Consider the following 47,649-nt stretch of genomic DNA (forward strand, 5'->3'; position numbering starts at 1 on the left):
CGGCGAGATGAAGCACGGGCCGATCGCGCTGATCGACGACAAGGTGCCGGTGATCGTGCTGGCGCCGCGCGACGCGGTGTTCGACAAGACCGTGTCGAACGTCCAGGAGGTCATGGCCCGCGGCGGCAAGGTGATCTTCTTCTCCGACSSSGAGGGGATCGAGCGGCTGGGCCCGGGCCCGGCGGCGGCGATCGACCTGCCGGCGGCCGMCCCCTTCGTGGCGCCGATCCTCTACGCCGTGCCGGTGCAACTGCTGGCCTATCACACCGCCGTGGCCAAGGGCACCGAYGTCGACCAGCCCCGCAACCTGGCCAAGAGCGTGACGGTCGAATAGCGCTCCTTTACGGGTGACGCGCCGGCGGCGATCAGTTTGAGGGTCAATTGAGCGTCAGTTGCGGACCGCGCAGCTCGATCTTCTGGGTGGCCCGCAGGATGTCCCCCGGCCTGATCTCCGTCCTCTCATCGGCGGTGATCTCCTGGTACTGGCCATCCACCAGACGGGTGATGGCATAGGTCGTCGTCAAGGTGGCGACGGATTCGGAGGCGACCGTCGCCTGTCTCTTCATCTCCGCCAGCGTGGTGAGGAGGGAGGCCATCCTCTGGTCGCTGCGAGCGATCTCGAGATCCGCCTCGCGGATGCCGGTGGCGTCCTCATCGCTCTGCTTGCTCCGCAGCTCGACACGGCGCTGCTCGATGTCCAGCAGGTTCTGATGCGCCCGCGCGAGATAGGATTGCTGCTCCAGCATGTCGCGCTGGGCCACCGAATAGCTGCGCTGGGTCTCGCGCAGCCGCGTCAGCTGGGTGAGCTTCTGGTCGGCCAGGGTCTGCATCGCCTTCACGTCCTCGGCCAGCAGGGCGAGCTCGTCACCGTGCAGCTTGATGGCCTGTTCCAGCGTCGTGATCTCCTGCTCGTAGCTGGCACGCTGGGCCAGCATCGCTCGGTCCTGGCTCTCCATGGATTGCTTGCGGACGGTGAACAGATTCCGTTCGCTCTCCACGATCCGGTTCAGCGCGTCGACATCCTGAACATTGTCATGCGCCGGCAGGGCGAAGGAGAAATCCTCGGCCCCGTCCATCTCGGCCTTGAGCCGGGCGCGACGCACCTGGAGGGAGAAGCGCTGAAGCTGAGCGTCGGTATAGTCCTGCGCCGTCGAGATGAGCTGGAGCCGGCTGTTGTCCGTGGTCAGGGTCGGCTGCTTCAGCCCGCCTCCGACCGCGAGGAGCTCCAGCGCGATCATGCCTGGCCGATAGGGGTAGGGGCCCGGCTTCTCGATCTCTCCCAGGACGAACACCGGCGCGTACTCCTGGATCGACACGCTGACGGCCTTGCCCTCGGGGACGTGCTCCCCCAGCTCGGCCCCGATCCGCTTGGCGATCTCGCTGGTGCTGAGCCCGCCGACATCGACCTCGCCGAGAAGCGGATAGCCGATCATCCCGTCGGGGCCGACGCGGAACTGCCCCGTCAAGGTCGCCTGCCCGAAGACCGTGATCATCAGGGTGTCGCCAGGGCCGATGTGGTAGGCCCCGTCGCCCGCCATGGCCGGGGGGGCGCTCGCCATCCACAACAGCCCCGCGACCAGGGCGGGAAGAATGCGGCGCGTCCTGAGCGGGCCCGCGGCCTGCCGGGACCATGCCGGCATCAGCGTCTGGATTTTGATGGTCATGCTCCGTCCCCTCTAAGCTTCCTTCACGAGACCAATGCTCTTGCCGCGCAGGTCCGGCGGAGGCGGTTGATCGATCTCCGACGGCCACGCCGCGATGGGAAGGGAGCTGGCTTCGTAGCGTGTCTGCTGACCCGCCGGGACGTCGTTGAGGATCACGCCGGATACTGTGACCCCCCGGAAGGCGAGTTGCCGGACTGAGGTCGCGACATCGGCCCGGTTCGTCCGGCCCCAGCGCACGACCAGGATGGTGGCGTCGGCCAAGGCCCCCATCTGCGCCGCGTCGGCGGATGTCGAGGCCGGGGCAGTATCAAGAATGATGAAATCGTACCGCTTCCTCAGCTTCGACAGCGCTTCCCGCAAGCTGCCGCCGGCAAGGATGCAATCGAGGGATTCTCCGGACGGTGCCGGGGCGATGAAGTGGGCCTGTGACCGCGGGTCGATCTGGATTGCTTCGTCCAACGCCTCCATGCCGCCGACGGCCTCGGGCTCCCGCCGGGTCGTGGGGGATCCGAACTGGGCGGCGATCGCGGGCTTGCGCAAATCGGCGTCGACGACGAGAGTCCTGAGGCCTGCCCGGGCTGCCGAGCGCGCGAGCGAGACCGCCAGGCTGGTCTTGCCCTCGCCAGCATGCACCGAGGTGAACATGAGGACCTGAGCGCGCCGGGTCGCCGGCGCCAGCTGGAGGGTCGATCGGAGCGTCCGGATAGCCTCGCTGAAGGCGGATCGCGGCTGGTCCAGCACGAAGGCGGACACCGGCGTCGGTCGCCTCCCCTTCTGGATCCGGGGAACGAGATCGATCACGGGAACGCCGACCGCCTTTTCCAGATCCTCCGGCGACCGGACCCGGTCGTCGAGGTTCTCGCGCAGCAGCGCGAGGCCCAAACCGAAGCCGAGGCCGGCCAGCAGACCCAGCCCGGCATAGGGAATCACCTTCGGGCTCGCCGGCACGGATGGCGGCTCGGCCTCGGAGACCATGCGGGCCTCCCGGACGGCGTAGCCCTCCTGCTCGATCGTCTGCTTGTAGCGGTTGAGGTAGGTCTCGTAGATCGTGCGGTCGGCAGTCGCCTCGCGCTCGAGCTGGTTCAGCTGCACCCGGGCGTCGCTGGTGTTGGTCAGGTCGGCCTCGGCCTCCTGAAACGCGGCCTGCAACGCGCTTTCCTTGCGCCGGGCGACATCGAGCTCGTTGTCGAGGCTCTTGAGCACGCGCTGCACCTCGGTCGCGATCTGCTGCTTGAGCGACGTCAGCTGCGATTCGAGGGACGGCAGCTGGCTGCTCTTCACCGTGCCCGTGTCCTGCAGCTCGGACAGGCTGCGCTCGAGCTTCGCCTGTTCGGCCCGAAGCGCCTGGATCGTCGCCGACCCCAGGACCTGGGCAAAATTGTCCAGACCGCCCTCGCTTTGCGAGAGCGCCCTCGCGGTGTCGAGGCGGGCCTCGGCATCGGCGCGGCTGGAGCGGGCCTGGACGAGCTCGATGTTGAGCGCGTTGATCCGCTGCGTCTCGAGCGTCGTGCCGTCGGACTCGATGAGCCCGGCGTCGCGCCGGAAGCGCTCGGCCGCGGCCTCGGAGACCTCGAGCCGTTGCCGCAGGTCGTCGAGCTTCGCCCCGAGCCACTCGCTCGCCTGTCGCGTGGCCTCGGACTGGACCGAGGCCTGGTAGGACAGGTAGGCCTCGCCGAACGCGTTGGCGGCGACAGCGGCGAACTCCGGATCCTCGGCCGTGTAGGAGATGAAGATCGTGTAGGAACGACCGTCGTTGCTGACCTGGAGATTGTCGAGCAGGCGATCGATCACATCACGCTTCGGCGGCCCGTTCCCCGCATCGGATGGCGCCGCGGGCGGCTCCGGCGAGGCCGAGCCGGCGATCGCATCCCAGCCGTCGCCGATCCACCGCTCGATCCTCTGCCGGAAGGTTTCGGCCAGAGGCGGCGCGATGTCTGCGGGCGCGTATCCCTTGTGCTCGAGAATGCCGGCCACGCGCTCGGCCATCGTGCGGGATGCGATGACGTCGAGCTCGGTCCGCAGAACCGGACTGTCCTGAGGCAAGGGAGAGACCACCGCATCGGCCGGCAGGATCTGGACCCGACGGACATCGAGCGCGATGACGACCTCTGCGACATAGCGGGGCTTCGCCTGCAGGTAGAGAAAGCCCGCGATGGCCAGGGCGGCGGCCACCGGGATCCAGACCGCTCGCTTCCGTCTGCGCAGGATGCGCAGATAGTCCTGCAGGCTCCGCATATGATGCCCAGAGCCATTCATGATCTCAATCACGAGGTCACCATTCCGAATGACAAAATTAAAAGACCATTCATCAGGAAATGGATCGATCCGATCCTGTCCCCCTTGGCATCATATCGTTGATCTTATAGGCAACCTCGGTTCTGTTCTTGGCCTTGAGCTTCTTCATGATATTGCGGATATGAACCTTCACCGTGCTTTCGCAAAGATTGAGTTCATAGGCGATGATCTTGTTCGCCTTGCCTCGGCGCAGCGCGTCGGCCACTGCCGCCTGACGCGCCGTGAACAGGCCGTTCATCGCATTGCTCTGATGCGGCTTTTCTCCGGACAGATGCTGCTGGAAGGAGGCAAGGCTGCTTGCCGGAACGAATATTCCGCCCGCCCGTGCCAGGCGGACCGCCTCGATGGCGACGTCTAGCCCCACGCTGGTTGGAATGTAGCCGCGAGCCCCGTGTTCCAGGATCTTCATGACGTGAGCCATGTCTTCCACGTCACCGATGACGATCGTGGGAATCCCCGGGAAGTCCGATGCGAGGGATTTCACCGCATCCACCACATCCGGGTCGGCCGCGTTCCGCCATCCGATGTTGAACAGGATCGCCGACACCTGATCGTGTATGTCCGCGGTGTTCCGCCACCCACCTATGTCCGAGAAGGCAGATGCCTCAATGTTCGGGTTTCGAGATCTAAATCCCCGGATGAGACATTCCAGTTCAAGCTTCCTATAGTCGATCACCGCCAGATGCATATTAATGTTACTCTCGATAGACATTCTGTCTTCGGAGGTTCTGTATTTAAAATCTCCTGCATCAGGGAAGTCATATAGCTTTGAACTTGCCTCCGCCGTCCCGATGTAGTTCTTCGCAGCGCCATCGGCAGAAAATTGCAGACTGTGAGACATATTATTTCCCCATCAGTGGAAGGCCATCTCCGTTCATCAGAGCGACATTGCATGAATTTTTATGCAAATTGCTTTTATAGCCTCTGAGCAGTTCTTCCACCCCCCTCCGACTTCTCGAGAGAGAGAAGGCCAAACTGCCGAACGCCCCCGTTAACCCTGCATTTCGCTTTGGTATAAATTGGAGGATCCCCACCCGCGCCGAATACACCCGGATCGGGATCGTCGATAAGGATAATATCCGTTTCCGCCGCTTTGGGAATTAACCTAAATTAGGCGAGATGTACTCCTTTGGGGTCCATCCGCGCCAACATGTCTTCTCGAGATAGGACAGAGCTACGGCTACGGATGCTGCCAACCTGTCCATCGCGCCAATGGCTACGCGAACTGAGAATGGGCACATCCCTGCTTTGGGCATCCGTGCGCCCGCCCATCGGCCGATCGATGGCGGGTCCGACCCGAAGGGGTGGGGCCGGAACCCGGTTGAGCTTAATCCGCCGTCGGCGGCGCCCGAAGATCGACGACCGGCGGGCTTCCGGCACCCGGCGGAGACGTCAGGTAAGAGGATCCGAAGCCGTCCGGATGGCGGGAATGCCAGGCCCATGCCGTCCGGATGATCGTCTGCAGATCGCTGTGCAAGGGCTTCCAGCCCAGTTCACACCGCAGCTTCCCGGAATTCGCCACTAGGGCGGCCGGGTCCCCCATCCGTCGCGGCCGCGTGATCGTGGGGATGGGGCGGCCGGTTACCCGCTCGGCGGCCTCGACGACCTGACGAACGCTGTACCCCGCACCCGATCCGACATTGTATGCGAGTGCACCGGACGACCGGAGCGCGATCAAGGTCCTGACATGCGCATCGGCAAGGTCGAGGACATGGACGTAGTCCCGGACGCAGGTTCCGTCCCGCGTCGGATAGTCATTCCCGAAAATGTCGATGTGCGGCCGACGCCCCTGCGCCACCTGCAGAACCAGCGGGATGAGATGCGTCTCGGGGCGGTGATCTTCCCCGAGATCTCCGCCCGGCTTGGCGCCAGCAGCATTGAAATACCTCAAGATGGCCGTGCGGATCCCATGGCTGCACTCAGCCCAGAACAGGGCCCGCTCGCACATGCGCTTGGATTCGCCATAGGGATTGCCGGGCGAGACGGCCTGGTCCTCGTCGATGTCCAAGCCATCCCGGCTCTCGAATATGCTCGCGGTCGACGACAGGATGAAGCCGCGCGTGCCATGGTCGACCGCAGCTTGCAGGACATTGCAGAGGGTGCCGACATTGTCGCGCACATAGTCGATCGGGCGCTCGTTCGATTCACCCACCAGGGTCCTGGCGGCGAAATGCATGACCGCATCGTACCGGCGCTCCGCGAACACCTGATTGATCGCGTCGACATGCCGGAGGTCGGCGAGGACAAAGGACGCGGCAGCCGGGACGGCTGCGCGATGCCCGGTCGAGAGATCATCGACGACGGTCACCCGGAACCCCAGATCACAGAGCAGCCAGGCGACATGGCTGCCGACGAAGCCCGCCCCTCCTGTGACGAGGACATTCTCGACCGGCTCGATCGGGTGGCGCTTCATCAACGAACTCCCCGTTTGCAGGGACGCCGCAGGACATCCGACACGGCACCGGGCGCCCTTCCCATTTCAATTGCCGAAGATCTTGCGCGACGCATCTCGGTTTCGGCCGAGATAGGCGGCATCGAAGTGAGCGATATCGATGAGTCCTTGACGGTCAAGGAACTCGACCTTCGAGTTTCGGAAGACGACCAACTCGAGTTGGCGCAGGTGCCGCAGGACGCGATTGACATGGACGGGCGTCAACCCAAGCGCATTGGCAAGGTCGTGCTGGGTGAGCGGACAGAAGAACCCGGATGGGCTGCCCTGGCCGATGAATTCGAGCCGGATGGACAGTTCGAGAAGGAGGTGAGCCATGCGGCCCGCAGCGGATCTGCGTCCAAGCGCGACCAGGCGCTCCGCCGCGATCGAGCCCTGAAGGCTGGCGCTCCAGAGGATCGCTCCGCCCAGGCGCGGCCACTGCCTGGACATCCCGAGCAGAGTTCGCGGCGAGACCACCGCAGCATCTACCGATGTAATACTGGCGAAGCCAAGATTAGAACCTCCCAAAAAAATCTCTTGCAAACCAAATATATCCCCCGGCAATATGAAATCTATAATTTGCCTCAAGCCATTAGGCAAATCCCTGAAAGAATATCCCCAACCTTTATTTAAAATAAATATCGGACCAAATATTTCATAATCTTCTATCAACTCAACTCTCGCCACACACTTTACATCATTCGCCAGGATCTTTTTTAAGGCAACAATCTCAGACGCCGATGGCGTAATATATCTGCTGATTTTCGAGATAAATGCATCTTCATTTACAGACATTATTGTATTCACCATTGACTTTCGATTCTGTACCCACACTAAACGCCAATCAATGAGCACCCATCTTCATCAGATACTCGAAGACACTTTGGAAGATGTTATAAATACTTTCACCGGCCTGAGCGATTTCGTTTCGCCCGATGTTCCGAGGGGCAGGCTCTCACCGCAGTCGGAGGCCCCACCTCACCAACCTGCATTTCCAACCCCGGCCGAAGATCGAAGACAGCGACCATCGGTCTTCTCGAAACTGACATGGTGCCGCCTATCATCCGCTTCGGACCGGCCTGCCAAGCATCGCATCGAATTTGCGTTGTATTTATTATAAATTAGCGACGGCATTTGCCGACCTCTGTCAAGTCCTACTTAGCTGCTGAGCCCAAAAGGGATCATGAAGTAACCCAAACGGACTAGCCGAACGACAGGACGGATGACGCCGAGCCCGATGGCTCCGCCTCTACTTGACAACCTGCAGCGCCGGCGCCCTGACGTGTCTCCTCGAGCCACCAGCGATAGGTGCTCCGTATTCCGCTTTCCAGGTCCGTCCCGGCTCGCCAGCCAAGATGGGCGATGCGTCCGATGTCGAGCAGCTTCCGCGGCGTGCCGTCCGGCCGGCTGGCGTCGAAGGCGAACGTCCCCTCGTAACCGACCACCTTGGCGATGGTCAGGGCAAGGTCGGCGATGGAGATGTCGGATCCCGTCCCGATATTGATCGGCACGGGATCCTCGTGGTGTTGCATGGCGATGACGCAGGCGTCGGCGAGATCATCGACATGCAGGAACTCGCGGCGTGGCCGTCCCGACCCCCAGATCTCGACATTCGGCTGGCGCCGGACCTTCGCCTCATGGATCCGACGGATCAGCGCCGGCAGGACATGGGAGGTCTCCAGATCGAAATTGTCGCGGGGACCGTACAGGTTGGTCGGCATCGCTGAGATGAACCGACAGCCATATTGCCGAGCGTAACACTCTACCATCTTCACCCCGGCGATCTTGGCGATGGCATAGGGCTCGTTGGTCTTCTCGAGGGCGCCGGTGAGGAGTTGCTCCTCGCGGATCGGCTGGGCCGTATCCCGGGGATAGATGCAGCTGGACCCCAGATACAGCAGCTTTTCGATGCCGATGCGATGGGCCGCGTGGATCACGTTGGCACCAATCATCAGGTTCTCGTAGAGGAACTCCGCCGGGTATGTCGCATTGGCGACGATTCCGCCCACCCTGGCCGCCGCCGCGAAGATGATCTCCGGCCGTTCCCGCCGCATCCAGGCCTCCGTGGCTGCCTGGTCGGTCAGGTCGACCTCCGTCCGGTCGACGAAGAGCAGGACGCAGCCCTCCCGCGCCAGACGGCGGACCAGGGCCGATCCCACCATGCCCCGGTGGCCACTGACCCAGACGCGCTTGCCGCGCAGATCAAAGGGCTGTCGCTTGATGTCGTCATTCATAGCGGTCATTGCGTCCGGCCTCGCGCATCACGGCCACCAGATCCGAATTCACCATCTCGGCGACCAGGTCGGGGAAGGAGGTGGTGTGAAGCCAGCCGAGCTTCTCCCGGGCTTTCGCCGGATTGCCGAGCAGGAGGTCGACCTCGGTCGGCCGGAAGTAGCGCGGATCGATCTCGATCAAGGGCATACCGGTCCTGGCGTCCAGACCTTTCTCGTCGACGCCCGTTCCAGCCCATTCGATGTCCCGGCCCGCAACGCGGAAGGCGAGTTCGACGAACTCCCGCACGGTGTGGGTCTCCCCCGTGGCAAGCACGTAGTCGTCCGGCACGTCTTGTTGGACGATCCGCCACATCCCGTCGACATAGTCGCGCGCATGACCCCAGTCGCGCTGCGCATCCAGATTGCCGAGATACAGGCACCTCTGGAGGCCTCGCTCAATCGCCGCCACCGCACGGGTGATCTTGCGGGTGACGAAGGTCTCTCCCCGGATCGGGCTCTCATGATTGAACAGGATCCCGTTCGATGCGTGAAAGCCATACGCCTCACGATAGTTGATGGTCATCCAGTAGGCGTAGAGCTTGGCGATTGCGTAAGGGCTGCGGGGATAGAACGGCGTCCGCTCGTCCTGCGGAACCGCCTGGACCCGCCCGAACAACTCGGATGTCGACGCCTGGTAGAACCGGCACTGGTCGCCGAGCTTGAGGATCCGCAGCGCCTCCAGCAGCCGCATCGTGCCGAGGGCGTCGGCGTTGGAGGTGTATTCCGGCGTCTCGAAGCTGACCTGCACGTGGCTTTGCGCGCCAAGATTGTAGATCTCATCGGGCATCACATCCTGGATGATGCGGCAAAGGTTGGTGGAGTCGGTGAGATCACCGTAATGGACATGGAAGCGCACCGCCTCGCCGTGCGGATCCTGGTAGAGATGATCGATCCTCTGAGTATTGAAGGATGACGACCGCCGCTTGATTCCGTGAACGATGTAATTCTTGGAAAGAAGAAGTTCTGCCAGGTATGCGCCATCCTGACCAGTAACTCCGACAATCAAGGCCGTTTTCTCCGGCATCACGCGCTCCAAACACCATTACAAGTGGATAAGATTTTATTTACAATTCTATCTATAATTTAAAATTTTAGACGCCGATCGGCATCCTATACAAAAGGCGAAGACCTCTACCTATGCAGGGCATGGTCTCAACCTCCCATTGGGGGCTCCTCCTTCGGATTCCTATCCTGGCGACAACGCCTCATGATCGGCTGAGCTCGTTCACCGTCTGCGCGATCCGCTCGACCGCAGGGACGGACAGTTCGGGATAGATCGGCAACGACAGTGTTTGGGCCGACAGGGCCTCGGAGACGGGAAACCGCCCGGGCCCGTAGCCCAGCCCCGCATAGGCCGGCTGGAGATGGACAGGCAGCGGATAGTGGATGCTGGTGGCGATGCCGGCCTGCGCCAGGCGTGCGCGCACAAGATTCCGCTCGGCGATCCTGATGGCGTAGATCTGGTAAGCGTGCTCTCCACCGACGGGTAGCGCCTGCGCCTGGATAGGGGTGCCTGCGAACACCCGATCGTAGAATGCTGCCAGATGCCGCCGGGAGCGGATCCATCCGTCCAGATAGCGGAGCTTGACGCTCAGGGAGGCGGCCTGAATGGCGTCCATCCGGTAGTTGAAGCCGTGGCGGATGTGATTGTGCCTGCTGATCTGGCCCATGTCCCTCAGGCATCGGATCGTCTCGGCGAGGTCGGTCCGATCCGTGACGACCGCACCGCCGTCGCCGCCGCCCCACAGGTTCTTGCCGGGATAGAAGCTGAAGCATCCCATGTCGCCGAACGTGCCCGCGGCAGCACCGTTGCGCTCCGCCCCGTGCGCCTGCGACGCGTCCTCGATCACCCACAGGCGGTGACGCCGTGCGATCGGCAGGATCCGCTCCATGTCGGCGATGCGGCCATGCAGATGAACCGGCACGATCGCCTTGGTCGCCGGGGTCAGTACCGGCTCGATCGCCGCGGGGTCCATCGTCCAGGTCTGTGGATCAACGTCGACGAGGATCGGCTTGGCCCCGGCATAGAGAATGGCCGCGACCGTCGCGACGAAGGCGGCCGGAACCGTTATCACTTCGTCGCCCGGCCCGATGCCGGCCGCAAGGAGGGCCAGGTGCAGCGCCGAGATGCCGGCGTTGACGGCGATCGCCTCCCGCGCCCCGCAATAGGCGGCAAAGGCGTCCTCGAATTCAAAGATGACGGGATTCGCGGCATAGTCGCCGCTTCTGATGACCTCGAGCATCGCCCGCTCGAGCTCCGCCCCGATGCTGCGGTGCTGCGCCGCCAGATCCAGGAACGGAATCATGATCCTCTGGGGCTGCCGCCACGGCTGGCCGTGTTTTCGCGCTGATCCATGACAAGAGGCCATCCAAACTCGAGGAGAGGCGTAGGCGAAGAATTCTGATGCGTCAGAAGGCTTGGCTCCGCCCTTGCCGCCTCCAGGAAGCCGCAAAGCCTCAAGCCTCATTCGTTCATTATTATATTATGCATCCGGAAGTTCTGTATTGTCAGACCGAGATTTGGATTGGATCGGCCATTAACCGCGAAGTTGAAGTCAGCATAGCTCCCGCACAGACAGGGAGGAGGTTGACAAAGAGGGATAGGGTCGATCGCTAAAAGCGATCAGCCATCGAGGGCGGCTCATCCATCCGGATAGTCCTCTCGGCGGCGAATTCCGTACTCGTCGGCACACCCCTACGACAGTAGGAGGTTGAAGGCCCGTTTGGATCGGCCGCGGTACCGCCTTTGCCTCCCTTGTTGGGCCCGGCAGCGGCTCCTCACAATAACGTTCGAGGCAGCCTCCGGAATCGGCCCGATGCCCCTGCGAACAACGAGGGCCGCTCCTGCACCTTCTGAGATGGCACCGTCGCCGGCGTCTCGTCGACGACCTCGATCATTGTTCTGCGTTCGACGATTCACTCCACGATCCGCGAGCGACGGAGATATGAAGATCATTCTGGCAAACCGATATTTATATCCGGATGAATCGGCGACGAGCCGTATGACGTCCAGCTTGGCTTTCACGCTCGCCCGGAGGGGGTTTTCCGTCCATGGCCTGACCAGCAGGCAATTCCACAACAACCGGGACCGGCGTCTTTCGGGCCGCGAGGTGATGAACGGCGTCACCATTCACCGCATGCCGACGTCCGGCTTCGGCCGAGACCGGCTGTGGGGCCGGGCGCTCGACTACGTCACCTTCCATCTCAGCGCGATGCTATGGGTGCTCTGGAACGTGGAAGCGGGGGACGTCTGCGTGGTCTGCACCGACCCGCCGCTGCTGTCCGTGACCCTGGCCCTGCCCATCAGGCTGAAGCGGGCCCAGATGGTGAACTGGCTTCACGACCTGTTTCCCGAGGTCGCGCTGGAGCTGTCCGTCGTCAGGATGGGCTGGGCCGCCCGGCTGGCGCTGGCCGCGCGCGACTGGTCGCTTCGCGGGGCCTTGTGCAGCGTCGCCCCGATCGATCAGATGGCCCGCTATCTTGAGCGCCGCCGGATCCCGAAAGAGCGCCTCGCCGTTATCCACCACTGGTCGGACGGCGCCGCGATCCAGCCGATCCCTCGGAGCCGGAACCGGCTTCGTCGGGATTGGGGGCTGGGTGAAGCTTTTGTCGTCGGCTATTCCGGCAATTTCGGGCGGGCTCACGAGTTCGACACGATCCTGGGCGCCGCGGCACGGCTGAAGCACCGGGACGACATCCGCTTCCTGTTCATCGGCGGCGGGTACAAGCGGGCGGCCATCGAAGCCGAGATCCGGGCGCAACGGCTCGCCAATATCATCCTGAAGCCGCTGCAGCCGCGCGAGCTCCTGGCGGAAAGTCTCGGCGTCGCCGACGCCCATCTGGTGTCGCTCCTGCCCCCGCTCGAGCCCTTCGTCATCCCGAGCAAGTTCTATGGCATCCTGGCCGCCGGCCGACCGACCCTCTTCATCGGCGATCCGGAGGGCGAGATCGGGGGCATCCTGGAGCGGCACGACTGCGGTCATGCGGTCGCCATCGGCGACAGCGAGGCACTCGCCGGCCATATCCTGGACATGCGGGAATCGCCCGGGCGGCTCGACCGGCTGTCGGCCAATGCCCGACGGCTGTTCGAGATCGGCTACACCGAAGATCGCGGATGCTCAGCCTGGACCAAGCTCCTGTCGCGGTTCGGGCCGTCGGCCGCGGACAGCGCAGTGCTCCCGCAGGCCGAGGCTCCCGCCGACGAAAGGAGCCGGCCGTGAAGGAACGGGTGGTCGTCAGCCAGCTCGGCGCCCGCATGGACTATGCGGTGCCACGTATCCTGAACGCCCATGGCGCGCTCGAGCATTTCTACACCGACATCTGCGCCATCAGGGGATGGCCCCGGCTCGCAGGACACGTCCCGCCGCGGTTCCTGCCCCAGGGGGTCCGACGGCTCGTCGGGCGAAAGCCGTCCGGCATTCCGCCGCAGCGGATGACCTGCTTCACCAACCTCGGCCTGTCCTATGCGCTGCGGCGCATGCGCGCCAACGGGGCGGCCGATGAGATGGAAGCGGCGCTGGATGCGGGGAGGCGCCTGTCCGAGCTTGTCGTCCGCCATGGCTTCGGCCAGGCCACCGGTTTCTACGGCTTCGTCCGCGAATGCCTGGAGCAGCTCCAGGCGGCCCGGTCCCGGGGCCTGTGGACGGCGGTCGAGCAGAATATCGCTGCGCGGGAGACCGTCGACCGCCTGGCATGGGAAGAGCAGGAGCGCTTCCCGGACTGGGAGACGCCCGCCACGCAAACGGCGTCTGCGGAGGCCTTCGGCACCCGCGAGAAGGCGGAGTGGGCCGAGGCGGACATGATCGTCTGCCCGTCCGAGTTCGTCCGGCAGACGGTGGCGGATAGCGATGGTCCGGTCCATCGCTGCATCGTTGTCCCCTATGGTGTCGACACGCGGTTCCAGATCCCGGTGCGCAATCGGCAGCAAGGCCCGCTGCGGGTCCTGACCATAGGCGCGGTGGGTCTTCGCAAAGGGTCGCCCTATATCTTGGAGGCGGCCAGGCGGATGCGGGGACAAGCCGTCTTCCGCATGGTCGGATCCGGGACAGCCCCGGCGACGGCCCGCGCCGGCCTGGACGGGGTCGTCGAATTCACCGGCCCCATCCCGCGGCTGGAGATCATCGCCCAATATGCCTGGGCCGACGTCTTCCTGCTGCCGTCGCTGTGTGAGGGATCGGCCACGGTGATCTATGAGGCGCTGGCGGCCGGCCTGCCTGTCGTCACCACCCTCAATTCCGGCAGCGTCGTCCGCGACGGTATCGATGGGTTCATCGTCCCTATTCGCGACGCTGAGGCCATCATGCATGCCCTCCAGCTGTTCCACGACGACCGCGCCCGGCTTTTCGAGATGTCGCACAACGCCCGGTTCCGGGCTCGGGACTTCGACTTGCCGTCATATGGTCGGCGCCTCTGCGAGGCTCTTGATCAAGCCCGCGCTGCAGCGACCACCCGCGCTCTCTAGAAGGCTTGCCATGCTCCAGCAATATGTCCAGCCCCTGCCCGTTCGATCCGCCACCATTCAGCCCGACCAGTCCCCGCGCCGGATCAAGATCGCCCATCTGATGCCGACGGTCTGCCTGTCCGATGGCGGCCCACCCACAGCCCTCAGGCTGCTGTGCGAGGCCACGCGGCGGTCGCAGGCCATCTCGCTCGAGGTGTTCGCACTCGAGCGCGACGCCAGCTCCGATCGACAGGGTTGGGGAGACGTTCCGATCCATCTTTCGCCTGTCCGGGGTCCCCGCAGCTTCGGTTATTCCCGGAGCCTGCAGGCCGCGCTGTACGAGAGCGAGGCGGATCTGCTGCATGTTCACGGGCTGTGGATGTACACATCCATCGTGGCGATGCGATGGGCCGCGCACACCCGCAAACCCTACCTGGTCAGCCCGCACGGCATGCTTGATCCCTGGGCTCTGGCAAACCGCAGCTGGAAGAAGCGGATCGCGATGCGCATGTACGAGGACACGCATCTGCGAGGGGCGTCATGCCTGCACGCGCTGTGTGAATCGGAAGCTCGGTCGATCCGGGCCCTGGGGCTTACCGCACCCATCTGCCGCGTTCCGAACGGCGCCGTGCTGCCTGACGGAATGCTGCCCCGAGCTGAATGGAGGACGCGCCTACCCGCGGATGCGCGTATCTTGTTGTATCTTGGCCGGCTGACGCCCAAAAAGGGGCCGGCCCCACTCATCCGGGCCTGGGCCACTCTCGAACCCGCAGCTCGGTCGGAATCGCCCTGGCATCTCGTCTTCGTCGGCCCCGGCTCCGAAGCCTATTGCGCGGAGCTCCAGGGACTGGCTTCGGCCCTCGGAGTCGGCGAGTCGGTCCATTTCGTCGGCCCGCTCTATGGGGGGGACAAGGTGGCGACCCTTACCTCGGCCGATGCCTTCATCCTGCCGTCCTTCAGCGAAGGCATGCCGAACGCCGCGCTGGAGGCCTGGGCTCACGGCCTGCCGTCGCTCCTCACCCCACAGTGCAACCTGCCGGAAGGCTTCGAGCACGGGGCTGCGCTCTCCATCGATCCGAACGAGCCGGCGATCGCGAATGGGCTCCGGCGGCTGATGGCCATGACCGACGACGAACGCAAGGCGATGGGGGCGCGCGGACGGGCCCTGGTCGCGAACCACTTCTCCTGGCCGGTGGTCGCATCACAGTTCGAGGATGTCTATCGCTGGCTGCTCGGCTATCAGGCGCAGCCGGAGATCGTCGACGCCGGCTGACCTGTCCGGGCCTCCGCGGATGGCAAGGTGTGCGCCGCCGGGCGCACGCCGGCGTCGCCGGCGGACACCGGCCCTCAGGCCGCGTCGATATCGACCGCGGCCGCAACTGATGTCGAGACCGGTACCTTGGGTTTGCGAGGAGACCTCCCGGCCGGCCGGTGACGGCGGGCCTTCGCGCTCCGTGGCACCGCTTCCTGCCCCCTGTGATACTCCCGGAACCAGTCGATGAAGGCGCGGACGCCGACATCCACCCGGGTCTGCGGAACGTAGCCGGTCAGCGCCTCGAGCAGATCAGGCGCAGCGAAGGTCCTGGGCACGTCCCCCGGCTGCATCGGCAGCATGCGCCGGACCAGCCGGCGCCCAAGATGACGCTCGATCGTGTCGATGAAGGGCAGCAGCCCAACCGGAGCCCCGCCACCGATATTGACGATTCGGAACGGCGCGACCGTGGAGAGGCTGTCCCTGCCTCCCTCGAAGACCACGGGTCTTCCCTTTACCGGCACCACGTCGGCGAGGCGGACCATGGCTTGGACGAGATCGTCGATATAGGTGAAATCCCGCTCAATCCGGCCCTCGCCATAGACGTCGATCGCCTCTCCCTTCATGGCCGCCGAGACGAACTTGAACAGCGCCATGTCCGGCCGCCCCCAGGGTCCGTAGACCGTGAAGAAGCGGACGACGGTGGTCGGAATGTCATGGAGGTGCGAATAGGCATGCGCCATGGCCTCCCCCGCCTTCTTGGAGGCGGCATAGAGCGTCATCGGCTCGTCGGTGGCATCGGCCTCGGTGAACGGGATCTTCGCGTTCGCGCCGTAGACCGAGCTGGTGGAGGCCACGATCAGATGCCGGATCTCGAGTTCCCGGACCACTTCCAGCAGGTTGAAGGAGCCGATGAGGTTGGCATCAACATACGCCCGCGGATTCTCGAGGCTATAGCGGACACCGGCCTGCGCCGCCAGGTGGACAACGACATCCGGTTCGGCCTCGAGAACCGCCTGCCGGAGCCGGCCGAAATCCTCGAGCAGGCCGATCACGGGCTGGAACCGTGGGCTCTCTGCCAGGAGAGCGTGGCGCCGCTCCTTCAGGTCCACGTCATAGTAGGGGGTCATCCCGTCATAGCCGAAGACGAAAGCGCCCCCGGCGAGCAACAGGCGGGCCAGGTGGAAGCCGATGAAGCCCGCCGTGCCGGTTATGAAATACCGCATTCAGGACACCCTTGCTTTGACGGACGCGCCTTGGGGTCGGCAGATGACGGCAGCGGCGCGAGCCAAGCCATCATGCCGCCCCGCCTCGACTCTTCATGGCCCCTGCCCCCCGGAGCACCGCTCCATCGCGGGAAAGGACAGGGCCGCATGGCAGGACGCGCGCCGGGTTGCCTGCGGCGACGCATCCGGCCGGGATGTCGGACCGCACCAGCGACAGGGCCCCGATCAACGCGCCACGGCCGATCGTGACGTCGCCGATGACGACCGCGTTGGCGCAGATTACGACCTGGTCCTCGATGACCGGATACAAGCTGCCATTGGGCTTTCCGGCCCCGAGAGTGACGTTCTGGTAAAGGACAACGCGGCTCCCGACCCGGACACCGTGTCCGATCACAATCCCGACGGCATGGGGCAGGCCGAGCCCCGCCCCGATCGTCGCGCCGGGCTCGATGTAGCAATGGGTCAGGAAGATGCTCAGCCGGTTCAGGATGGCTCCGGCCACGCCCCCCGCCCGCCCCTGCTTCGCCAGGCGGTGGCAGATGCGATGGTTCGCGATCGCGAAGAAGCCCGGATGGTAGAGATAGGCCAACACGCCGCGCAGCCGGCCCCTCCTGCCCGTGTTGGCCTCGAGATCGTCCGCCAGTGTCTGCCAGAGGTTCGGCACGGTGCCCTCGCCGACGGTTGTGTTCAGGATCCGGCGCGCGGCCGGGACGGGCCGCTGTGAGGCCGCTCCGGCGGCGCAAACTGCGTCCGGGATCGGATGAGGCGAATGGGGTTGCCGGCATGGATCGTCCAGGGATCGAGGTCCCGGAAGGCGACCCCCCGTGCCCCGAGCACAGCGCCTTCGCCGACAGTCACGCCGGGCCCGACGAACGCCTCGGCTGCCACCCAGGCCTGAGGGCTGACGGTGATCGGCCGCGCGCGCAGCGGGAACCGCGGATCGTCGACGTCATGCGTGCCGGTGCACAGGTGGGCGCCCTGCGACACCATGGCGAAGTCGCCGATCGTGATCGGGGCGACGTTGTAGCAGATCGCCCGCGGGGCGATGACGGCATGCCGTCCCACCGTGAGATGCGGCGGCCACCAGATCGACGTCTGACCGTAGACCCGCGCCGTCGGGTCGATCCGCGCCCCGAAGGCCAGTAGCACCAGGCGCCGCCATCTGTGGAACGGCCGCGGCGTCCAGGCGCCCAGAAGGCCCCAGCAGATCGACCAAGCGAAGCGTCGCAGCCGGTCGCTCAAGGCGAAGGTCGGCCCGCCGAGCAGCGGCTCCAGCCGCGACGTGTCGAGGCTTTTCATGATGCCCTCCCGATCGCGGCAACGGCCGCAGGCTCCACGGATGGCGCGCGGATTCGGGCATAGAGCAGGCACGGGATGAGGAATGCCGCCACATGGACCCATTCCGACACGACCCATTGGGTGTAGTGCGAGATCGAGTTCATCGCCGGCACCGCCAGCAGCATGTAGAACATCTGCGGCGCGGCGTATCCGGCCATGGCCGCGCCGTAGAGCCGGCTCATGAAATAGGCAAGAAGAAAGAACTTGATCCAGCCGAACCACCAGAACGACGCGAAGGCGTCGGTCATTCCAGTCTCGGACGTGCCGGTCGGCCGGTCGTAGGCGCGGTCGATCTGCTCCTCCTCCATCCCAACATACAGCGACTCTTTCAGCGCCGGGCCGACCAGCTGCTGCGGGACGTAGTTCCAGACCAGAGTGTCCCAATGGATCGTGCCGAAATCGAACGCCATGTTCCGTTCCATGGAGTTGATCCGCAGGATGGCGTTCCGCATCTCCGGGCCGCCCTTCGACAGCATCTGCTCGAACTTCTCGATCGGTGAGATCTCGGACAGGCTCGACAGGGTCGGGTTGTCGTTGGTCTTGCGGCTCATCTCGCGATAGTCATGCGTCGCGCTCGCCAGCACCGTGCCGACGACGATCCAGCTCAGGAACAGGATGTGCGGAATGGACCGGCGCCGCTGAAACCAGATCGCCATGGCGAACATCAGGACCAGCTGGGTCGTCTCGCTGCGCTTCCCGGTCATCACGATGCGATCGAGATAGAACGCCGTGTCGACCATGAGGATGACCAGCGCCGGCCAGGACGGCCGCACGAAGAAGCACAGCAGCGCGACGCAGAGGCCGTAGCGCAGCAGCTTGGAGAAGAAGAACAGCACCACGTTCCCGCCGGAGAACATGGTGTACACAGCTTCGTCGATCGGGATCTCGGCGAGCTTGCGATAGAAATAGGCGCCGACCGCCGACAGCACCGCCGCGACGATCAGCAGCCGCTTCTCGCTGAACCGCCACTGGAAGGCTCGCATTACCGGTCGGTTGGGCAGCCATCCCACCTGGCACATGGCGATGCACATGATCGTGAAGATGATGGCGTCCTGATAGGCCCCCGGTGGCAGGAACGGGTCGCCCGCCAAGCCAGGCAACTGCGGCAGGATGAAGGAGAACGTCATCGTCCCAGCCAGGAACGGGTATTCGTAGATCTTGCCGGGACGCGTCGCCGCGGCGAGCAGCATCCAGACCACGAGGGCGACGAGCAGCCAGGTGACGATCCAGTTCATGGCAGCGGCCGGGTCATCGCCGCGGATCGATCCGGCATCCTCACGCCTGGCGCTCCCGCAGCGTGCGGAGAGCGTTCTTCAGCGACGTCGGCAGGTAGGTCCTGATGCCCGGCCTCAGCCCCGGCGGCAGCCGCCAGCCAGCCAGGCCGAGCGGCGGGGCGACGACGGGCTGCGAGTACCGCAGGCCGTCGATCAGGTCGCGGTAGCGCTCTGCCATGAGGCCAACACCGAAATGGTCGCGCGCCTTGTGGCTCGCCCTGATGGACATCGCCGCCAGCGTGGATCTGTCTTCGGCAAGTCGGGCGATCGCCTGGGCCGCGGCACGCGTGTCACCGACGGGAAAGAGAAATCCATTCACACCATGCTCGACCGCCAGGTCGGTGGTGCCTTGGATACGGGAGGCGACCGGTACGCAACCGGCGGCCATGGCCTCGACCAGCGTCACCGGGAAGCCCTCGAAGCGCGAGGGCATCAGGAGCACGTCATGTTCTGCCAGGAGCTTCCCGACGACGCTGGGCGCCACGGCGCCACGGAACTGAACGCGGCTACCAAGATCCGCACACCGCGCTTTCAGCCGCCCGAGATCGGGCCCGTCACCGGCTACTGTCAGCGTGACGGAGGGAGGAAGGTCGCGGCAGATCCGTGGCAGCCAAAGAACGCCCTTGGCCTGTTCCTCGACCCGCCCGAGATAAAGCACGCGCAGACTTTTCGACGATCGCTCGGGCCGCGCTGACACCACCCCTGCGATATCGATTCCAATCGGGATGGTGACCGTGCGGTCGCGATCGAAGCCGTACCGGCGCACAAGATCGGCTTGGATCCGAGGTGCGACCCCGACCGTCACATGGACATGATCGCGGATCGCTCGGGCTGCGGCATAAGTTCCCGGGGTGATGTTGACAACGATCGTGATCCGGAAGATGCGCGGATCGAGATATCGGACGGCGTTGGTCTGGACAGGGTCCGCAAGCACGGTCACGAACACGCCGTCGAAGCCCTCTTCGATCGCCGCCACCATGGCCCGTGTGCGCGCGGTGTCATCGTCGTCGGGCCGGCCGACTGTGTTGCCGTTCTGCCGTTCCGTGCGGAACATCGGGTTGTCCGCCGCAGCATGGGCATTCGGACCGCAACCCAGCCAGCGAAGTTCGATACCGGCGCCGGCGAGACCGGCGCGAAGGTGGCGGAACAGCGAATAGGTCCCACCGATCTGGGGATAGCCGAAATAGGCGAGCTTCATCCCAGGCGCTCCTGCGTTGGGGTCGTCGACCGGAGCAGGCGCGCCCGCCGGACCGACATCCAGACGACGAGGGAATGAACGGCGACCGGAAGCAGCAGGCCGACAGTCAGCAACTGATCGGAGATCGCGAAAACGGTGCCGATATAGGCGACCGCGCCGAACAGGATGGACAGGCCGACGATCAAGCCGGTCGTGGCGGCATGGGTGAGGCCCCGATCGAGGATCAGATGGTGCAGGTGCCAGCGATCCGGGGAGAACGGGCTGCGTCCGGAATGCAGCCGGCGGATCATCAGGCTGAGCGTGTCGACCACCGGGATGATGCAGACCCAGAGGAGCACGGGGAACGGCACGGTCGGCTGTGCCCCCGAGGACAGGTCGATGATGAAATAGGCGATCGCGGCGCCCAGCATGGTGCTGCCGGCGTCGCCCATGAACACCAGGGCGCGCGGCCGCCAGCGATGCCGCATGTTGAAGACCAGGAAGCCAAGGACCACGGCCAGCAGCAGAAACAGCTGCGTGATCTGATTGCCGCGCCCGAGGAAGGAGGCCATCAGCGCCAGCCAGAACAGCGCGGAGGCGGCGGCTCCGCCGGCGAGCCCGTCCAGCCCGTCGATCATATTGAAGGCATTGGTCAGCCCGACCACGAACAGGACGGTGATGCAAAAGACGAGCACCGAAAGGATCGGATCGGCGTTGACCGTCTGGGCGTCTAGGAAGGCGCTGCCGAAATTGCCGATCATGTGGCCACCGAGAGCGATCATGGCGATCGCCGCAATCGACTGGGCAATCAGCCGCAAGAGCGGGCGCAGGTTCAGGCGGTCGTCGAGAGCGCCGACGGCAACAAGGATCGCGAGCGCACCGATGAAGGACCAGGGGGCCCGCAGCGGCGGGGCCAGCACGCAACTCCCGATGACGTAGGCGGCGAACATCGCCAGGCCGCCGCAGACCGGGATCACGCCCTCATGCGCCTTGCGTGCGGTCGGATGATCGACCATCCCCAGCCTCGGAGCGATCCGCTGCATCCAGACGACCAGAACCACCGCGAGAAGAAACCCGTTCAACAAATGGGCGGCTAAAGTCGGCATCGCGCCCTCTCCATGAAATCGCGCTGTTCGCTTGGGCGGCGCACAAAGGCCGGATGAAAAGGCAACCCTCAGGGTCGCCCCCCGCAGACTCTATGCAGCGGCCCCTGCCCCGTTCGATCTGGACAAAGTGGGGGGGCGCTCTATCCGGAAGGCCAATCCGGATGCTTCGGAGGTAGTCTTTGGATGCAGGCGTAGGCGAGGCCCCTCGACCGGTAGGGCGAGTTCGTCCCATAGCCGCGTCACACCCGCCGCGAAGCTTCGTCTTCCGCAGGAAGCCAGTCCATTCAAAGGACAACTGGCAGAGGTCGGCGGTATGGCTACCGTAGACGGCCCCGGGCGGAAGCGATGCGTCGTCCGCCGACCAATCGAAATGCGCCGGCTTGACCGAAGGGCTGATGACGATGCGGACACGCTTGATGAGATCCGCCGGCGGCGCACTGGCCCGCCGGGCCGGCAACGCATGGGTTCATCTGATCCAGCTCTGGCTCCTGACGACCCTCCTGGCCGTCGCCTGGGCCGGAGCCGGCTTCGCTCCCGCAGAAAGCCAGGCTCCCGCCCCTGCCGCACCGGCGGATTTCAGCTTCCCCGTCCCCGATCCGGAACCAGCCCTGCCCGCCGGGTTCGATGCCTTCGAGCCGCCGCTGCTCGCCTTGTCGCGGGATGCGCCCGCCATCGCCGAGGCCTCCAAGACGGCGGGGCCGGACGAGACGATGGTGCTGAGCGGGGTCGGGCTGCGGGCCAATGCCAGGATTCGCGTGTTCTCACAGGCCGGCAGGACCGGGCCGGCCCTGACCGCCGGCATTCCGCCGGCGGCGGCCGATGGGCTGGCCGCGGCGTTCCTGCTGCCGGACGACCTGCCCCCGTGGTCGATGTATCTCGTCTGGCCCGCGGACGCGAAGGGCATTGGAGCGCCCGTGGCCCTCAACCGCACCGACGCATGGTGGGCCGGCCCGCAGCCGGCACAGCCGGGCGGAACCGCATCGCTCTATGGCCGCAATCTCAGCCGCGGCAACGGGACGGCCGAGGGTTCGATCTACCTGAAGGCGCACGGCCGCTCCGCCGGCCGCTGGCTCCAGGTCACGGCCGTCAGCCCGTACCGGATCGATTTCGCGCTGCCCCCGGACCTGCCGGACGGCGACTACGAGGTCTGGGCGCATAATGGCCATGGCGGCCGGTTCGGCTGGAGCGGCCCCGTCGCTCTCGCCCTCGCGCCCTCGCCCTGGGCGGGCCAGGCGGCCCGCGTCTTCGACGTACGGGATCATGGGGCGAAAGGCGACGGCCTGACCGACGACGCGGCGAGCATCCAGGTCACACTGGACCTGGCGCGCGCCCAGGCCCCTGCGACGGTCCGGTTCCCGGCCGGCATCTATATGATCGGGCGCAGCCTCGTGCCGCCGAACGGGGTCGCCTGGGTCGGCGACGGGCGCGGCCGGTCCATCATCCGTGCCGTTCCGGTTCCGTCCGACACGACATCGGATCCGGGGACGGATGCACTGCTCTATGCCGAGGGGGACAAGGCCGGCAACAATGTTGCGATCTCCGATCTCGACCTGGAGCTGCCCGAGCGCCACGGCGACCCCGACTTCGCAGCGGTCTATCTCCGCTTCGTCACCCATCTGCGGCTCGACCGCGTCAGCATCCGCGCCGCATCCTCCGGCTACTTCAACGTCGACGGGTCGCAGGACGTGCGTGTGGCGGAGTCCGACTTCGTCGGCAGCCGCGGCACCCTGGGCACAGCCCGGCAGGTGTTCATCGAGAACAGCCGGTTCCGTCTCACCTACCGGGCGCGAGCCGCCATCCTGGCCCGCGGCGGGCAGGAGATCTCGATCACCAGCAACCACGCCGAGGACCTGGATTCCTCGCGTCCGGAGGGGAGCGCCGAGGGGCGCTTCTTCGTCTCCCAGGGCCACAATCGCGGGACACGGGACATCTTCATCGCGGAGAACACCACCACGAACATGGCCCCGCCCACGCCCGAGTGGACGGATTTCGATCCGAACACCGGCGAGCAGATCCTGTTCGAGCAGTTCGGCACGGCGGGGTTCGGCTCCGTTCTTTCGGCAGGCCCGGACACCGTGACGCTGGCGCCGAACGGCACCGGTCCCGACACGGCAACCGCGGCACCCGATGGTATCGCCACCCAGGAGGACGGCATCGCGGTGGGCAACGACGTGATGGTCGTGGCAGGCCGGGGCACCGGCCAGGTCCGGCGCATTATCGGCTATGACAAGCCGGGGCGGGTGCTGCGCCTCGACCGGCCCTGGATGCTGGTCCCGGATGCCGGCAGCACGCTGGTGGTGGCCAATGCCGCCGTGCGTGCTGTCGTCTATCGCAACAGGCTGGACGGAAAGTCCTTCTATGCCACCGAGAACACGGCCTCTTGCGGGGTCCAGTTCTACGGCAACTCGGCGGACATCGTGGTCGACGGCAACGTCATGACCCGCATGCGCGGCGGCGTCGAGCTCTGGGCCCTCGGCCACGGGGCGCTGAACCCTGTCTTCTTCAACCTGGTGGTGAACAACGAGATCGATGATTCCTATGACGGCCTCGTCGCCTACACCAAGTACCTGAAGACAGAGAAGGAGGGCGCGGTCGGCCATCTCGGCAACGTCTTCCGGAACAACCACGGCGACCGGCTGGCCCATGCCGGCGTCAATGTCGTGACCTGGCAGGGCTACGAGGCCGGCGCCTACGCCATGGAGGTGTTCGAGCGCAACCGCTTCGCCGACGCCTATGGCGGGGTGATGGTGGAGACTGATCCGCAGGCGAAGGACATCGCCCCCGACCAGCCGACGCCGATCGCCGCAATGATCTTTCACGACAACGACTTTGCCCGGGGGTCGGCCCCCTATACGGGGTCGCGCGGCAGGGTCTGGCCGGGAACGGCGACCGTGATCGACACCGGCAACACCTTCAAGGGCTTCGAGGTCGAGGCGGTCACCCGCCGCTGATCCGGACCACGCTGAGCTTCTTCAGAACGCCACCACGCCGTACCGGGCGGCGTACCAGCCGATCTTGACGTATTCGGCCAGGACCGAGAGACCGTGGTGGTTGCTGAGCATCTTGCGGTAGGATTCGCCGCGCTCGACCGGCACCGACATCCACTCCATCTGCGGCACGACCTGCCGGAAGCAGGCCAGCGCCCGGCGGGTGTGAAACCAGCTGGTGACCAGGATGGCGCGCCGCGCACCCATCGCCGCCAGCAGCGGCGCCGAAAACACCGCGTTCTCCCAGGTGCTGCGCGATGAGCATTCCGTCTGAATCACGTCGCCCGGCACGCCCTCGCCCATCATGTAGCGCCGGATGTCCTCGCAATCACCGAAGCCGGTGACGAGGACCTTCGGCGCCACCCCTTGCCGGTAGAGACCGGCCGCCTGCCACGCCCGGGCCGGCCCATCGCCGCCGAGCACGACGATGACGTCGGCCGGCTCGACCGCGGTCCGGACCACGAGCAGCGGCTCCGAAGCCTTGAAGGCCGCAGCCACGGCGCCGCCGCTGACGAGCGCGGCCAGCATGAGCGCCACGAGGAGACGGCGGCCCCTTCTGAATCGGGATGTCAACCGAGCAGCCCCTTGCGCTGGACGAAGCCTTCGGCATAGCGCCCGCCTGCGCGGCTTTCCATGCCGCGCAGGCGGGCGAGGCCCCGGAAGGTCTCAGCGTCGAACCAGTCCTTGGACCGCTGCGTGCCGAAATGCGCGAGAAGAAGCTCGATCTTGCGTTCCAGGATCTCGGGGGCGAGGGGCATGTAGAGGTTCGGCTGACCGAGGTCGCCGTCCCATTTCGGGATCTCATATTCGAGAATGAGGTGGTCGCGGAACGTGTTCCAGGTCAGCCGGCACGTCTCCTGATGATCCTGGTGCGCGTCGTCCCGGCGATGGGTCAGGATGATATCCGGGCTGCTGCGGGCCTTCAGCCCGGAGAACCAGGCCTTGATCTCGCTGCCCTGGTACGGAAAGAAGCTGTCCTTGAATTCGGCAAGCTCGACGACGGTACTGGCCGCGCCGGCAAGGAAGGCGGCCGCCGAGGCCTCCGCTTCCCCCGCGCGCGGGCCGGCGGCGCTGAGCACGCACCAATGGACATGCAGCCGCACCCCGGACGCGATCCAGGACAGGAGCATACCCCCTGCCCCGATCTCGATGTCATCCGAATGCGCGCCCAGGCACAGGACGGACAGGCTGTCGCCCGGCCGCGCCAGCCCCAGTGGCCGCATCAGGCCAGCACCAGCGTCTTGGCCTTGTCCTTGGCCGGGCTCAGCCCCCGCCAGGGCATCTTGCCCTGCTCGACCAGATCCTCGAGCGCCTGCCGGTCTTTCAGCGTGTCCATCGAGCGCCAGAACCCTTCATGCTTGTAGGCCATGAGCTGGTTCGCCTCGATCAGCCTCCGGAACGGCTCCAGGACCAGCTCCTCGCCTTCGCGCATGAAATCAAAGATCTCGCGGCGGAACAGGAAGTAGCCGCCGTTGATCCAGATGTCGGAGCAGTCGGAGCTGCGGATGCCCTGCACCTCGCCATCCTTGTCGATATCCGCCAGGTGATAGGTCAGCGGCGGCCGCACGGCCATGAAGCAGGCGATCTTGCCGCTCTTCCTGAAGCGATCGATCATGTCGTCGAGGTCGCAATTGGTCAGGCCGTCGCTGTAGTTGGCCAGGAAGATCTCCTCGTCCCGCACCTGATCCCGCACGGCCCACAGCCGCTCGCCGATGTTACGCCAGATCCCGGTGTCGATCAGGGTGACACGCCAGTCCTTGTCCGGCTCGCTCAGCAACTCGACATTGGCGCCGAATCCCGAAATGACGCAGTCGGCAAAATTCTGCGGCCGATAATTGAGGAAGAAGTCCTTGATGATGTTGGCCTTGTAGCCCAGGCAGAGGACGAAGTCGGCATGCCCGTATTGCCGATAGTACTGCATCACATGCCACAGGATCGGCTGATGCCCGATCGGGATCATCGGCTTCGGGATGTTCTCGGAATATTCCCGGATGCGAGTGCCCAGGCCACCGCAGAAGAGCACGACTTTCATGAGCGCAATTCCTTCGGATCGATGACTGCCACCTCGGGGATCGGGACGATAAACTTCCCGCCCCATTCGGCGACATGGCGCATCTGCTGGACGATCTCGGCCTTCAGGTTCCAGGGCAGGATCAGGATGTAGTCGGGCCTGGCCGTGTCGATCGCCTCCACCGGATGGATCGGGATGCGCATGCCCGGGGTGTAGTGGCCCTGCTTGTACGGGTTGCGATCGACCGTGAAATCGAGGAAGTCGGTGCCGATACCGCAGTAGTTCAGCAGGGTGTTGCCCTTGCCCGGCGCCCCGTAACCGCAGATGGTCTTGCCCGCGGTCTTCGCCTCGATCAGGAAGGACAGCAGCCGCCGCTTCGTCTGGCGGACCTGCTCGGCGAAGGAGGCGTAGGTCGCGACGTCGCGGAAGCCCAGGCGCTGCTCGCGGGCCAGCAGGTCCGGGACGCTCTGGGCGGTTGGCCGGGCCGAACCGGCATGAGCCAGGTACACGCGGAGGGAGCCGCCATGGGTCGGAAGCTCCTCCACATCGATCAGCCGCAGCCCGTGGCGGGCCGCCATCCGCTCGATCGTGGTCAGCGAGAAGTACGAGAAGTGCTCGTGGTAGATCGTGTCGAACTGGTTCTCCGCCATCAGCCGTTCGAGATGCGGGAACTCCAGCGTGATCACGCCTTCCGGCTTCAGCAGCCGGGCCAGCCCGGAGACGAAGTCGTTGAGGTCCGGAACCTGGGCCAGCACATTGTTGCCGATGATGAGGTCGGCCTGCTTGCCCGCCGCGGCGAGCGTGCCGGCCAGCTCATGGCCGAAGAAGTCGACGCAGGTCGGAATGCCCTTCTCGATCGCCACCTTGGCAACGTTGGCCGCAGGCTCGACCCCGAGCACGGGAACGTCGAGCGGCCGGAAATGCTGCAGCAGATAGCCGTCATTGCTGGCGATCTCGACGGCGAGACTGTCCGGCCCAAGCCCGAGCCGCTGCTGGATCATGCCGCAATAGGCCCGGGCATGTGCGACCCAGCTGGTCGAATAGGACGAGAAATAGGCATATTCGCGAAAGATGTTCTCCGGGCTCACATACTCCCTCAGCTGGACCAGGAAGCAGTCGCCGCACACCAGCACGTTGAGGGGAAAATGCGGCTCCATCTCATCGAGCTGCTCAGGGGCGATGACGGTCTGGCAGAGCGGAGAGGACCTGAGGTCGACGAACACATGCTCAAGCTGGCCGCCGCAGAGGCGGCATCGGGCGGCGTGATCGTTCCGCGCGTCGGATGCCCCATCGATGGCACCACGTGATGCGTCGAGTAACTGAACATTCATCCCAATCTCCCTGCGCCCGTTCCGATATCGAGAGACCGCCAATGTGAGAACTGTGAATTAAGGCCAGCCCCAATCCACTGATTTTCAGAAATTGTTCTTTTTGCGCGCACGACAAAGGAACTGCCACCATCGCCCCAAGAACAATATCAACCAATGAGAGTCGAATGATCACGTCATCAAGATTGAGTTGCCGGCTATCGATCCGGATACCTGATCACGATTATTCGCCCCACCACTGGCCGGCTCAAGTGATGCATTCGATCGGGCGGCTACCACCAAATGGGTACGGCGGAGAAGCCACCTGGACCCGATTATCCGGGAGGGATCGGCGGCGGCTCCACCTGGCTCCGGCCGGCATACCGGCGCCGGCGCAGGGCGGCGCGCAGGGCGCCGGCGACCTGGGACCGGTTGGCCGGGCTCAGGCCGAACAGCCACAGGCTGGCCAGGCACACGCCCCCTCCGACGGCAGCACCGGCCAGCAGCCGGTCGAAGGCGCTCGGCAGCAGCGATCCGCCCGCCACCGCCATCGTGGCGAGATAGGTCGCCAGGGAGATCGGCAGCAGCGGTAGGAGGCAGGTCCGGCCATAGGTCGCCATCGATACCTGCAGCCGCCGCAAGCCGTCGCGCAGGACGATCCAGTTGGTCGTCAGCAGCTGGGCCAGCAGCGTGGCCAGGGCGGCGCCGAGCAGTCCCAGATGCGGCACCAGTCCCCAGGACAGGAGGAGGGCCAGCCCGCCCGCCAGCAGGAAGGGAACGGCGTAAACCTCGTTCTCGGTCGCCCGGGCGAAGGTGAGGACCGCGTTCTGCTGGACGCACAGCACGAACATGACGCCCAGGGCGGTCAGCACCGGGAAGCCCGCGAAGTGGTCGGGGCCGATCCAGACGCCGATGAGGTCCCGGCCCACGACCAGAAGCGTCGCCACGCCCGAAACCATCAGGATCAGGGTGATCCGGAGGCTGCGCAGCACGATCTCGTGGATCTCCTCCATCGTGCCGCTGTGCCAGAGCTGGCTGACATAGACGCTGGACGTCTGGCCCAGGGCCAGGGCCAGGATCGCGAGGTTGTGCAGCAGCGTGTAGACGGCGTAGTAGGCCGGCACCTGCGCCGTGTCGACATAGAGCGCGATGAAGTACTGGTCCGTCTTGAACAGCACGGCGAAGCCGACAGCCGTCAACCATGACCGGATCGCCGGCGCCATCATGCCGCGCATCAACGCCCCGTCCCAGCGGCCGGGCACCGAGAACAGGTGCGGCTGCCGGCGCTGGACATAGAGGCGCAGCGACAGGCGGACGGCGACGCCGCCGATCGCCGAGACGATCGCGAGCCAGAGCAGGCCGCCGCCGGCCAGCACCACCACCATCTGCGCCAGCAGGGTCGCGATCCCGACCGCGGTGGAGGCGATGGTGCCGGCGGCGACGTAGCCCAGGCCAGTGGCCAGCGCCGTCCACAGGCCGGACCAGGCCATGGTGGCGTAGCCGAGGCACAGAAGGATCCAGGCGATCCACGCCGTGGTCGGCGAGACCTGCCGCAGCTCCAGATTCCAGAGATACAGGCTGCCCAGCGCGAAGGTGACGACAAACACGCCGATGGACACGAAGCGGTAGGCGATGCGCCCGGATGCCAGCATGTCCGCGAGGTCGCGCCGCGACTCCCCGTCCAGAGGCCGGTCGGGTCCGGACAGGCTTCGGCCCGCCACGAAGGCGATCCGCCGGGTGATGGTGGGGGTGAGGCCGGCCTCCATGAGGATGCTGAGGAAGATCGTGCTCTGGCCGAGAACCAGCCAGAGGCCGAGCTCCTCGGCGTTCATCGCATGGAACATGATCGGCAGGATCAGGAGATTGAGCCCGATCCGGATCACCTGGCTGAGCCACGAGGCCGAAACGGCGAAGGCGATCTTCCGGCCGATCACGGGCGTTCTCCGGGTGGCGACGGCAAGATCCCGGCCGCGCGGGATGAGAGGGCGGACGGCCCGGCGATGCGCCGGCGGCGATCAAAGGGATAGCCGGGCATGGCTACAGGCACTGCAGCTCAGGGGCACACCCCTGGGCCTGCAGCATCTTCCGGATCTCGTCGCGGTAGACGGAGTTCATGACCACCACCAGGTCGGGCGGCGTCGTGGACAACTCGTCGGGCGATATGATCTCGTGGCCCGTGGCCGGCAGGTAGCGGCCGTGGCGGAACGGGTTGATGTCCACGACCGAGGCCACCTCGCCGTTGAGGCCCACCGTGGTCAGGAAAGCGACGGCCTTCGAGCCCGACCCCCAGAGCACCGTCCGCCGGCCCGACGCAGCCGCCTCCGTCAGTTGCTCGCGCCAGGTTGCGATCGTGGCCCCGACGCCCTGCCGGAACGCCTCGGCCCATTGCCGGGTCTCCGCCACCGCCGCCTGGCCGGCCGGGACCGGCACTGGCGCGCTCGCCGGCCGGGCTTCGATCATCAGGTACTGGCCGTCATAGTCGGTCCAGACGCGGTCCACGGCGAAGCCGCAGCGCCGGAAGAGGCCCGACAGGCTGTGCGCCGTGAAGTAGGAGCAGTGCTCGTAGTAGACGTCCCAGAACGCCTCGTCCTGCAGGACCAGCTTGGCGTTAGGCACCTGGAAGAAGACGCAGGTGCCCTCCTGCCCGTCGAGGGCACGGCGGACCATGCCGACGAAGCGGCCGACATCCGGGATGTGCTCGAGCGTCATCTTGCAGCACAGGAAGTCGCAGGCGACGGGCCCGGTCGTCTCGTCGAAGAGCTCGCGGAGGAACCGGGCGCGCCCGGCCGTGGCATCGCCGAGGCGGCCCGGCACGAAGGTGGGGTCGTAGCCGATTCCTTCATTATCCCCGAGCCGGCACAGCAGAGCGAGAAACTCGCCCTTGCCGCAGCCGATCTCGATCACGCGCTTGCCGTGAAGGTCGTGCCGGGCGATCAGGTCGCGGGCGAGACGTTCGTGGAAGGCGTTGAAGGTCGGGGAGAAGCCCTGGGTCTCTTCATAGGATTCCGAGTAAACCGTCCGCGACGCCTCCCAGGCGGCGTTGAAGATGAAGCCGCAGCCCGGGCAGAGGCACAGCCGCAGCGGGGCGACCGGGAAGGCCAGGGCCGCCTCCCGGTCGTTGATCAGCAGGCAGCTGTTGGTCGGGATCGCGGGCAGGTCATAGAACGAGGCGCCGACCTTGTCGCCGCAGGCGGGGCAAGCGGACTCAATGGTCATGGCCGGTTCCTTCGAGCCGGGCGCCCGTGTCGCCGGCCCGGATGGCGCCTCTCATTTCGGCACCCCGGAGCCGGGCCGGATCCGCGCTGTGCCGAATTCGGGCGCCTTGCGGCCCCGCAGCCAGCGCTTGACCCGCCGCCCCAGGGTCTGGATCCGAGGATCCGCCGCGGTCAGCGGCTCGATCATCAGCCGGGACAGCGTGTACCGCGTGAGGACATGGCGCAGCAGCCCGAGATACAGCCCCCGGCGCTCCGTCCGGCTGGAGACATGCTTGCGGATTGCCCGCAGGGAGTGCAGCTGAACCTGCCAGGTGGGGCAGAGATCCAGCAGACGGGCGCGGTCATTGTTGTTCCACCACCGCCAGGACGCGGCCCGGTCGATCAGGACGGCGTGGCTGAAGCGATCGGGATGGTCCCGATTCAGGAACAGCGGCTCGGGCACCAGGGCGAAGCGCCCCAGCAGCCCCAGCTCGATGCAGAGGACGACGTCCGAGCAGGAGAACGGGGCCAGCAGGCCCGTCTTGGCCATGACGTCGCGCCGGACGAGCGCGAAGACCTCCCAGCAATAGCGGGGATGCCGGACCAGCGCCGCGAAGCGCTCGGACACCCGCGGTGAGGCGGCCGGCTGGAGGCCGTCATCGCCGATGAGCTTGACCGCGCCCTTCGCATCGATGAGGCCGACCAGGGGCTGGGCCAGGATCGCGTCCGGCTGCCGATCCAGCGCGGCCACGCAGCGCTCGAGGCATTCCGGCGCCAGCAGGTCGTCATGGGCGAGCCATCGGAAGTACTCTCCCGTGGCCAGCTCGAAGGTGCGGACGAAATTGGCGCTCGCCCCCAGATTCTTGGGATTGCGGTGGTATCGGACCCGCGGATCCGCGGCGGCATAGCGGCGGCAGATCTCCTCGGTCCGGTCCGTCGACCCGTTGTCGCAGATGATCAGCTCGAAATCCGCGAAGGTCTGCGCCAGGACCGAATCGACAGCCTCGGCCAGGTAATTCTCGCCGTTGTAGACCGGGAGGCCGATCGAGACCCGGCGCCTGCTCTTGATCATAGCAATCCCTCGCTTTCGCCCATGGACTGAAGCCGCAACCCACACCTCCTTCCATTGCGAGATTCTCTTGATTTATTGTCAGATAACAAAATAACAATGATCTGGCATGATCTTTATCTTTCTGACAAAATATCAGATGTCCAAAACCATCCATTCATTCCGACATCGATACCTCGAATATTCCCGAGGGGGGCCGGGGAGATGCGGCCCGCCCCCACTCGGCCAGATCATTCGGCGGCGCAGGCCGAGGGTCTCTCGGCGGCCCGCCGCGCGGTGTGGCGGAGATCGTCACCGAGGACCTTGTCCGCCATCAGCTTGCGGATATGGCTGATCCGCTGGTAGCGGGGACCTTCGAACTCCTCCAGCGTCAGGCGCGAGCACCGATAGGCGGCATAGAGCTGCTCGGCTCCCCGGTGCACGTCCCATTGCGGCTGGAACTCCGGCAGGATTCGGGCGATCTTCTCGAAGCTCACCCGGTAGGACCGCTTGTCGGGCCCGGCGTCCGGCGCGATCTCCAAGCGGCAGCCGGGGACGACCTCCGCCACGATCTCGGCGATCTCCCGGATGCGGTAGTTGTGCTCGGTGCGGCCGACATTGAACGCCTGGTTGAACACCGCGCTGGTCGGAGCGCGCAGGCCGGCCAGGAAGGCGCGCGAGATGTCCTGGATGTGGACGATCGGCCGCCAGGGCGTGCCGTCGGACTTCAGATAGATCAGCCCCTTGGTCACGGCCCAGGCGACGAGGTTGTTGAGGACGATATCGAAGCGTACGCGAGGCGAGAGCCCATAGGCCGTGGCCGGACGGAAATAGACCGGACAGAAGCTGTCGTCGGCCAGCCGGGAGATGTCGCGCTCCGCCCACACCTTCGACCGCCCATAGGCTGTCACCGGGTTGAGCGCCGCGCTTTCGTCCACCATCTCGTCGCCGGCCAGGCCGTAGTTGCTGCACGACGAGGCGAACAGGAAGCGGCCGACGCCCGCCGTCTTCGCCGCCTGGGCGACATGCACGCTGCCGAGATGATTGATGCTGTAGGTGATATCGGGATTGAGGTCGCCCAGCGGATCGTTCGAGAGGGCGGCCAGATGGATCACGGCCTCGAAGCCATCGAGGTCGCGCGGCACGATGTCCCGGATGTCCTTGCGGATGTTCGGGACGTCCGCGATGTCGCCCCCGGCCTCGTAGGTGCACCGCTCATAAAGATCGCTGTCGCATCCGGTCACGCTGTGACCTGCCTGCTGCAGCATCGGGACCATCACCGTGCCGATATACCCCCGGTGACCCGTGACCAGAACTCGCATCCGATGCTCCCTCGGCTTGACGGCGATGGACAGGCACTGTCGTCGAACAGGCCTCATGCCGGCTCGACGGCCTGAGTGAGAGGCTATGTCATCGGGTGACTGCCTTCCGAGAGGTCCGATCGGAGGGGACTTCGCGGCAATCGTTCGCGTTCGCCACCGCCGGATGGAGTGCCCTCCCTCCACGATTGTCCGAAGGCCTCATCGAATTCCCGGATTGGCGCACCTCTTTCGGCCGCAACGCCGACCACGTCACACGGCCGGACGGATGACAGGATCCACGGAATGGATGAGGGCTGGCCGGTTGCAGGCATCCCGTCGTGCAGAGTCCTCGTTCCGAAGTGTCTGCCGCACGAGACCCGCGCGTCAGCCGCCGGTGGTCTCCATGCGGACCCCGGCACCCCGCAGATACGCCTCCACCATTGCCGCCCAGCGGATATACGCCGCGGCGCTGAGGTGCAGGCCGTCCGAGGTCAGCTCGGCCGGCAGCGACCCGTCCGGGGCGAGCCCGGCATTGAGATCGAGATAGCCGCTGCCGGTCTCGGTGGCGAGCGCCCTCAAGCCCTCGTTCAGGACGCGGATCTGATCGTTGCGGCGAAAGTCCCAATGTCGCCGGATGTCGGGCCAGGCCGGGTCATCCGTGACGTAGAGGACGGACTGGACGACGACCCCTGCCCCCGTCTTCCGCAGCCCTTCGATCAGGGTCCGGAAGGGCTGCAGCAGCGCGGCCGGCGGCGTGCCGTATCCGAGGTCGTTGATCCCGACCATCACGAAGACGAGACGCGGCCGCAGCCGGATGACGGTATCGATCCGCCCCAGGATCTCGCCCACCGTGTCGCCGGATGCTCCCCGGTTGACGACATCGCGGCCGGGCAGCAGCTCGTTCCACTGCGGCGCGGCGGTGATGCTGTCGCCCAGCATCACGATGTCGGCATGGGCCGTGGGGTACAGCCGCGACAGTTCCACGGGCAACGGATCCACGCGGTGCCGGGGCTGGATGAAGGCGACATCGGGCAGGAACCGTGCCATGACGCGCTGCGGAAGCTGGGATTCGAGCGCGACCGCGACCAGCAGGACGGCAAGGACCAGGGCCAGGATCTTCATCGCCTGTCGGTGCGGTATGCCACGTCCCTTGCCCGCGGATCCCGGCGATCCGTCGCGGCGGCGGAGGCCGTTCACCATCTGCTGCCGGTTGCCGCTGACGTCTGGGATGTGGGAACGGTGAGGATCTGGCCCGGATAGATCAGGTCCGGATCGCGGATCTGGACGCGGTTGGCCATGTAGATGATGGTGTAGTGGATGCCCCGCCCATACGCGCTGTGCGCGATCCGCCACAGGCTGTTGCCCGGCTGGACGACGACCTTGCCCCGGGCCAGGACGAGGTCGGCGGGGGCCGCGCGCTGGAACGGCGTCTCGGTGCGGTCGGTCACCCGGCCGTCGGCATTCAGCTGGTCGGCCCGCAGGCGATATGTGCCCGGGGCGATCGGCCAGTCCGGCGAGATCCGGAACGCGCCCGCCGCGTCGATCCAGCCTTCGCCGATCGGATGGTCGTCGAGATACAGCCGGACCAGGGCGGCAGCGGCGCCGTGACCGCTGATGATGACCGCGCCGTCTTCGCCGTAATCGATGACATCGATGGACAGGCCGGGCAGTGCCGCGGCGGCCTCATCCGGAGCCTGCAGGATGGTGGAGGCGCCGCCGGCCTTCGGAACCACGAAGACGAGCGGCTTGCCGTCGCCCTGGCCCGGTCCCGCCGCCATGCCGTCGATGGTGCCGTCGCGTGAAGGGACGATGACCAGCGCGATATCGGTGGACGTCGTCGTGCGACCGTCGCGCGTCGCACTGAGCGAAAGCTGATGGTCGCCGGGCGCGATCGGCGCCTCCGAGACGAAGACCCAGTCGCCATTGAGATCGGCATCGACCGACCCGATCGCCTCTGCGCCATCGAACAGGGTGATCCGGGCCCCGGCAGGCCCCCGCCCGGCGATCACCTGGTATCCGCTCGAATTGATCCGGATTGCGTCGAACCGCAGGAGGGTCTCGTTCGCCGCGCCCACCTCCACGCCCTGCCCGGCCTCGTGCCCGCCCGCGGCCGAAGGCGGCGGAAGCTCCAGCGAGGCCATGCGGCCACCGCTGCCGGGCAACGGCGTCGCCGCGGACGGTTCGGCCTGCCGCGGATCCGATGACTCGGTCGAGAGCCGGTATAGGATCGTGGATGACGCCGGAAAGATCGTGAGCACAGCGCCATAGATCAGGAGAGCGTGTTTCACCTTGGATCCGCCCAGATGAGGCGCCGAACCAGCCGGCTCCGCGCGGCCACTCGAATTCCGATAAGAAATTCCCGGATCCGGTCTCGCGAGCATCGTCTCCCCGGCGCCGCCTATAACCAGATACAGCGAATATCTATCTGCTTCTCTCATGATAAGAGAGAAAATTTCTAAGCATGAGTACCTCTTTTGTAGATATAGTCGACGGGATATCGCGCTTTCTGCTTTGGTCGAATCAACACCAGAGCGAAGATCGACATCAAGGCGACGGCAGAGACAGCCCTGATACCGGCAGCAAAGAACATATCCCGGCAGGTCCGGCGCCTTCCCCGCCCACAACCGGACAACGGCGTGAGGCGACCGCCGTCAAACGGCTATCCCGACTTAAAGCTTTCGACCAATTCCATCCATTCGATGCACGGTCCGTTCAATCCCACACTTCTACCAACGCCTGCTACAGCACGTATTTTCAGGATTTTCTTTATTCTTTCTGTCTATCCGGCTGATCCTTATCCGATTTTCGAGCACCACTTCACATCCTAAATGATAGATGGATCATTTTCTGCATTTTTGGACAAAATTGCAAAAAATTTCTCCGATCTCGGAACAAAATCCCAATCGGAGCCGAGCTCTTTAGTACCGGTGCACCGGCCTCCGTTTCTTGGCCAACGGCGCCGCCCTTTTTTCATTCTATGAGGAAACGATGGCAACCTTCCCTACATCAGGCGACGACGTGATCACGGGATCGATCGGGTCCGATACTATTGACGCATTGGCCGGGAACGACCACGTCTCCGGCCTTGACGGAAACGACATATTATCTGGCAATGACGGCGATGATTTTGTCTATGGCAACCAGGGCGATGACATGCTGTCCGGTGGTTCTGGCCTGGACAATCTCGACGGCGGCGCCGGCAACGACACGCTATACGGTGGCGACGACATCGATACCCTGAATGGGGGCGCCGGCAACGACACCCTGGACGGGGGCGGCGGCGGTGACCGGATGGATGGCGATGATGGCAACGACTCACTGTCTGGCGGTATGGGCGCGGACACGCTCGACGGCGGGGCTGGCGATGATCGCATCTGGGGCGGCGATGACGCCGATGCCCTGAACGGCGACAACGGAAACGACATCCTCTACGGCGACGCCGGCGACGACATCCTCTGGGGTGGCACCGGGTTCGACCTCCTGAACGGCGGTGATGGCGCCGATCGGCTCCGGGGCGGCGACGATGCCGACCGGCTCAACGGCAATGCAGGCGATGACCACCTGTTTGGCGAGAACGGCGACGACCTTATCGACGGCGGCGATGGCCGTGACGTGATCGACGGCGGCAATGACGACGACACGATCTATGGCGGTTTCGGCGACGACATCATCACCGGCGGCGACGGGCTGGACATCATCGTCGGCAATGCCGGCAACGATAGGCTGGACGGCGGCGCGGGCACCGATCTGCTGAGCGGCTACGAAGGCGATGACCTGATCCTGGGCGGCGCCGGCGACGACGTCCTCGGCGGTGGCCTCGACCAGGACATCCTCGAGGGCGGAGACGGCAAGGACACGATTGATGGCGGCGCCGGCAACGACAAGATCCACGGCGACGCGGGCGATGATGCGATCTCCGGCAGCCTCGGCGATGACAGGCTGTTCGGCGATGGCGGCCGCGACACCATCCTCGGCGGCGATGGCATCGACGAGATCGATGGCGGCGCCGATAACGACACCCTTGACGGCGGCGCCGGAACGGATTGCCTGAGCGGTGGCGCCGGCAACGATCTCGTCCGCGGCGGAACCGGGAACGACACCCTCACCGGGGGCGACGGCAACGATACGCTGGTCGGCAACAGCGGCGCCGACGTCATGACGGGCGGCGTGGGCGACGATATCTACTACATCGACGACCGCGGCGACGTGGTGAACGAGAAGGCAGGCGAGGGCAACGATTGGGTCGTGACCTGCTACTCGACGACCCTCGACAGCACGGTGCAGAACGTCGAGAACGTGCAACTCTATGGGCTGTGGGCCCTCAGCGCCATCGGCAATGCCGGCGCCAACCGCCTCGTCGGCAACGACGGGAACAACGGCCTGGCCGGGCTCGGCGGCGACGACATCCTCAGCGGCGGCCTGGGGAAGGATCTCCTGGACGGCGGCGCCGGCAAGGATGTCCTCACCGGCGGGGACGGCGCGGATACCTACCGTTTCATCACCCCGGGCGATTCCGCGGTCGGCGCCAATCGCGACGTGATCACCGATTTCACCGCCGGGCAGGACAAGATCGACCTGTCCTACATCGACGCCGCCGCCGGCGTGTCCGGCAACCAGGCCTTCAGCTTCATCGGCACCGCCGCCTTCAGCGGCCATGCCGGGGAGCTGCGCTTCGCCGGCGGGATCGTCAGCGGCGACATCAACGGGGACGGGCATGCCGATTTCGAGATCGGCGTGGCCGTGCCGTCGCTGAGCGCAAGCGACTTCGTTCTGTAGGCTCTTGGGCACGACGACGGCGCCGGGATCCCGGCGCCGTCCTGCCTCCTGTCATAGCCGGGAGCAGCTGGCTGCCGGGCTCTCAGCCATCGATCAAACCTGCAGCCGAAGGCCGCCGGATCGCTCAGGACCCACGGGTTGAGTCGACAGGACGGCGGCACCTTCTATCCCTTTTGGATGACTTGCAGACACGCCGGGAACAGAGAACCATTTCGTCCCGGAAATACTCGTCCATGAGCTGTTTGTATTCTCTTCTGATCGCTCTGGAATCGACACCCCATGGGCAGAATGAACTCATGACCGCGGTGTATTGACGATGACACGATATGGACGATTCGGACTTTCCACCGCGGTGTTGTCCGCCGCGCTGATGCTGGGCACTGCCCCGGCTTCGGCACAATCAATGACCGAGGCGCTGGCGTCGGCCTATGCCACCAACCCCGACCTCGCCGCCGATATCGCCAATCTGAAGGCGGTCAATGAAGGCGTCGCCCAGGCCCTGTCCGGCTACCGGCCGCAGATCACCGCTAGCGCCAGCATCGAGAGCCAGTTCACCAACACGACCTCGGATGCCGTCCACGCCACCGGTCTGATCTCCCAGTTGCAACCCAGCGGGAAGAGAGGCGATCCCCTAAATTCCGGCGGCCGGGAGGGGTACTGGCACGAGGTCAACCCGGCGACGCTCGGCATCACGGTCACCCAGAACATCTACAATGGCGGCCGGACCCAGGCGTCGGTGAACCAGGCCGAAAACACGGTGATGGCGACCCGCGCGGTCGTCCAGACCACCGAGCAGACGGTGCTGCTGGATGCCGCCACCGCCTATGCCGACGTGGTCCAGGCCCAGTCGGCGCTCGACGTGCAGCGCAACAACGAGACGGTGCTGCGCCGGCAGCTCCAGGCGACCCAGGACCGGCTCAATGTCGGCGAGGTGACCCGCACCGACCTCAGCCAGGCCGAGGCCAGCCTGGCCAGCGCCGTCGCCGGCCGGATCGAGGCCGAAGGCACCCTACGCACCAGCCGCGCCACCTTCGAGCGCTTCATCGGCCAGCCGCCGGGAACGCTGGAGACGCCGGCGGTTCCGGTCGGCCTGCCATCCTCGATGCAGGATGCGATCCAGAAGGCCCAGGCGAACTATCCGGGCATCGTCGCGGCGGTGTTCACCGAGCGCGCCGCGGCCGACAACATCGACCTGCAATTCGGTGCGCTGCTGCCGTCGATCGACGTGCAGGCGCGGCTGCAGCGGCAGTACTCGACCATCTCTCATCCGTCATCGAGCGGAGGGGCGCAGAGTCGCGTCGACTCCGCGGCGATCGTGGCCCAGCTGACGATCCCGCTGTATTCGCAGGGCAACCAGGAATCGCTGGTGCGCCAGGCGCGCTACACCCATGGCCAGCGGCGGATCCAGATCGAATCGCAGCGGCGCCAGGCGATCCAGGGCGCCGTGCAATCCTGGCAGGCGCTGGTGACGGCGCGGGCCGCGATCAAGTCGTTCCAGGCCGCGGTCAAGGCCGAGCAGCTGGCGGTGGAAGGCCTGCAGCAGGAGGCCCAGGTCGGGTCGCGCACCGTGCTCGACGTGCTGCAGGAGCAGCAGAACCTGCTGAACGCCCAGCTCAATCTGGTGCAGGCTCGACGCAACGAGGTGGTCGCCGGCTACCAGCTGCGCAACGCCGTCGGCACCCTGACCGCACAGGACATGGGCCTGCCGGTCAAGGTCTACGATCCGGAGCCGGACTACCAGAAGACCCGCGCCCGCTGGTGGGGCACGTCGGTCGACGAGTGAGAGCCCCCGGGACGAGGTGTCGGCGGTCGATCAGCGCGGCGACCCTCGTCAAGGCTGTCGGCGGGCTCGATCCAGTCACTCGCTCTGGGCGACGAGCGTGGCGGTGCGAAGAGCCCCCAGCAGCGCCGCCGAGGGCCGGCGCGTCACCGGCAGGTCGTGGCCCCGTTGGAAGGCGGCGATGGCGGATCTGGTCCTGCGCCCCATCCGGCCGTCGATCCGACCAACGTCGAGATTCATCTGGGCCAGCAACCGCTGGATCTCGGCGATCTCGGCAGCCGTGACCGGCGGTTCCGGCATCGCCGCAGGCTTTGTTCCAGACACGCCCAACCCGGATGCCATCCCCACTTGGGCAGGACTCCGCGGCGCCACCCCCGTCAACTGTGCGGCCAAGCCGTCCAGAATCCGGTCCGCGTCGTCACCGGGCATGCCGGCCTGACCCAACGCGAGCAGATTCGATCTCAGGACGAGGCCGACAAATCCGACGCGCGGGGCGGCGGAGGCATTGACACTGACGAGCGTCCGCAGCTTCGCCAGCGCCTCCTTTGCCTGCTCGTCTCCGGCATCGGCCGCGACGCCGTACCAGCCGGCGGCGGTCCGGAGGTCGGGCGCCCCAAGGTCGCCGTTCTCATAGAGTCGGGCCACATTATAGGCGCCGCGTGGATTTCCGGCACTGCTGGCTCGTCGAAACCAGACCAGCGCCTCCGCAGGATCGCGCACGATGCCGGAGCCGTTGAGGTAAGCGAGGCCCAAGGCATTCAGCGCACCGCCATGTCCGGCCGCTGCGGCGTCGCGGAAGCGGGCCACCGCCGCCTCGGAATCGCGGGGCACGCCGAGCCCCCGCTCCAGCAGCACCCCGAGATTGTAGGAGGCGCCGGCCACGCCCTGATCGGCGGCCTGCCGATACCAGTAGGCGGCGTGCTCGAAACTTCGCGGCACCTCGGTGCCGAGCGCGAAGAATGTGCCGAGATCGTTCTCGGCATCCGCCTGTCCGGCGGCGGCGTCGCGCGCCAGACGGCGCAGCTCGGCGGAAGCCTTGTCCGGCAGGCGGAATTCCGCTCCCACCCCCAGGGCCGGAACGGCGGCACCCGGGACGGCGGGCGCGGATCGTGAAGACGAAGCCGTTGGGACGGACATCCGGGGACCGCCGCTGATCTCGGCGAGAGGAGCGGCTTCGGCCCGGCGGCTTGCAAACCCTCCCGCGACGAGACAGCCGCACCCGGCCAGGATGAGCAGCGTCGCGACCGCCTGGCGGGCGGCCGGACTGCAGGCCCCTCTCGGCTCTCGGTCGAGTCTCGGATCGCGATCTGCCGGAGACTTCATCTGACCTCCCTGCCCGCCTGAATTGCGGCCTGCCGGCGGGATCGATTGGGCATGGGACCGAGCAGACCGCTTCCGTGCGGATGGCAATGCCTGCTCGGTCCCATGTGAGGGAGCCGCGAGGCTGATCAGCGGGAGACGCCCAGCCCCTTCAATTCCCGAGTGAGATCCTAGGCACCGTGGCCTGCCTCGACCTAGATGCACTTCCGGCGGTGGCGGCCCACCCGGACCCGATCCTCGGAGGGAGGCGAGCCCATCTGCCGGTCAGCGCGCTACCACTTTCTCCCGCTACTCCAGCGACCAGCCGTCGATGACTTCAGTATCTCTCGCCATGGTCGGCGCGAGCGCCCCCGCCTTCCGCGGTATTTATCCAGCCTCCAATTCAGCTCTCTGGATCAGAAGGCAGATGAAGAGAGCAGATGCCATCTCACCGAAGGACCCAATGGCGGCAAAATTCACAGCGGTTATTATCGGTCTTCTGTAATGCAAGGGGATTTGGCGAAAAGGAGCCGCATCCATAGCAAAAACGGAAGATACCTCAGCAAAAACGGAAGATACCTCGGCGCAGAGCCACCGGACTTCTTGGCGAAAGACGACCGCTTTGCGATTGTCACACCGTCGGCCGTGACAATGCCGCTGTCGACGAGCCTGACATCCGAAGCCATCGCGAGTCGGGCGGTCGTCCGGGCGACGGATGTTCCTCTCGTGGGCAGTCCCACTGAGACGGCGCTCAGATCATTTGGGGATCTGAATTCAAGTGCACGATGTCGCTCCGGTATTTCTGGTATCGGGGGCCGGCACACAACCGGCCCCCGATGACGTTTTCAGCGAAGGAAAACCTCTCCGTCCGGCCACGGTTGAGCGGTGGGTTTCCCCCGGATCAGAGCACGAAATCCGAGGCTGACAGATGCGACGCGCCATACAGTTCGATATGGAAGTCGGACGTGCCGTCGCCGTTCACGTCCCCGGCGATCGTCGAATGTCCGTCGCCGCGGTCGGCATAGCGCAGTTCTCCTGCGTGGTGGCTGTAGAGGGCCGTCCCGATGAAGGTGAAGGCCTGGTTGCCTGCCACACTCGTGTTGGCGTCGATCGTCGACAGATCGATCTTGTCGCCCTGGGCCTGGCTGAAGTCGCGGATCGTGTCGGGCTGGCCAAGGGTCGTATGCTGGACCGACGAGAAACCGAACCGGTCGGCGCCTCCCCCACCGGTCAGCACGTCGGCGCCAGCCCAGCCGTTGAGCACATTCGCCCCGCCATTGCCGACGAGGGTGTCGCGCCCGGCAGACCCGATGATGTTTTCCACCGAAGTGTAAACGTCGTTCGCGGCGTCCCCGCCTGCCCCCTTGCCGGTCGCGAGGCTGACCGTCACGCCGACATTGCTGTCGGTATAGGTCACCGCATCGGTGCCGTTGCCGCCATCGAAGGTGTCACCGGCATAGGTCGACCCTGCGCCACCACGCATGACGTCATTGCCGTCCTGGCCGTAAAGATAGTCGTAGTCGGCCCCGCTGCTGAGCGTGTCGTCGCCCGCCCCGCCATACAGCATGTTAGTGCCGCTGTTTCCGGTCAGGGTGTCGCTGTGGGCACTGCCGTCGATGTTCTGGAAGTTGGTGAAGCTGTCGCCGGTCGCTTCGCCGCCGCTGGCCGTATGGGCGGCCAGGTCGATGGTGACGCCGGCGGAGGAGTTGCGGTAGCTGAGATAGTTCAGCGTGCTGGTGTCGCCGCCATCCATGACATCGGCGCCGGCGCCGCCTTCGATGTAATCCTGACCGGCGCCGCCGTTCAGATGATCATTGCCGTTCGCACCGACCAGATGGTCGGTTTCGCTGCCGCCGAAAATCGTGTCGTTTCCGTCCTCGCCAGTCAGATAGTCCTTACCGGCGCCACCATCGATCCTGTCGTCTCCGGCCTGGCCGTAGACGTGATCGCCGCCGTCCAGGCCGGTGATCACGTCTGCCCCCATCGAGCCCCATAGATCGTCGATACTGGTGGTTCCATTGATGATCATTGAGATCATTCTCCTTGCGAATCACTTATCAGTGCTCCGCCAAAAAACTAAGTCCATCACCCTCCTGCAAATGAATTAATCATATATGCAATTTTCGACGAATAACTATTTATGGTCTGAAGTTGAATAAAATCTTGACGCAGCGAGGCATCATATATTTATTCCTCTGCCAGAAAACGCATCGGATTATTATCTTTTGATGATTTATGATTCTGGTCTAATTGTCGCATCATCCCGGCCGGCAGCCAGCGATTGGATGTGATTCCAACCATCAATGTCAGCGACCACAGCCTGTCGTGAAGCCTGCATGGCCTTCGGAGCAGCCGCTTAAGGAAGCCCCATGGAATGCCGCGGCACACCCCTCAAGTGCCGTGCCAGGCCAGGATCCGACGTCGGAACTGTCGACGACCAGGTCCTTGGGCCGGACAGGATCCAGGCGCGCCCACGGGCATTAGCAATCAGCCGCTCAGGGATGGCGCCTCTCGCCGCGTGCCGGGCTCGACCGCCGGGAACCCATGCCCGAATAGGTTGGAGCCGAGATCTCGTGGATTGACTCCAACGTTTGGAACCCGCGGTTCTGGCGGCGATGATGGTGTCCGGATCAGCGCGCGAGGAATGGGCTTCGGCGCTTTGTGCTCGGCGACGCGATTGATGGCGGCCTGGGGATCGGCGAGAGACATGCTTCTGTGGCGCGTTGCGGTCCGCAACCACCGCCTCCAGCCGGCGATGATCCTCCGAGGTGACGTCGATGGAAATCCCTGTGCGCATCCCCCACTCGCACACACACCGATGGCCTTTTCTGCCTCGGTCAATCCACCAGGATCCTGGCACGCGCGGATGCCCTGCAGCTCATCGCGTGTCTCAGCCGGTTGCCTTCAAGCGTAGCCCTTGGGGACTGTCGGGCGGCGGTTGTGGGCCAATGCGAAAAAGTAGGCCTGGATGAACACGCGGACTGCGCTGGACAGGCTGCCGTCGCTTCGCTGCGAAGCGCTGATACGCCCGACAAGGGCGTTCACGGAGATGCCCTCTCGCGCCACGATCTCCTCCAGTCCACGCCAGAACTGCTGCTCCAGGCGAATGCTGGTGCGGTTTCCGCCAACCGTGACGTTCCGCGTCCGAGGCTCGAGCGGATTCAGTAGCTGGAAACTCGCGGATCGGCCCATTATCGTCGCCATTTCAAAATGTTGATGGCGATATTCTTCTCGACCCGCGAAATCACTGAAGCCAGGAATTCGGCTGTTGCCATATCCATTTCGAGGGGCGGGGTACTCCTTCTGTTGCAGGCAACCGATATCGACCAGCCTCGGAGGCAATGCATGACCCTCGCAGCTCCGCATAGGGCCGCTCGATGCCGATCGCGCAGTTTTCCCTGTCGACGCGCAGGCGCCCGCAATACTCGAGACGCTCCGGCCGGAGTTTCAGCAAACGGGACGGGAAAAGGTTCGCGGGCTATGACGTGTCGCGGCGCCGCGCGCATCGTCAGCGCGGCGTCCCCGGCCTTCGAAGCCGCCGGCAAACATGCACGCCGGCCGGCCTCGAGCCCAGCCAGACCGAAACCTTGCCAGACCGACAGGCCCCTTCCAGCGTCAGCAGGTCCGCGGTGACGGGATGGTGAGAATTGCTACCGGCAGAGCCTGGCCCCCAATGACCCCGCCGATCAGCGGGATGCGGAGAGCGGAGAGCGGACCGCGTCCGCGACGGGCCGTTGGAGGAGTGTGCGGTCCCATGGTGGATGAGGATGAGAACTATGTCTTCGCCATAGCGCTATGATCGGGAGCGACTGTTCCCGAGATTGCTCGCGCCAACGCTCGTCTGCACGCGGCAGTGCTGTCCGCGACCGGCATATGCGTTCGTCATGATGGCGCGAGGCAGCCCTCGTTTTCGAGAGATCGGCCGACGCAGGTTCAAATCGGTGAGGCGCAACACCCGATTCTCACGATTGATGGAAAGAGCTATTCCTCGGCTTACGACCGTCCTGCTGACTTCCTGAACGCTATGGTAGCTCTCGACGCGACCAAGACAACTATGGTGGCTTCCGAAGCTACAGTGCACCGGCGAGTGCGAGAATGGTTTCCTGCTCCAAACCGGACGCAGCCGCTTCTGGAGCGTTGCGGACACGACGCCGTCGATGTGGGGCGTCTCTCCTCTCGTCTGCCAGTGGTCGTCGAGATGCGCGGCTGCTCTGTCTAAAATCGCAAGATCGGTCGAGCACGTCACGGCCCTGAGCGGCTAGCTGGTACCGCCACGAAGGAAGGGACGATGAAGGCGGCGCTTCAGAACCATCATGCCCGGATGCAGCGGGTGCTGGACTATATCGACCGGCATCTCGACGGCGACCTGGACCTGGACGCGCTGAGCAGCGTCGCGGCCTACTCCAAATATCACTTCCACCGGCAGTTCACGGCGACCTTCGGGCTGTCCGTGCATCGCTATGTCCAGTTGACCCGGATGAGACGTGCCTCGCACCGGCTGGCCTCGAAGGACGCCCGGAGCGTCACGGACATCGCGATGGACGCCGGTTACGACGCACCGGACGCCTTCGCCCGCGCCTTTCGGCGATGGCTGGGGCAATCGCCTTCGTCGTTCCGGAGATCTCCCGACTGGGAGCCGTGGCTTGCGGCCTTCGGGCCTCTCGACAAGGCGAGGAGCAAGCTCATGCAGATCACCTTTACCGCTGACGACGTGACGATCCGCGACGTGCCGCCCACGCCGGTGGCGATCATGGAGCATCGGGGCGACCGGGCGACGCTCGGCGCCACCATTCAGCGGTTCATCGCGTGGCGCAAGGCCGCCGGCCTGTCGCCCCAGACCAGCCCGACCATCACCGTCTTCCGGTCCGAGAGGTGTCCGGCGGTCCCGGCCGACTACAGCATGGATCTGTGTGTCGTGACCGACCGGCCGATCGACGCGGACGACGGGCAGATGAAGCCCGGCGTGATCCCCGGCGGGCGTTGCGCGGTGCTGCGCTATCCCGGCAATACCAACAATCTGGAGCCCGCTGCGCTCTATCTCTACCGCGATTGGCTTCCGGCCAGCGGCGAGGAAGCGCGAGACTTCCCGATCTATTGCCAGCGCCGGCTCTCCTGGCTTCCGGAGGTGCCGGTCCAGGATGTCGTCGTGGAACTGTTCCTGCCGCTGAGATAGCGTCCTTGGATGGCCGCCCCGGAAGGGTCCCCGAAGCGGACATGGCGGGGGGCGACGCAGGCGACAAATACGATACAGCTGGAGTTCTCAGAACTCGTAGGAACGTCTGCCATCTTCATCTCGGCAAACCATCACCCCAAAGCGCTCGCGTTCCCACTCGGAGTATTGGATGACCGCATACATCACGGCCTCGTCTAGTGAATGGAATTCGGCCATGACCCTCTCATCAACAGTCGCACCACGTTTAAGCACGAGATACTTCGCGTCGGACATGGTGGTTCGGATACCGGCTGAACCGTTGGTTACTGGGCGGTCCAGCCGCCGTCGACCGACACGCTGGTGCCGGTGATCTGCTCGGCCGCGTCCGAGCACAGGAAGGCCACCGTGCCGCCCAGCTGCTCCGGCGTCACGAAGGTCATCGAGGGCTGCTTCTCGCCCAGCAGCTGCCGGGACGCCTCTTCCTGGCTGATCCCCTTCTCGGCCGCGATCGCGCTGATCTGCTTCTCGACCAGCGGCGTCCGCACCCAGCCCGGGCACACCGCGTTGCAGGTGATGCCGTTGCCGGCGTTCTCCAGCCCCACCACCTTGGTCAGCCCGATCAGCCCGTGCTTGGCCGCGACATAGGCCGCCTTGTGCGTCGACGCCACCAGGCCATGGGCCGAGGCGATGTTGATGATCCGGCCCCAGCCTTGGCTCTTCATCACCGGGATCGCCGCCGCGATGCCGTGGAACGCCGCCGACAGGTTGATCGCCAGGATCGCGTCCCACTTCTCGGCCGGGAACTCCTCCACCGGCGCGGTGAACTGGATGCCGGCATTGTTCACCAGGATGTCGACCCGGCCGAGCGTCTCGACCGTCGACGCGATCAGCCCGCGCACCGCGTCGCCCTTCGACATGTCGGCGCCGTTATAGACCGCGCGCACGCCATGCTCGCGCTCGATGCCGCTGCGGATCGACTCGATCTCGCCGGCGTCGCCGAAGCCGTTCAGCACGATGTCCGCGCCCTGGCCGGTCAGCACCTTGGCAATGCCAAGCCCGATGCCGCTGGTCGACCCGGTGACGATCGCTACCTTGCCCTTCAACATGGGAACGTCCTTTGTCGGATGTGATGGGAACCGCGCAGCCTATCTGCCGCGATGTATGTCATGGGTGACGACGCCGTCCTCGACCGGGGGTCGGTCCAGGCGGTGCGGGTCGGCCAGGGTGCGGCGGATGTCGTCCAGGCCGCTCTGCCAGTGCTCGCGCATCGCGTCCGGCCCGAACTCATAGTCCTTGGAATGGCCCTCATAGGCCTTGG

Annotated in this window: 39 protein-coding genes; 9 read left to right on the forward strand and 30 right to left on the reverse strand. The window is 65.4% G+C overall.

Going from position 1 to position 47,649, the window contains the following annotated elements:
* A partial coding sequence (locus BWR60_RS22710; RefSeq protein WP_144445708.1) for an SIS domain-containing protein occupies positions 1-334 on the forward strand: 334 nt, incomplete at its 5' end.
* A 43-nt stretch (positions 335-377) separates the two neighbouring features.
* Here the strand turns inward: BWR60_RS22710 and BWR60_RS22715 are convergent.
* From BWR60_RS22715 to BWR60_RS22750, 8 genes are all read right to left on the reverse strand, one after another.
* A complete protein-coding gene (locus BWR60_RS22715; protein WP_088153310.1) occupies positions 378-1,664 on the reverse strand; it encodes a polysaccharide biosynthesis/export family protein in 1,287 nt (428 codons plus the stop codon).
* Positions 1,665-1,676: 12 nt separating this feature from the next.
* Positions 1,677-3,899, reverse strand: coding sequence for a GumC family protein (locus BWR60_RS22720; protein WP_179221900.1), 2,223 nt, complete (start codon positions 3,897-3,899; stop codon positions 1,677-1,679).
* A gap of 73 nt (positions 3,900-3,972) precedes the next feature.
* Positions 3,973-4,800 (reverse strand): response regulator transcription factor, encoded by an 828-nt coding sequence (locus tag BWR60_RS22725; RefSeq protein ID WP_218823630.1) that lies wholly within the window; start codon positions 4,798-4,800, stop codon positions 3,973-3,975.
* 486 nt (positions 4,801-5,286) lie between these two features.
* Positions 5,287-6,372 carry a UDP-glucose 4-epimerase GalE gene (gene galE / locus BWR60_RS22730; protein ID WP_088153313.1) on the reverse strand — a complete coding sequence of 362 codons (1,086 nt, stop codon included), beginning with the start codon at positions 6,370-6,372 and terminating at the stop codon, positions 5,287-5,289.
* 66 nt (positions 6,373-6,438) lie between these two features.
* Positions 6,439-7,200 carry a Crp/Fnr family transcriptional regulator gene (locus BWR60_RS22735; protein ID WP_088153314.1) on the reverse strand — a complete coding sequence of 254 codons (762 nt, stop codon included), beginning with the start codon at positions 7,198-7,200 and terminating at the stop codon, positions 6,439-6,441.
* A gap of 392 nt (positions 7,201-7,592) precedes the next feature.
* Entirely contained in the window at positions 7,593-8,633 is a 1,041-nt protein-coding gene (locus tag BWR60_RS22740; protein ID WP_275542396.1) for a GDP-L-fucose synthase family protein, read from the reverse strand.
* Positions 8,617-9,687 carry a GDP-mannose 4,6-dehydratase gene (gmd, locus tag BWR60_RS22745; RefSeq protein ID WP_088153316.1) on the reverse strand — a complete coding sequence of 357 codons (1,071 nt, stop codon included), beginning with the start codon at positions 9,685-9,687 and terminating at the stop codon, positions 8,617-8,619. Before gmd ends, BWR60_RS22740 begins: the two co-directional genes overlap by 17 nt.
* A 181-nt stretch (positions 9,688-9,868) precedes the next feature.
* A complete protein-coding gene (locus tag BWR60_RS22750; protein WP_088153317.1) occupies positions 9,869-10,969 on the reverse strand; it encodes a DegT/DnrJ/EryC1/StrS family aminotransferase in 1,101 nt (366 codons plus the stop codon).
* A 639-nt stretch (positions 10,970-11,608) separates the two neighbouring features.
* Here BWR60_RS22750 and BWR60_RS22755 point away from each other — a divergent pair.
* Genes BWR60_RS22755 through BWR60_RS22765 form a run of 3 tightly spaced genes read left to right on the forward strand, consistent with a single transcriptional unit; the run spans position 11,609 to position 15,376 of the window.
* Complete coding sequence (locus BWR60_RS22755; RefSeq protein WP_179221901.1) at positions 11,609-12,883, forward strand: glycosyltransferase family 4 protein; 1,275 nt, start codon at positions 11,609-11,611, stop codon at positions 12,881-12,883.
* A complete protein-coding gene (locus BWR60_RS22760) occupies positions 12,880-14,124 on the forward strand; it encodes a glycosyltransferase family 4 protein (RefSeq protein WP_088153319.1) in 1,245 nt (414 codons plus the stop codon). Before BWR60_RS22755 ends, BWR60_RS22760 begins: the two co-directional genes overlap by 4 nt.
* 10 nt (positions 14,125-14,134) lie before the next feature.
* Complete coding sequence (locus BWR60_RS22765; RefSeq protein WP_179221902.1) at positions 14,135-15,376, forward strand: glycosyltransferase; 1,242 nt, start codon at positions 14,135-14,137, stop codon at positions 15,374-15,376.
* A 74-nt stretch (positions 15,377-15,450) separates the two neighbouring features.
* On the opposite strand, the gene BWR60_RS22770 is transcribed toward BWR60_RS22765, so the two are convergent.
* The 6 genes from BWR60_RS22770 to BWR60_RS22795 all read right to left on the reverse strand — a co-directional run bounded on the left by BWR60_RS22770 (position 15,451) and on the right by BWR60_RS22795 (position 21,476).
* Positions 15,451-16,581, reverse strand: a complete 1,131-nt coding sequence (locus BWR60_RS22770; RefSeq protein ID WP_088153321.1) for an NAD-dependent epimerase/dehydratase family protein — start codon at positions 16,579-16,581, stop codon at positions 15,451-15,453.
* A gap of 70 nt (positions 16,582-16,651) precedes the next feature.
* The gene (locus tag BWR60_RS22775; protein ID WP_179221903.1) at positions 16,652-17,245 is read right to left on the reverse strand and encodes a serine O-acetyltransferase; all 594 of its coding nucleotides are present in this window, start codon (positions 17,243-17,245) and stop codon (positions 16,652-16,654) included.
* A 23-nt stretch (positions 17,246-17,268) separates the two neighbouring features.
* Positions 17,269-17,880 (reverse strand): putative colanic acid biosynthesis acetyltransferase, encoded by a 612-nt coding sequence (locus BWR60_RS22780; RefSeq protein WP_088153323.1) that lies wholly within the window; start codon positions 17,878-17,880, stop codon positions 17,269-17,271.
* The gene (locus tag BWR60_RS22785) at positions 17,877-19,154 is read right to left on the reverse strand and encodes a hypothetical protein (protein WP_088153324.1); all 1,278 of its coding nucleotides are present in this window, start codon (positions 19,152-19,154) and stop codon (positions 17,877-17,879) included. Before BWR60_RS22785 ends, BWR60_RS22780 begins: the two co-directional genes overlap by 4 nt.
* Positions 19,155-19,194: 40 nt before the next feature.
* Complete coding sequence (locus BWR60_RS22790) at positions 19,195-20,391, reverse strand: glycosyltransferase family 4 protein (RefSeq protein ID WP_088153325.1); 1,197 nt, start codon at positions 20,389-20,391, stop codon at positions 19,195-19,197.
* Positions 20,388-21,476 carry an MraY family glycosyltransferase gene (locus BWR60_RS22795; RefSeq protein WP_088153326.1) on the reverse strand — a complete coding sequence of 363 codons (1,089 nt, stop codon included), beginning with the start codon at positions 21,474-21,476 and terminating at the stop codon, positions 20,388-20,390. Before BWR60_RS22795 ends, BWR60_RS22790 begins: the two co-directional genes overlap by 4 nt.
* 416 nt (positions 21,477-21,892) lie before the next feature.
* Between BWR60_RS22795 and BWR60_RS22800 the strand changes: the two genes are divergently transcribed.
* Positions 21,893-24,427, forward strand: a complete 2,535-nt coding sequence (locus tag BWR60_RS22800) for a glycosyl hydrolase family 28-related protein (RefSeq protein ID WP_179221904.1) — start codon at positions 21,893-21,895, stop codon at positions 24,425-24,427.
* A gap of 21 nt (positions 24,428-24,448) precedes the next feature.
* Here the strand turns inward: BWR60_RS22800 and BWR60_RS22805 are convergent, their stop codons facing one another.
* From BWR60_RS22805 to BWR60_RS22820, 4 genes are read right to left on the reverse strand one after another with little or no spacing between them, the layout of a single operon-like run.
* Positions 24,449-24,991, reverse strand: coding sequence for a YdcF family protein (locus BWR60_RS22805; protein ID WP_088153328.1), 543 nt, complete (start codon positions 24,989-24,991; stop codon positions 24,449-24,451).
* Positions 24,992-25,032: 41 nt separating this feature from the next.
* Complete coding sequence (locus BWR60_RS22810) at positions 25,033-25,686, reverse strand: PIG-L deacetylase family protein (protein ID WP_088153329.1); 654 nt, start codon at positions 25,684-25,686, stop codon at positions 25,033-25,035.
* Positions 25,686-26,495: a glucose-1-phosphate cytidylyltransferase gene (locus tag BWR60_RS22815; protein ID WP_088153330.1), complete on the reverse strand. Its 810-nt coding sequence runs from the start codon at positions 26,493-26,495 to the stop codon at positions 25,686-25,688. The genes BWR60_RS22810 and BWR60_RS22815 overlap by 1 nt, the downstream gene beginning before the upstream one ends.
* Positions 26,492-27,697, reverse strand: coding sequence for a class I SAM-dependent methyltransferase (locus BWR60_RS22820; RefSeq protein ID WP_230983144.1), 1,206 nt, complete (start codon positions 27,695-27,697; stop codon positions 26,492-26,494). The genes BWR60_RS22815 and BWR60_RS22820 overlap by 4 nt, the downstream gene beginning before the upstream one ends.
* On the opposite strand from BWR60_RS22820, the gene BWR60_RS38245 reads away from it, so the two are divergent.
* Positions 27,620-27,781 (forward strand): hypothetical protein, encoded by a 162-nt coding sequence (locus tag BWR60_RS38245; RefSeq protein WP_230983146.1) that lies wholly within the window; start codon positions 27,620-27,622, stop codon positions 27,779-27,781. The two genes, BWR60_RS22820 and BWR60_RS38245, sit on opposite strands and share 78 nt — an antisense overlap.
* Before the next feature lie 335 nt (positions 27,782-28,116).
* On the opposite strand, the gene BWR60_RS22825 is transcribed toward BWR60_RS38245, so the two are convergent.
* The 6 genes from BWR60_RS22825 to BWR60_RS22850 form a co-directional block, all read right to left on the reverse strand.
* Entirely contained in the window at positions 28,117-29,715 is a 1,599-nt protein-coding gene (locus BWR60_RS22825) for a lipopolysaccharide biosynthesis protein (protein WP_088153332.1), read from the reverse strand.
* A 103-nt stretch (positions 29,716-29,818) separates the two neighbouring features.
* Positions 29,819-30,997, reverse strand: a complete 1,179-nt coding sequence (locus BWR60_RS22830; RefSeq protein WP_088153333.1) for a class I SAM-dependent methyltransferase — start codon at positions 30,995-30,997, stop codon at positions 29,819-29,821.
* Between the two features lie 51 nt (positions 30,998-31,048).
* The gene (locus BWR60_RS22835; RefSeq protein WP_088153334.1) at positions 31,049-32,047 is read right to left on the reverse strand and encodes a glycosyltransferase family 2 protein; all 999 of its coding nucleotides are present in this window, start codon (positions 32,045-32,047) and stop codon (positions 31,049-31,051) included.
* A 227-nt stretch (positions 32,048-32,274) separates the two neighbouring features.
* Positions 32,275-33,345, reverse strand: coding sequence for an NAD-dependent epimerase/dehydratase family protein (locus BWR60_RS22840; protein ID WP_088153335.1), 1,071 nt, complete (start codon positions 33,343-33,345; stop codon positions 32,275-32,277).
* A gap of 363 nt (positions 33,346-33,708) precedes the next feature.
* Positions 33,709-34,446: a GDSL-type esterase/lipase family protein gene (locus BWR60_RS22845; protein WP_179221905.1), complete on the reverse strand. Its 738-nt coding sequence runs from the start codon at positions 34,444-34,446 to the stop codon at positions 33,709-33,711.
* Between the two features lie 71 nt (positions 34,447-34,517).
* Entirely contained in the window at positions 34,518-35,612 is a 1,095-nt protein-coding gene (locus BWR60_RS22850; protein WP_179221906.1) for a LysM peptidoglycan-binding domain-containing protein, read from the reverse strand.
* Between the two features lie 700 nt (positions 35,613-36,312).
* Between BWR60_RS22850 and BWR60_RS22855 the strand changes: the two genes are divergently transcribed.
* Together BWR60_RS22855 and BWR60_RS22860 are read left to right on the forward strand one after the other, a co-directional pair.
* On the forward strand, positions 36,313-38,100 hold the full coding sequence (locus BWR60_RS22855) for a calcium-binding protein (RefSeq protein ID WP_144445711.1): 1,788 nt from the start codon (positions 36,313-36,315) through the stop codon (positions 38,098-38,100).
* A gap of 403 nt (positions 38,101-38,503) precedes the next feature.
* Entirely contained in the window at positions 38,504-39,883 is a 1,380-nt protein-coding gene (locus tag BWR60_RS22860) for a TolC family outer membrane protein (RefSeq protein WP_179221907.1), read from the forward strand.
* Positions 39,884-39,958: 75 nt separating this feature from the next.
* On the opposite strand, the gene BWR60_RS22865 is transcribed toward BWR60_RS22860, so the two are convergent.
* The 3 genes from BWR60_RS22865 to BWR60_RS37760 form a co-directional block, all read right to left on the reverse strand.
* Positions 39,959-41,203 (reverse strand): SEL1-like repeat protein, encoded by a 1,245-nt coding sequence (locus BWR60_RS22865; protein ID WP_088153340.1) that lies wholly within the window; start codon positions 41,201-41,203, stop codon positions 39,959-39,961.
* An 877-nt stretch (positions 41,204-42,080) separates the two neighbouring features.
* Entirely contained in the window at positions 42,081-43,208 is a 1,128-nt protein-coding gene (locus BWR60_RS22870; protein ID WP_088153341.1) for a calcium-binding protein, read from the reverse strand.
* Positions 43,209-44,083: 875 nt separating this feature from the next.
* Positions 44,084-44,545, reverse strand: a complete 462-nt coding sequence (locus BWR60_RS37760) for a ribbon-helix-helix domain-containing protein (protein WP_218823631.1) — start codon at positions 44,543-44,545, stop codon at positions 44,084-44,086.
* A 922-nt stretch (positions 44,546-45,467) separates the two neighbouring features.
* On the opposite strand from BWR60_RS37760, the gene BWR60_RS22880 reads away from it, so the two are divergent.
* Complete coding sequence (locus BWR60_RS22880; RefSeq protein ID WP_088153342.1) at positions 45,468-46,352, forward strand: AraC family transcriptional regulator; 885 nt, start codon at positions 45,468-45,470, stop codon at positions 46,350-46,352.
* Between the two features lie 87 nt (positions 46,353-46,439).
* On the opposite strand, the gene BWR60_RS36475 is transcribed toward BWR60_RS22880, so the two are convergent.
* The 3 genes from BWR60_RS36475 to BWR60_RS22890 form a co-directional block, all read right to left on the reverse strand.
* Positions 46,440-46,625, reverse strand: a complete 186-nt coding sequence (locus BWR60_RS36475) for a hypothetical protein (RefSeq protein ID WP_144445714.1) — start codon at positions 46,623-46,625, stop codon at positions 46,440-46,442.
* A 29-nt stretch (positions 46,626-46,654) separates the two neighbouring features.
* Positions 46,655-47,437, reverse strand: a complete 783-nt coding sequence (locus BWR60_RS22885; protein WP_088153343.1) for a 3-hydroxybutyrate dehydrogenase — start codon at positions 47,435-47,437, stop codon at positions 46,655-46,657.
* 39 nt (positions 47,438-47,476) lie between these two features.
* Positions 47,477-47,649: DUF3734 domain-containing protein (locus tag BWR60_RS22890; protein WP_179221908.1), on the reverse strand; the 173-nt coding region annotated here is incomplete at its 5' end.

The sequence above is a fragment of the Inquilinus limosus genome (genome assembly GCF_002195995.1).
GTDB classification, from domain to species: domain Bacteria; phylum Pseudomonadota; class Alphaproteobacteria; order DSM-16000; family Inquilinaceae; genus Inquilinus; species Inquilinus limosus_C.

Coding starts and splice junctions, on each gene's coding strand:
- BWR60_RS22715 (WP_088153310.1), bottom strand. CDS start 1,664: ATGACCATCAAAATCCAGACGCTGATGCCGGCATGGTCCCGGCAGGCC.
- BWR60_RS22720 (WP_179221900.1), bottom strand. CDS start 3,899: ATGCGGAGCCTGCAGGACTATCTGCGCATCCTGCGCAGACGGAAGCGA.
- BWR60_RS22725 (WP_218823630.1), bottom strand. CDS start 4,800: ATGTCTCACAGTCTGCAATTTTCTGCCGATGGCGCTGCGAAGAACTAC.
- galE (WP_088153313.1), bottom strand. CDS start 6,372: ATGAAGCGCCACCCGATCGAGCCGGTCGAGAATGTCCTCGTCACAGGA.
- BWR60_RS22735 (WP_088153314.1), bottom strand. CDS start 7,200: ATGGTGAATACAATAATGTCTGTAAATGAAGATGCATTTATCTCGAAA.
- BWR60_RS22740 (WP_275542396.1), bottom strand. CDS start 8,633: ATGACCGCTATGAATGACGACATCAAGCGACAGCCCTTTGATCTGCGC.
- gmd (WP_088153316.1), bottom strand. CDS start 9,687: ATGCCGGAGAAAACGGCCTTGATTGTCGGAGTTACTGGTCAGGATGGC.
- BWR60_RS22750 (WP_088153317.1), bottom strand. CDS start 10,969: ATGATTCCGTTCCTGGATCTGGCGGCGCAGCACCGCAGCATCGGGGCG.
- BWR60_RS22755 (WP_179221901.1), top strand. CDS start 11,609: ATGAAGATCATTCTGGCAAACCGATATTTATATCCGGATGAATCGGCG.
- BWR60_RS22765 (WP_179221902.1), top strand. CDS start 14,135: ATGCTCCAGCAATATGTCCAGCCCCTGCCCGTTCGATCCGCCACCATT.
- BWR60_RS22770 (WP_088153321.1), bottom strand. CDS start 16,581: ATGCGGTATTTCATAACCGGCACGGCGGGCTTCATCGGCTTCCACCTG.
- BWR60_RS22780 (WP_088153323.1), bottom strand. CDS start 17,880: ATGAAAAGCCTCGACACGTCGCGGCTGGAGCCGCTGCTCGGCGGGCCG.
- BWR60_RS22785 (WP_088153324.1), bottom strand. CDS start 19,154: ATGAACTGGATCGTCACCTGGCTGCTCGTCGCCCTCGTGGTCTGGATG.
- BWR60_RS22790 (WP_088153325.1), bottom strand. CDS start 20,391: ATGAAGCTCGCCTATTTCGGCTATCCCCAGATCGGTGGGACCTATTCG.
- BWR60_RS22795 (WP_088153326.1), bottom strand. CDS start 21,476: ATGCCGACTTTAGCCGCCCATTTGTTGAACGGGTTTCTTCTCGCGGTG.
- BWR60_RS22800 (WP_179221904.1), top strand. CDS start 21,893: ATGAGATCCGCCGGCGGCGCACTGGCCCGCCGGGCCGGCAACGCATGG.
- BWR60_RS22805 (WP_088153328.1), bottom strand. CDS start 24,991: ATGCTGGCCGCGCTCGTCAGCGGCGGCGCCGTGGCTGCGGCCTTCAAG.
- BWR60_RS22810 (WP_088153329.1), bottom strand. CDS start 25,686: ATGCGGCCACTGGGGCTGGCGCGGCCGGGCGACAGCCTGTCCGTCCTG.
- BWR60_RS22815 (WP_088153330.1), bottom strand. CDS start 26,495: ATGAAAGTCGTGCTCTTCTGCGGTGGCCTGGGCACTCGCATCCGGGAA.
- BWR60_RS38245 (WP_230983146.1), top strand. CDS start 27,620: ATGCGGCTCCATCTCATCGAGCTGCTCAGGGGCGATGACGGTCTGGCA.
- BWR60_RS22830 (WP_088153333.1), bottom strand. CDS start 30,997: ATGACCATTGAGTCCGCTTGCCCCGCCTGCGGCGACAAGGTCGGCGCC.
- BWR60_RS22835 (WP_088153334.1), bottom strand. CDS start 32,047: ATGATCAAGAGCAGGCGCCGGGTCTCGATCGGCCTCCCGGTCTACAAC.
- BWR60_RS22840 (WP_088153335.1), bottom strand. CDS start 33,345: ATGCGAGTTCTGGTCACGGGTCACCGGGGGTATATCGGCACGGTGATG.
- BWR60_RS22845 (WP_179221905.1), bottom strand. CDS start 34,446: ATGAAGATCCTGGCCCTGGTCCTTGCCGTCCTGCTGGTCGCGGTCGCG.
- BWR60_RS22855 (WP_144445711.1), top strand. CDS start 36,313: ATGGCAACCTTCCCTACATCAGGCGACGACGTGATCACGGGATCGATC.
- BWR60_RS22860 (WP_179221907.1), top strand. CDS start 38,504: ATGACCGAGGCGCTGGCGTCGGCCTATGCCACCAACCCCGACCTCGCC.
- BWR60_RS22865 (WP_088153340.1), bottom strand. CDS start 41,203: ATGAAGTCTCCGGCAGATCGCGATCCGAGACTCGACCGAGAGCCGAGA.
- BWR60_RS22870 (WP_088153341.1), bottom strand. CDS start 43,208: ATGATCATCAATGGAACCACCAGTATCGACGATCTATGGGGCTCGATG.
- BWR60_RS37760 (WP_218823631.1), bottom strand. CDS start 44,545: ATGCGGAGCTGCGAGGGTCATGCATTGCCTCCGAGGCTGGTCGATATC.
- BWR60_RS22880 (WP_088153342.1), top strand. CDS start 45,468: ATGAAGGCGGCGCTTCAGAACCATCATGCCCGGATGCAGCGGGTGCTG.
- BWR60_RS36475 (WP_144445714.1), bottom strand. CDS start 46,625: ATGTCCGACGCGAAGTATCTCGTGCTTAAACGTGGTGCGACTGTTGAT.
- BWR60_RS22885 (WP_088153343.1), bottom strand. CDS start 47,437: ATGTTGAAGGGCAAGGTAGCGATCGTCACCGGGTCGACCAGCGGCATC.